This window comes from Burkholderia sp. MSMB2157WGS (genome assembly GCF_001532755.1).
In the GTDB taxonomy this organism is placed as follows: domain Bacteria; phylum Pseudomonadota; class Gammaproteobacteria; order Burkholderiales; family Burkholderiaceae; genus Burkholderia.
This window is the reverse complement of the sequence record NZ_LPJG01000011.1, coordinates 395715-451147: the sequence shown is the minus strand read 5'-3', so window position 1 is coordinate 451147 and position 55433 is coordinate 395715. Positions and strand designations below refer to the sequence as shown.

At 66.1% G+C, this 55433-nt stretch carries 58 protein-coding genes and 1 tRNA gene (1 of these 59 only partly in view); 23 read left to right on the top strand and 36 right to left on the bottom strand.

Going from position 1 to position 55433, the window contains the following annotated elements; all coding sequences use genetic code 11:
- Positions 1 to 75 precede the first annotated feature (75 nt).
- The 4 genes from WT53_RS06815 to hemN form a co-directional block, all read right to left on the bottom strand.
- Positions 76 to 399, bottom strand: coding sequence for a rhodanese-like domain-containing protein (locus WT53_RS06815; RefSeq protein ID WP_006476692.1), 324 nt, complete (start codon positions 397 to 399; stop codon positions 76 to 78).
- Between the two features lie 14 nt (positions 400 to 413).
- On the bottom strand, positions 414 to 1070 hold the full coding sequence (locus tag WT53_RS06810; protein ID WP_006476691.1) for a protein-L-isoaspartate O-methyltransferase: 657 nt from the start codon (positions 1068 to 1070) through the stop codon (positions 414 to 416).
- 104 nt (positions 1071 to 1174) lie between these two features.
- The gene (locus tag WT53_RS06805; protein WP_059824331.1) at positions 1175 to 1432 is read right to left on the bottom strand and encodes a hypothetical protein; all 258 of its coding nucleotides are present in this window, start codon (positions 1430 to 1432) and stop codon (positions 1175 to 1177) included.
- A 96-nt stretch (positions 1433 to 1528) separates the two neighbouring features.
- A complete protein-coding gene (gene hemN, locus WT53_RS06800) occupies positions 1529 to 2920 on the bottom strand; it encodes an oxygen-independent coproporphyrinogen III oxidase (RefSeq protein WP_059779503.1) in 1392 nt (463 codons plus the stop codon).
- A gap of 172 nt (positions 2921 to 3092) precedes the next feature.
- On the opposite strand from hemN, the gene WT53_RS06795 reads away from it, so the two are divergent.
- From WT53_RS06795 to WT53_RS06785, 3 genes are all read left to right on the top strand, one after another.
- Positions 3093 to 3413 carry a YkgJ family cysteine cluster protein gene (locus WT53_RS06795; protein WP_059779795.1) on the top strand — a complete coding sequence of 107 codons (321 nt, stop codon included), beginning with the start codon at positions 3093 to 3095 and terminating at the stop codon, positions 3411 to 3413.
- Positions 3410 to 3991, top strand: coding sequence for a DUF1439 domain-containing protein (locus WT53_RS06790; protein ID WP_034206615.1), 582 nt, complete (start codon positions 3410 to 3412; stop codon positions 3989 to 3991). The genes WT53_RS06795 and WT53_RS06790 overlap by 4 nt, the downstream gene beginning before the upstream one ends.
- A 79-nt stretch (positions 3992 to 4070) precedes the next feature.
- Positions 4071 to 4901: an undecaprenyl-diphosphate phosphatase gene (locus WT53_RS06785; RefSeq protein WP_011544783.1), complete on the top strand. Its 831-nt coding sequence runs from the start codon at positions 4071 to 4073 to the stop codon at positions 4899 to 4901.
- A gap of 126 nt (positions 4902 to 5027) precedes the next feature.
- Here WT53_RS06785 and trmB read toward each other — a convergent pair whose 3' ends face one another.
- Positions 5028 to 5795: a tRNA (guanosine(46)-N7)-methyltransferase TrmB gene (gene trmB / locus WT53_RS06780; protein WP_060258961.1), complete on the bottom strand. Its 768-nt coding sequence runs from the start codon at positions 5793 to 5795 to the stop codon at positions 5028 to 5030.
- A gap of 485 nt (positions 5796 to 6280) precedes the next feature.
- Here trmB and WT53_RS06775 point away from each other — a divergent pair, with 485 nt between their 5' ends.
- Positions 6281 to 6628 (top strand): hypothetical protein, encoded by a 348-nt coding sequence (locus tag WT53_RS06775; RefSeq protein ID WP_059824326.1) that lies wholly within the window; start codon positions 6281 to 6283, stop codon positions 6626 to 6628.
- Between the two features lie 201 nt (positions 6629 to 6829).
- Here WT53_RS06775 and WT53_RS06770 read toward each other — a convergent pair.
- Together WT53_RS06770 and WT53_RS06765 are read right to left on the bottom strand one after the other, a co-directional pair.
- Positions 6830 to 6904: transfer RNA gene (locus WT53_RS06770), tRNA-Gly, on the bottom strand.
- Positions 6905 to 7252: 348 nt separating this feature from the next.
- The gene (locus WT53_RS06765; protein ID WP_060258958.1) at positions 7253 to 8149 is read right to left on the bottom strand and encodes an AraC family transcriptional regulator; all 897 of its coding nucleotides are present in this window, start codon (positions 8147 to 8149) and stop codon (positions 7253 to 7255) included.
- A gap of 133 nt (positions 8150 to 8282) precedes the next feature.
- Between WT53_RS06765 and WT53_RS06760 the strand changes: the two genes are divergently transcribed.
- The gene (locus WT53_RS06760) at positions 8283 to 8711 is read left to right on the top strand and encodes a hypothetical protein (RefSeq protein WP_306453924.1); all 429 of its coding nucleotides are present in this window, start codon (positions 8283 to 8285) and stop codon (positions 8709 to 8711) included.
- 150 nt (positions 8712 to 8861) lie between these two features.
- Here WT53_RS06760 and WT53_RS06755 read toward each other — a convergent pair whose 3' ends face one another.
- Positions 8862 to 9791 (bottom strand): LysR family transcriptional regulator, encoded by a 930-nt coding sequence (locus WT53_RS06755; RefSeq protein WP_060258952.1) that lies wholly within the window; start codon positions 9789 to 9791, stop codon positions 8862 to 8864.
- 108 nt (positions 9792 to 9899) lie between these two features.
- Between WT53_RS06755 and WT53_RS06750 the strand changes: the two genes are divergently transcribed.
- From WT53_RS06750 to WT53_RS06740, 3 genes are all read left to right on the top strand, one after another.
- On the top strand, positions 9900 to 10766 hold the full coding sequence (locus WT53_RS06750; protein WP_060258947.1) for an oxidoreductase: 867 nt from the start codon (positions 9900 to 9902) through the stop codon (positions 10764 to 10766).
- A 153-nt stretch (positions 10767 to 10919) separates the two neighbouring features.
- Positions 10920 to 11264 (top strand): cupin domain-containing protein, encoded by a 345-nt coding sequence (locus tag WT53_RS06745; protein ID WP_027783759.1) that lies wholly within the window; start codon positions 10920 to 10922, stop codon positions 11262 to 11264.
- Between the two features lie 333 nt (positions 11265 to 11597).
- Positions 11598 to 12764, top strand: coding sequence for an enolase C-terminal domain-like protein (locus WT53_RS06740; RefSeq protein ID WP_060258944.1), 1167 nt, complete (start codon positions 11598 to 11600; stop codon positions 12762 to 12764).
- A 3-nt stretch (positions 12765 to 12767) separates the two neighbouring features.
- On the opposite strand, the gene WT53_RS06735 is transcribed toward WT53_RS06740, so the two are convergent.
- The 3 genes from WT53_RS06735 to WT53_RS06725 all read right to left on the bottom strand — a co-directional run bounded on the left by WT53_RS06735 (position 12768) and on the right by WT53_RS06725 (position 14888).
- A complete protein-coding gene (locus WT53_RS06735) occupies positions 12768 to 13394 on the bottom strand; it encodes a LysE/ArgO family amino acid transporter (protein WP_060258939.1) in 627 nt (208 codons plus the stop codon).
- Positions 13395 to 13505: 111 nt separating this feature from the next.
- Positions 13506 to 13847, bottom strand: coding sequence for a multidrug efflux SMR transporter (locus WT53_RS06730; RefSeq protein WP_059791622.1), 342 nt, complete (start codon positions 13845 to 13847; stop codon positions 13506 to 13508).
- 111 nt (positions 13848 to 13958) lie between these two features.
- A complete protein-coding gene (locus tag WT53_RS06725) occupies positions 13959 to 14888 on the bottom strand; it encodes a LysR substrate-binding domain-containing protein (protein WP_059779549.1) in 930 nt (309 codons plus the stop codon).
- A gap of 181 nt (positions 14889 to 15069) precedes the next feature.
- On the opposite strand from WT53_RS06725, the gene WT53_RS06720 reads away from it, so the two are divergent.
- The 3 genes from WT53_RS06720 (at position 15070) to scpB (ending at position 18483) form a co-directional block, all read left to right on the top strand.
- The gene (locus WT53_RS06720; protein WP_060259195.1) at positions 15070 to 16392 is read left to right on the top strand and encodes an MFS transporter; all 1323 of its coding nucleotides are present in this window, start codon (positions 15070 to 15072) and stop codon (positions 16390 to 16392) included.
- A 61-nt stretch (positions 16393 to 16453) separates the two neighbouring features.
- Positions 16454 to 17677 (top strand): CaiB/BaiF CoA-transferase family protein, encoded by a 1224-nt coding sequence (locus tag WT53_RS06715; RefSeq protein WP_060258936.1) that lies wholly within the window; start codon positions 16454 to 16456, stop codon positions 17675 to 17677.
- Positions 17674 to 18483 carry a methylmalonyl-CoA decarboxylase gene (gene scpB / locus WT53_RS06710; protein WP_060258932.1) on the top strand — a complete coding sequence of 270 codons (810 nt, stop codon included), beginning with the start codon at positions 17674 to 17676 and terminating at the stop codon, positions 18481 to 18483. The genes WT53_RS06715 and scpB overlap by 4 nt, the downstream gene beginning before the upstream one ends.
- Positions 18484 to 18523: 40 nt before the next feature.
- Here the strand turns inward: scpB and WT53_RS06705 are convergent, their stop codons facing one another.
- The 3 genes from WT53_RS06705 to WT53_RS06695 form a co-directional block, all read right to left on the bottom strand.
- Positions 18524 to 19066 (bottom strand): chromate transporter, encoded by a 543-nt coding sequence (locus WT53_RS06705; protein ID WP_059779552.1) that lies wholly within the window; start codon positions 19064 to 19066, stop codon positions 18524 to 18526.
- Entirely contained in the window at positions 19063 to 19662 is a 600-nt protein-coding gene (locus WT53_RS06700; RefSeq protein WP_060258929.1) for a chromate transporter, read from the bottom strand. Before WT53_RS06700 ends, WT53_RS06705 begins: the two co-directional genes overlap by 4 nt.
- A gap of 133 nt (positions 19663 to 19795) precedes the next feature.
- Complete coding sequence (locus tag WT53_RS06695) at positions 19796 to 20551, bottom strand: DeoR/GlpR family DNA-binding transcription regulator (protein WP_060258925.1); 756 nt, start codon at positions 20549 to 20551, stop codon at positions 19796 to 19798.
- A gap of 81 nt (positions 20552 to 20632) precedes the next feature.
- Between WT53_RS06695 and WT53_RS06690 the strand changes: the two genes are divergently transcribed.
- The 5 genes from WT53_RS06690 (at position 20633) to WT53_RS06670 (ending at position 23654) form a co-directional block, all read left to right on the top strand.
- Positions 20633 to 21232: an NUDIX domain-containing protein gene (locus WT53_RS06690; protein WP_034206629.1), complete on the top strand. Its 600-nt coding sequence runs from the start codon at positions 20633 to 20635 to the stop codon at positions 21230 to 21232.
- On the top strand, positions 21229 to 21609 hold the full coding sequence (locus tag WT53_RS06685; RefSeq protein ID WP_060258922.1) for a hypothetical protein: 381 nt from the start codon (positions 21229 to 21231) through the stop codon (positions 21607 to 21609). Before WT53_RS06690 ends, WT53_RS06685 begins: the two co-directional genes overlap by 4 nt.
- A 185-nt stretch (positions 21610 to 21794) precedes the next feature.
- Entirely contained in the window at positions 21795 to 22673 is an 879-nt protein-coding gene (locus WT53_RS06680; RefSeq protein WP_060258919.1) for a Sir2 family NAD-dependent protein deacetylase, read from the top strand.
- Positions 22674 to 22893: 220 nt separating this feature from the next.
- The gene (crcB, locus tag WT53_RS06675) at positions 22894 to 23280 is read left to right on the top strand and encodes a fluoride efflux transporter CrcB (protein WP_059791612.1); all 387 of its coding nucleotides are present in this window, start codon (positions 22894 to 22896) and stop codon (positions 23278 to 23280) included.
- A 23-nt stretch (positions 23281 to 23303) separates the two neighbouring features.
- Positions 23304 to 23654, top strand: coding sequence for a DUF190 domain-containing protein (locus tag WT53_RS06670; protein ID WP_034206633.1), 351 nt, complete (start codon positions 23304 to 23306; stop codon positions 23652 to 23654).
- Positions 23655 to 23667: 13 nt separating this feature from the next.
- On the opposite strand, the gene WT53_RS06665 is transcribed toward WT53_RS06670, so the two are convergent.
- Positions 23668 to 24231, bottom strand: coding sequence for a YggT family protein (locus WT53_RS06665; RefSeq protein ID WP_034206634.1), 564 nt, complete (start codon positions 24229 to 24231; stop codon positions 23668 to 23670).
- 75 nt (positions 24232 to 24306) lie between these two features.
- The gene (locus tag WT53_RS06660) at positions 24307 to 25236 is read right to left on the bottom strand and encodes a Rossmann-like and DUF2520 domain-containing protein (protein ID WP_060258914.1); all 930 of its coding nucleotides are present in this window, start codon (positions 25234 to 25236) and stop codon (positions 24307 to 24309) included.
- Positions 25237 to 25749: 513 nt separating this feature from the next.
- On the opposite strand from WT53_RS06660, the gene WT53_RS06655 reads away from it, so the two are divergent.
- A complete protein-coding gene (locus WT53_RS06655; RefSeq protein WP_034206636.1) occupies positions 25750 to 26040 on the top strand; it encodes a hypothetical protein in 291 nt (96 codons plus the stop codon).
- A gap of 101 nt (positions 26041 to 26141) precedes the next feature.
- Here WT53_RS06655 and WT53_RS06650 read toward each other — a convergent pair whose 3' ends face one another.
- Complete coding sequence (locus WT53_RS06650) at positions 26142 to 26810, bottom strand: LysE family translocator (RefSeq protein ID WP_060258911.1); 669 nt, start codon at positions 26808 to 26810, stop codon at positions 26142 to 26144.
- 58 nt (positions 26811 to 26868) lie between these two features.
- Positions 26869 to 28425, bottom strand: coding sequence for a UbiD family decarboxylase (locus WT53_RS06645; protein ID WP_060258907.1), 1557 nt, complete (start codon positions 28423 to 28425; stop codon positions 26869 to 26871).
- A 596-nt stretch (positions 28426 to 29021) separates the two neighbouring features.
- Between WT53_RS06645 and WT53_RS06640 the strand changes: the two genes are divergently transcribed.
- The gene (locus WT53_RS06640) at positions 29022 to 30149 is read left to right on the top strand and encodes a transglycosylase SLT domain-containing protein (RefSeq protein ID WP_060258904.1); all 1128 of its coding nucleotides are present in this window, start codon (positions 29022 to 29024) and stop codon (positions 30147 to 30149) included.
- 106 nt (positions 30150 to 30255) lie between these two features.
- Here the strand turns inward: WT53_RS06640 and WT53_RS06635 are convergent, their stop codons facing one another.
- The 10 genes from WT53_RS06635 to WT53_RS06590 all read right to left on the bottom strand — a co-directional run bounded on the left by WT53_RS06635 (position 30256) and on the right by WT53_RS06590 (position 40103).
- Entirely contained in the window at positions 30256 to 31452 is a 1197-nt protein-coding gene (locus tag WT53_RS06635) for a pyridoxal phosphate-dependent aminotransferase (RefSeq protein WP_060258900.1), read from the bottom strand.
- A 69-nt stretch (positions 31453 to 31521) separates the two neighbouring features.
- Positions 31522 to 31959, bottom strand: coding sequence for a transcription antitermination factor NusB (nusB, locus tag WT53_RS06630; protein ID WP_006476662.1), 438 nt, complete (start codon positions 31957 to 31959; stop codon positions 31522 to 31524).
- Positions 31956 to 32471 carry a 6,7-dimethyl-8-ribityllumazine synthase gene (ribH, locus tag WT53_RS06625; RefSeq protein ID WP_034206641.1) on the bottom strand — a complete coding sequence of 172 codons (516 nt, stop codon included), beginning with the start codon at positions 32469 to 32471 and terminating at the stop codon, positions 31956 to 31958. The genes nusB and ribH overlap by 4 nt, the downstream gene beginning before the upstream one ends.
- Before the next feature lie 53 nt (positions 32472 to 32524).
- A complete protein-coding gene (gene ribBA, locus WT53_RS06620; protein WP_060258897.1) occupies positions 32525 to 33667 on the bottom strand; it encodes a bifunctional 3,4-dihydroxy-2-butanone-4-phosphate synthase/GTP cyclohydrolase II in 1143 nt (380 codons plus the stop codon).
- Between the two features lie 156 nt (positions 33668 to 33823).
- Positions 33824 to 34342 carry a DUF1993 family protein gene (locus tag WT53_RS06615; protein WP_059824294.1) on the bottom strand — a complete coding sequence of 173 codons (519 nt, stop codon included), beginning with the start codon at positions 34340 to 34342 and terminating at the stop codon, positions 33824 to 33826.
- A gap of 369 nt (positions 34343 to 34711) precedes the next feature.
- Positions 34712 to 35341 (bottom strand): riboflavin synthase, encoded by a 630-nt coding sequence (locus WT53_RS06610; protein ID WP_059779572.1) that lies wholly within the window; start codon positions 35339 to 35341, stop codon positions 34712 to 34714.
- Positions 35342 to 35355: 14 nt separating this feature from the next.
- A complete protein-coding gene (gene ribD / locus WT53_RS06605; protein WP_034206645.1) occupies positions 35356 to 36477 on the bottom strand; it encodes a bifunctional diaminohydroxyphosphoribosylaminopyrimidine deaminase/5-amino-6-(5-phosphoribosylamino)uracil reductase RibD in 1122 nt (373 codons plus the stop codon).
- A gap of 15 nt (positions 36478 to 36492) precedes the next feature.
- Entirely contained in the window at positions 36493 to 37776 is a 1284-nt protein-coding gene (gene hemL, locus WT53_RS06600) for a glutamate-1-semialdehyde 2,1-aminomutase (RefSeq protein WP_060258895.1), read from the bottom strand.
- Between the two features lie 136 nt (positions 37777 to 37912).
- Positions 37913 to 39493 (bottom strand): hypothetical protein, encoded by a 1581-nt coding sequence (locus WT53_RS31980; RefSeq protein WP_082727475.1) that lies wholly within the window; start codon positions 39491 to 39493, stop codon positions 37913 to 37915.
- A 160-nt stretch (positions 39494 to 39653) separates the two neighbouring features.
- A complete protein-coding gene (locus tag WT53_RS06590) occupies positions 39654 to 40103 on the bottom strand; it encodes a hypothetical protein (protein WP_060258886.1) in 450 nt (149 codons plus the stop codon).
- A gap of 250 nt (positions 40104 to 40353) precedes the next feature.
- Between WT53_RS06590 and WT53_RS06585 the strand changes: the two genes are divergently transcribed.
- A complete protein-coding gene (locus WT53_RS06585) occupies positions 40354 to 41571 on the top strand; it encodes a Bcr/CflA family multidrug efflux MFS transporter (protein ID WP_059836871.1) in 1218 nt (405 codons plus the stop codon).
- Between the two features lie 104 nt (positions 41572 to 41675).
- On the opposite strand, the gene WT53_RS06580 is transcribed toward WT53_RS06585, so the two are convergent.
- The 3 genes from WT53_RS06580 to zwf all read right to left on the bottom strand — a co-directional run bounded on the left by WT53_RS06580 (position 41676) and on the right by zwf (position 45820).
- Positions 41676 to 43604 carry a bifunctional transcriptional regulator/glucokinase gene (locus tag WT53_RS06580; protein WP_027783791.1) on the bottom strand — a complete coding sequence of 643 codons (1929 nt, stop codon included), beginning with the start codon at positions 43602 to 43604 and terminating at the stop codon, positions 41676 to 41678.
- Entirely contained in the window at positions 43582 to 44262 is a 681-nt protein-coding gene (pgl, locus tag WT53_RS06575; RefSeq protein ID WP_034206649.1) for a 6-phosphogluconolactonase, read from the bottom strand. The genes WT53_RS06580 and pgl overlap by 23 nt, the downstream gene beginning before the upstream one ends.
- Positions 44263 to 44350: 88 nt before the next feature.
- The gene (gene zwf / locus WT53_RS06570; RefSeq protein ID WP_034206650.1) at positions 44351 to 45820 is read right to left on the bottom strand and encodes a glucose-6-phosphate dehydrogenase; all 1470 of its coding nucleotides are present in this window, start codon (positions 45818 to 45820) and stop codon (positions 44351 to 44353) included.
- Positions 45821 to 46247: 427 nt separating this feature from the next.
- On the opposite strand from zwf, the gene WT53_RS06565 reads away from it, so the two are divergent.
- The 4 genes from WT53_RS06565 (at position 46248) to WT53_RS06550 (ending at position 50650) form a co-directional block, all read left to right on the top strand.
- Positions 46248 to 47495, top strand: a complete 1248-nt coding sequence (locus WT53_RS06565) for an ABC transporter substrate-binding protein (RefSeq protein ID WP_034206651.1) — start codon at positions 46248 to 46250, stop codon at positions 47493 to 47495.
- A gap of 138 nt (positions 47496 to 47633) precedes the next feature.
- Entirely contained in the window at positions 47634 to 48572 is a 939-nt protein-coding gene (locus WT53_RS06560) for a carbohydrate ABC transporter permease (protein ID WP_034206652.1), read from the top strand.
- On the top strand, positions 48562 to 49419 hold the full coding sequence (locus WT53_RS06555; protein WP_034206653.1) for a carbohydrate ABC transporter permease: 858 nt from the start codon (positions 48562 to 48564) through the stop codon (positions 49417 to 49419). Before WT53_RS06560 ends, WT53_RS06555 begins: the two co-directional genes overlap by 11 nt.
- 112 nt (positions 49420 to 49531) lie before the next feature.
- Positions 49532 to 50650, top strand: coding sequence for an ABC transporter ATP-binding protein (locus WT53_RS06550; RefSeq protein WP_059824288.1), 1119 nt, complete (start codon positions 49532 to 49534; stop codon positions 50648 to 50650).
- A gap of 713 nt (positions 50651 to 51363) precedes the next feature.
- Here the strand turns inward: WT53_RS06550 and WT53_RS31970 are convergent.
- The 5 genes from WT53_RS31970 to trxB form a co-directional block, all read right to left on the bottom strand.
- Positions 51364 to 52521 (bottom strand): JmjC domain-containing protein, encoded by a 1158-nt coding sequence (locus WT53_RS31970; RefSeq protein WP_080747741.1) that lies wholly within the window; start codon positions 52519 to 52521, stop codon positions 51364 to 51366.
- Between the two features lie 45 nt (positions 52522 to 52566).
- Entirely contained in the window at positions 52567 to 52833 is a 267-nt protein-coding gene (locus WT53_RS06540) for a hypothetical protein (RefSeq protein ID WP_052100255.1), read from the bottom strand.
- A 272-nt stretch (positions 52834 to 53105) separates the two neighbouring features.
- Positions 53106 to 53729, bottom strand: coding sequence for a trimeric intracellular cation channel family protein (locus WT53_RS06535; protein WP_060258883.1), 624 nt, complete (start codon positions 53727 to 53729; stop codon positions 53106 to 53108).
- Positions 53716 to 54495 carry a Smr/MutS family protein gene (locus WT53_RS06530; protein ID WP_059824284.1) on the bottom strand — a complete coding sequence of 260 codons (780 nt, stop codon included), beginning with the start codon at positions 54493 to 54495 and terminating at the stop codon, positions 53716 to 53718. The genes WT53_RS06535 and WT53_RS06530 overlap by 14 nt, the downstream gene beginning before the upstream one ends.
- Positions 54496 to 54631: 136 nt before the next feature.
- Positions 54632 to 55433, bottom strand: the 3' portion of a protein-coding gene (trxB, locus tag WT53_RS06525; protein ID WP_034206657.1) for a thioredoxin-disulfide reductase. Its footprint extends 161 nt past the window's final position; the window shows 802 of its 963 coding nt (coding positions 162-963); its start codon lies off the right edge, out of view; its stop codon occupies positions 54632 to 54634.

Here is a 55433-nt window from a genome sequence, read left to right as displayed (position 1 = left end):
TTCGGCGATTTCGTGCGGCCGGCGGCAGGGTGCCGGGCGGCGCGGCGGCGCGTGATGCGCCGCCGGAAGGATCGATCAGTAGCGCGGCACGGACGGATCGACGTCGCGCGACCACGCGTCGATCCCGCCTTGCAGGTTGTACAGCTTCGTGAAGCCGCGCGATTCGAGGAACATCGCGACCTGTGCGCTGCGCATCCCGTGATGGCACACGCAGACGATTTCCGCTTCGTCGTCGAGCTCTTCGCTGCGCGCGGGAATCTGCTGCATCGGAATCGCCACGCTGCCGGCGATCTGCGCGGTTGCGATTTCCCACGGCTCGCGCACGTCGAGCACGACCGGCGCGGGGCGCGCCGTGTCGCCGAGCCATTCCGCGAGCATCGCGGGCGTCAGGATCTGCATGGAGGCTCCGCCGCTCAGAATTTGAAGCGCGACGGCTCGATCGCGTTGACGAGGTGGTCGATGTACGTTTCGAACACGTCGGCGACGCGGTACTGCTTGTCGTCGATACGCGTGATGATCTGCGCCTTCATCACCGGACGGCCGCCGACGAACGCCGACAGGCGGCCGCCGATCTTCAGCTGTTCGAGCATTTCCTGCGGCACGACCGGCAGGCCGCCCGCGACGCAGATCACGTCGTACGGCGCCTTCGCGGCCCAGCCGCGCGAACCGTCGCCGAGCACGACTTCGGCGTTGGTCACGCCGTCGTTGCGCAGGTTGTCTTCCGCGAACTTCGCGATCGTCGGATCGATCTCGACGGCCGTCACGTGCTGCGCGCGGTGCGCGAACAGCGCGGCCAGGTAACCCGAGCCCGCGCCGATCACGAGCACGTTCTCGTGCTTCTTGACCGCCAGTTCCTGCAGCACGCGCGCTTCGACGCGCGGGAACAGCATCTTGCTGGCGCCGCCGGGCAGCGGCAGTTCGAGATCGGCGAACGCGAGATCGCGGTATTCGGCCGGCACGTAGTTTTCACGCTTGACGATCGACAGCAGGCCCAGGACATCCAGATCCAGCACGTCCCACGGACGGATCTGCTGTTCGATCATGTTGAAACGCGCGTTTTCGATATTCATGGTGTGGTCACGCAGCCTGGTCGGCCATCAGCGGGGATAGAGAAACTTCGTGATTGTACCAAACGGCACGGCCGCGAAGCCTTCAGGCGGCCTGCAACGGACCTTTACCCTTTGCTCTTCCTGATCTGCGCCTCGAAGGCGAGGTCGAGCTTGCTCGCCTTGCGCGGTTTTTTGGGGCCGAATTCGTCGACGAACTTGACGAACTCGTCGAGCGGCAGCGGTTCGCAGCGCTTCTCGGCGGTGCCGCCCGAGCGGTCGACGAGGTAGAACAGGCCGCCCGCCATCGCGACGGCCGCGAATTGCGGGTTGCCGGAGCGGGTCTTCAGGCGTTCGACCGCGTGGGTCGCTTTGGTGGTGCGCATCTTGGGGGCTGGCGAAGCGGGTGTAAGCCTCACACTCTATCAAACCGGCCGGCCGCATGCGTTCGGCGCCCGCCCGGCGCCCGCGCGAACCGCACCCTAGACCGTGCGGGAATAGCGCTGCCGCGGCGTCTGGCCGAGGTACGCATCGAACGCCATCGCGATGTTGCGCACGACCATCCGGCCGGCCGGATGGATCGTCAGCCGGTCGCGCGCGATCGTCAGCAGCCCGTCGCGCTCGAACCGGCGCAGCGCGTCGAGCTCGCGCGCGAAATGATCGGCGAAGCGGATGCCGTGCGCGGCCTCGACATGCGAGAACGGCAGATCGAGGTTGCACATCAGTTGCGTGATCACGTCGCGGCGCAGCCGGTCGTCCGGCGTGAGCCGGACGCCGCGCGCGATCGGCAGCCGCCCCGCGTCGAGCGCGGCGCCGTAGGCGGGCAGGTCCTTCGCGTTCTGCGCGTAGACGTCGCCGACCTTGCCGATCGACGACACGCCGAAGCCGATCAGGTCGGTATCCGCGCGCGTGCTGTAGCCCTGGAAATTACGCTGCAGCGTGCCGTTGCGCTGCGCGCGCACGAGTTCGTCGGACGGCCGCGCGAAGTGATCCATCCCGATGTACACGTAGCCGGCCGACGTCAGCATGTCGATCGCGAGGCCGAGCAGCGCGATGCGCGTTTCCGGCGGCGGCAGCGCCGCATCGTCGATCTGCCGCTGCATCTTGAACAGGTGCGGCATGTGCGCGTAGCCGAACACCGACAGGCGGTCGGGCGCGAGCTCGATCATCGTCTCGAGCGTGCGCGCGAACGCGGCGACCGTCTGGTGCGGCAGCCCGTAGATCAGGTCGACGCTCACCGAATGGAAGCCCGTCGCCCGTGCGGCGGCGAGCAGGTCGGCGGTCATCGCGCGCGGCTGGATGCGGTTGATCGCCTGCTGCACGACCGGGTCGAAATCCTGCACGCCGAGGCTCAGCCGGTTGAAGCCGATCGTGCGCAGGTGGACGAGCGTTGCCGGCGTGACGGTGCGCGGATCGATCTCGATCGAGAACTCGGCGTCGGCGTCCGGCGCCAGCACGAAATGCTCGCGCGTGGCCGCCATCAGCTCGGCCGTTTCGTCGTCGGACAGGAAGGTCGGCGTGCCGCCGCCCCAGTGCAGTTGCGTGACGGGGCGGGACGGATCGAACAGCGCGGCCTGCAGCGCCATTTCGCGCTCGAGCTGGTCGAGATACGGGCGCGCGCGGCGGCGGTTGTTGGTCGCGATCTTGTTGCAGCCGCAGTAGAAGCACGCGGTGTTGCAGAACGGGATGTGGAAGTACAGCGACAGGTCGCTCGACGATGCGCCGGGGTCGCCGGCCGCGCGTACGTAGTCGGCCGGATCGAAATCGTCGCGGAATTGCAGCGCGGTCGGGTACGACGTGTAGCGCGGCCCGTTCGCGCCGTATTTCGCGAGTAAATCGGGACGGAACATCGTGTCGGCAGAACCAGAACGCATGACGGTCTCGCGTTTTTTAGATGCTTTCGAGTATATGAACGCCCGATCGGGCTGCATTGTGTAATAACGTCGCAGCCGGCGATGGCACAATGCGGGGTGGGGCTGCCGGATGCCGCGTCCGGTTGCCGCACCGTTTTTCGTTGTTCGTCGAGAGAGCCGAGTGTCCGTCGAAATGCCTGTTGTTCGCCCGGCGCCCGCCGAAGTCCCGCCGCCGCATGCGTGCCGCGAGGGCTGCGGCGCGTGCTGCATCGCGCCGTCGATTTCCAGCCCGATTCCGGGCATGCCCGGCGGCAAGCCGGCCGGCGTGCGCTGCGCGCAGCTCGGCGACGACCTCCGCTGCATGATTTTCGGGCGGCCCGAGCGCCCTGCGTGCTGTTCCGGGCTGCAGCCGTCCGCCGACATGTGCGGCGCGTCGCGCGACGACGCGCTCGCGTGGCTCACGCGCCTCGAGGTCGCGACGCGGCCGGCGCATCCAGGAGAGCGTTCAGCATGACCATCCCTCGCGCGCCCGGTCGGCGCCGTTTTCTCGCCGCCGCTGTCGGCGCCGTCGGCGTGTGCGTATCGCTTGCCGCGTGCGCGTCGACGTTCCCGTTCATCCCCGATCACTACACGTTCTCGCGCGGCGACGTGCAGAAGGCCGTCGCGCGCAAGTTTCCGTACCAGAAGACGGTCGCGCAGGTGGTCGACGTGTCGCTCGCGAACCCGGCCGTCAACCTGCTGCCCGACCAGAACCGCGTCGCCGTGCAGCTCGATGCCCATTTCGCGAGCCCGTTCCTGCGCGAGCCCGTCAGCGGCAAGTTCACCGTGTCGGGCCAGCTCGCGTACGACGCGCCGAGCCGCTCGGTCGTGCTGAAGGCGCCGGCCGTCGACAGCCTCGCGCTCGACGGCGACGCGCAGATGTACGCGCAGCAGGTCGGCGCGGCCGCCGGCCTGCTCGCGACGCAGCTGCTGACCAACTATCCGATCTACACGTTCAAGCCGGAACAACTGCAATTTGCCGGGGTGAACTACGAACCCGGTACAATTACGATCCTTACAAACGGCATACGCGTGGCGATCGTCGAAAAGTGACGACGGGGCGCGCACGGCCGGGCGGGCCGCGCGCGCAAGAGTGGCCTTTTCTTTCGACCATTTCGGAGTTGGGCCACGGATGGACTGGATCCTGATCTGCAAGGCATTGATCCTCGGCGTCGTCGAGGGGCTGACGGAATTCCTGCCGGTGTCGAGCACCGGTCACCTGATCGTCGCGGGCAGCTTCCTGAATTTCAACGATTCGCACGCGAAGACGTTCGACGTCGTGATCCAGTTCGGCGCGATCCTCGCCGTCTGCTGGGAATACCGGCAACGGATCGTGTCCGTCGTGTCCGGGCTGCCGAGCCGGCCCGACGCGCAGCGCTTCACGCTGAACGTCGTGATCGCGACGATTCCCGCGATCGCGCTCGGCCTCCTGTTCGAGAAGAAGATCAAGGCCGTGCTGTTCTCGCCGGTGCCCGTCGCGTTCGCGCTCGTCGTCGGCGGTGCGATCATCCTGTGGGCCGAGGCGCGGCAGCGCGAACGCAGCGAGCCGCCGCGCGTGATGTCGGTGGATGCGCTGACGCCGCTCGACGCGCTCAAGGTCGGTATCGCGCAGTGCTTCGCGCTCGTGCCCGGCATGTCGCGTTCGGGCTCGACGATCATCGGCGGGATGCTGTTCGGTCTCGACCGGCGCGTGGCGACCGAATTCTCGTTCTTTCTCGCGATTCCGATCATCTTCGGGGCGACGCTCTACGAAACCGTCAAGGACTGGCAGGCGTTCACCGTCGATTCGCTCGGCCTGTTTGCGCTCGGGCTCGTCGCGGCGTTCGTCAGCGCGTTCGTGTGCGTGCGCTGGCTGCTGCGCTACGTCGCGACGCACGACTTCACGGTGTTCGCGTGGTACCGGATCGCGTTCGGGCTGTTCGTGCTGCTGGTGGGGTACAGCGGGTGGTTGAATTGGGCGTGATGCCGGGCGGACACGCCGGGCGCGTCCGGCGCGCATCGCGGGCGTCATGAAAAACGGCCTGATCGGCAATTGCCGATCAGGCCGTTTTATTTGGCGGGGCCGCCGGGTAGTGCGCCGGCCGGGCGCTCAGCCTGCGCGCTTGCGGAACACCAGGTCCCACACGCCGTGGCCGAGCCGCAGCCCGCGCCGCTCGAACTTCGTCACCGGGCGGTAGTCGGGGCGCGGCGCGTAGTCGGCGGCCGTGTTTTCGAGTGTCGGTTCCGCACCGAGCACGTCGAGCATTTGTTCCGCGTAGTTCTGCCAGTCGGTCGCGCAGTGAATGTAGGCGCCGGGCTTCAGCCGCGACGCGAGATGCGCGACGAGCGGCGGCTGGATCAGCCGGCGCTTGTGGTGACGCGCCTTGTGCCACGGATCGGGGAAGAAGATGTGCACGCCGTCGAGGCTTTCCGGCGCGATCATGTGCTCGAGCACCTCGACCGCGTCGTGCTGGATGATGCGGATGTTCGTCAGATCCTGCTCGCCGATCAGCTTCAGCAGCGCGCCGACGCCCGGCTCGTGCACCTCGACGCCGAGGAAATCGTCGCCCGGGCGGTTCGCGGCGATTTCCGCGGTCGATGCGCCCATCCCGAAGCCGATCTCGAGGATGCGCGGCGCGTTGCGGCCGAAGATCGCGTCCCAGTCGGGCAGTGCCGGCGCATACGGGACGACGAAGCGCGGGCCGAATTCGTCGAGCGCACGGCGCTGGCCGGTCGACACGCGGCCGGCGCGCGTCACGAAGCTGCGGATGCGGCGGTGGTGCAGCGGGTTGACTGCGTCGGCGCCTTCGGGCGCTTCGTCGGGAATGGCGTCGTCGCGGGGCGGCAGGCCGGCTTCGTTCGGATCGTCGTGCATCATCGGTACAGAGAAAGGCTGGGTTCGGGCGAGGGCATCAGGCGCGCGGGACGCGCCGGCGCGGTACAAAAAGCCGCCTTCGACGAGGCGGCTGGCGCGCGGTTGCGGAACGTGGAGACGGACGCGGCGATGCGCCGCCAAACCGTTGATCCTTAAGGATTTCTCGTCCAGCTAACCGGAAAGAGCCGGATTATGGACTGGTTTGATCGGGCTGGCAAGGTAGCGGGGCGTTCGCGCGACGTCTCGCTGCCGCCGGGCGATTGAGTAGAATCGCGGGCGCTACAGGCGCGACCGGATGCGTCAGAGGCGTGCGTAACGCGATGAAAATGAACCGCGCGCGCTTCGTCCGGGTGCTCGCAGCCGGAACGACGAGAAACGACGGCGGTCGCCATGACGCTTCACGTTCGAGCGATGGTTGCTTTCGCAACGACAGTGCGAGATGGCGCCTCGGCCCGATTCGGGAGCATTGGCCTTTAGGGAGAAAAGCCATGAATGAAACAACTTCCGCGCGCCGCAAGGTCGGCAGTGGCCCGGCGATGCTCGCCCTCGCCGAGTGCGTGATCGCCGGCATCGCGGGCATTTCAATCGTGAGCGATCCGGGCAGTTTTGCCGGCGCGTCGGGATTCGGTGCGATCGGCGCGGCACTGGGCGTCGCGATCCTGTGCGGCATCGTATCGCTGGGCGGTCTCGTTTGGGCGATCGGCACCTTGCTCCACGCGAACGACGATGCGGGATCTGCCGGATCGGATGCAATTCCCGCGTATTGCGCGATCGTGCTTCATGGCTTGCTGTGTCTGCCCATTCTCATCGTGATTTTTGCAGGCGGTATGAGGTAGGGGCTGCGTGCGCGCGCGGCTGGGGGTGTGCTTCCAGGGGAGCGGGCGTCGGGCCTTTCGTCGCGAACGAGCTATCGGGCGACGAGGGGCCACGAAAGTGCTTCACTACGCACACTCTGGAGCAAATATCGCTGGCAAGGGGAGATTCGGCGGCTGCCGGAAGCGCTGCGCGCCAAGCGCGGAAAGGACTTGAGAGGGGAGTGGAGCGGGCGATGGGAATCGAACCCACGTCATCAGCTTGGGAAGCTGAGGTAATGGCCATTATACGACGCCCGCAGAACGCGTAATTCTACAGGGGTTCGGGCGGGGATGGCAAGCGAGGCGTTTTGGGCGGTGGCAGCGAAATTGGCATCGCTCGATGCTGGAGCGGTGGCGTCGCCTGCGGTTAGCGACATTCGACAACGAATCCTGAATGGGTGGCAGTCCGCGTATCGGGGATCGGCACTTTCAAGGGGATTCAGGACGGAGGGCGAACAGCGCTACAGCTGGCCGATGAGCCCGTTGCTCGGATCGCCGAAAGTCTCGCAACGACCGTAGCGGCATGAAAATGCCGCGATAGCGAAATCTTCTTTTGCCGACAGCTCGACCGAGCGAAGCGACCGCATGGCGTCGTGGGCAGCGCCGTCATTCAGCGGGCGTGATGGATGGCTTCGCTTCTCGAGGTGCATGGCCGAAATAGGCCTTGTAGGCACGACTGAAAGCGGCTTCCGACTCGTAACCAACCGACCTTCCAACCTCGCCCACGCGCGCGTCACCTTTCGCTAGCATGTCGCGAGCGACGCTCAAGCGCCATTCATTGCGGTAACGCAGCGGAGACTTGCCAACGAGCGCATTGAAACGTTCGCAAAAGTTGGAGCGCGACATGCCCGCGACGGCAGCGAGCCCATCGATTGTCAAACCACGTGGCGACTGCTCATGGATGGCCTTCAAAGCGCGGGCAATACGCTTATCCGCCAATCCGCCCAACCAGCTCGATGCATGACCATGATGAACCCAGGCGCGCAACGCACGCACCACCACGAGATCAATCATGCGGGAGACCATCAAGGCGGATCCCGCCTCGTCATTGTCCGCTTCATGCAGAAGAAACTGCATGATGTTCGGCAGCCAGTCGCATGTCTCCGCGTGGCGAAGGTGGATCATGACGGGTAACGTCAGAAGCAGATCCGGCTGGCTCGCCGGATCAAACCAGAAGTGGCAGACGACGACGTTCGCCGGTTGGTCCAGGGCGGAAATGCGCAGGCTGCCAGGTCCGCGCGGCAACAAGAGCAGCTCGCCGGACCGAATCTCGGAAGCCGCTACCTCATCGCCGGCAATTTTCACCACGCCTTCCATGACGGCGTACGCGTGTGCCGCCCGCGCAGGCATGTCCAACTGCGCGAATGGCGGCAGCATCGACGAAAAGACGCGGTCGCCTGTCATGCGCATACGCGCAAGAACCTGAGACAGGAGATCACCGTTAGCCAGGCCAGCAAACGCCCGATCCGGAAAAATGGTCAAGTTTTTCCCAGGTTCAGTCATGTCAATTCGGGTTTCGTGAGCCTAAAGTCAGCGTCGACCACCAACGAAATCACGCAAGGCAAGGATTGAAACCATGTTTGGAATTTCGCCTCTCGGCTGGATACATACTCTCGGCAGTCTACCCGCGATCCCCATGGCCGTGTACATGTTCGCGCGTTACGGCAGGATCGTTCCGCGGTCAGTTGCCGGGAGGGTGTATTTCGTTACCATGTTGATTGGTTCTCTGACCGTGTTCGTCATAGCGCATCAAGGTATCAGCTACGTCATCGGAGTCGGAGCCGTCGTGCTGTTACTGGCTGGATATGGCGTTGCGTATCTGCCTCTGCCCGGTCGAGCCGGCATCTATCTGGAAACCTTCTGTCTGACGTTGACGGCATTCGTGCTGATGGTTCCCACGGTTAGCGAAACGCTGAGGCGTGTGCCGGACGGACATCCGCTGGTCAACGATCCGAGGTCGCCATTGCTTCTCGGTGCCCAAGCCGCGCTCCTCGTCGCGCTCGTTCTGGGGCTGATCGCTCAAGCGCTTTATCTTCGCAGGAAACCGCAGGGTACCGTTCGATGAAAATCCAGAGAAGGGGTAAGAAGCGACGCTTCCGTTGTCGTGTGAATACAAGAATAGATATGTAATTCAAATTATATTGGCTACCGCTGTCTCGTCGGCATAACGTCAAGCGGCCGGCAAAACGAATTGTTCAGAACGACTGACTAGCGTTCAGGTACGGAGCCTGTGGGGCGGTATCGACGAAGCAGAGGACGCTTTTCGAACGGCGGCCAGAAATGCGGCGAGCACCGGCCGCATCTGCCGTCGCGATGCGTAATACACGAAGAAGCCGGGAAAAGGCGGCGTCCAGTCGGGCAAGATCCGCTTCAATCTCCCCGCTTCGACGTAGGGTGCCGCTTCGCGTTCCAGGACATAGGCGATGCCAAGGCCGTCGAGCGCGCATTCAAGCATCAGATCGGGGTCGTTGAAAGTGAGGGGGCCCGGCGCGCGCACTTCCAGTCGGCTGCCGTCGCGCTCGAATTCCCATGCATAGATGGTTCCTGCCGTGACCATGCGGTAATTGATGCAACGGTGCCGCGTGAGTTCGTGCGGATGAAGCGGGGTGCCGTGGCGCGCAAGATACGCGGGTGTGGCGACCACCGACATACGCAGATCCGGGCCGACCTTCACCGCAATCATGTCCCGCTCGATTTTCTCGCCGAGGCGAATGCCCGCGTCGAATCGATCGGCGACGATGTCGCGGAACGCATAGTCGATCAGCACTTCGACCGTCGCGTCGGGGTGCGCTTCGGTGAACGCCGGCAGTACCGGGCGAATGATCATGTCGTAGGCCTGGCGGGTGGCCGTCAGACGGAGCGTCCCCGACACGCTGTCGCTGCCTCGCTGCAGCGCGTCGAGCGCGCCGTCTATGCTCTCGAGAGCGGGGTCGAGCGTCGCGAGCAGCGCTTCGCCCGCTGCGCTGAGCGACACACTGCGGCTATTGCGCTGGAGCAGTTGCACACCGAGGCGCGTCTCCAGCCGCCTGATCGTGTGGCTGAGGTTCGACGTCGACGTGTCGAGTGCGGCCGCGGCGCGCGTGAAACTACGCAAGCGCGCCACGCACGCGAAAGCGGCAAGATCGTCGAGGCTTCCTCGCGTCATCGTTCAATCCTGTTCAACGACCCTTCCAATGTATCGGTCTTGTTGCGCGGTCGTCCCGGCGCAAGAATCGTCCCCATCGACATTCGAGATAGGTTGGGAGCGTGAACGATGATTGGAAAAAACGATGTCTGGTTCATCACGGGCTGTTCCAGAGGGCTCGGCCGCGCGCTGGCCGTGCAGGCGCTGCGCTCGGGCTATCGTGTCGTGGCGACCGCCCGGCGCAAGGACGATCTCGCCGATCTCGCCGACGGGCAAGGCAAGCTGCTTGCGGTCGAGCTCGATGTTACCAAGCCGGACGAGATAGCGGCGGCCATCGCGGCGGCCCAGGAGCGTTTCGGCAGCGTCGATGTGCTTGTCAACAATGCCGGCTATGGCTACTTCGCGTCGATCGAGGAAGGCGTGGACGCCGAGGTTCGCGATCTGATGGAAACCGACGTGTTCGGCCCGCTGAACCTCGTCAAGGCCGTATTGCCGGGCATGCGCGAGCGCGGCCACGGATACGTCATCAACATCAGCTCGATCGGCGGTTTCGTCACCTTTCCGGCGGTCGGCTACTATCACATGGCCAAGTTCGCGCTCGAGGGCATGACGGAAACGCTGGCGAAGGAAGTGAGGCCATTCGGGATCGGCGTCACCATCGTGGCGCCCGGCGCGTTCCGGACAGACTTTCGCCGACCCGAGTCGGCCAAGCAGTCGTCCGTACGGATTCCCGCCTATGCGGAAACCGCAGGCAAGGCCCGCGACGGAATTTTCGCCGCCCACGGCAAGCAGCGGGGTGATCCGATGCGCGGCGCCCGCGCGATCATCGCCGCGGTAGAAGCGGACGATCCTCCGATGCATCTCGTCATAGGAGGCGACGCGCTCGATCAGGCGCGCGAGAAAATCGCGCAATTGCAGCGCGAATTCGACGCGTGGGAAGCGCTCAGCCGCGACACCGACTTTCAGGATCGCACGCAAACGGACCATGCGGGTTGATCTGGCAACGGACGAACTCAACGCGATCGCAGCATGCCCGCACGCCAGCCGATGTCGAAAATTGACGAGTCGGTGTCGGACGCATACAAGTCGCGACAACGCTTTCGAACTAACGTGACAGGCCTCTCACACGATCGTTAGCCTGGAGCCGACATGTCCGATTTCATCACCGTTCTGCGCAAAACCTGCCCGACGCCTGTCCTTGACGCGACCAAATGGAAGCGCATCGGCGGCGATCCGCACACCGTGAACCTCAACGCGTACGTCTCGAAGGACGGCAGCAAGATCATGGGCACGTGGATCTGCACGCCGGGCAAGTTCGAGGTGAATTACGAAAAATGGGAGTACTGCCACTTCCTCGACGGTTATTGCATCATCACGCCGGAAGGCGAGGAGCCGGTGCACCTGAAAGCCGGCGACGTGTTCGTGATCGAGCCCGGCATGAAGGGGACGTGGGAAGTGGTGGAGACGGTGCGCAAGTACTTCGTGTTCGCCTGAGCGGGCCGGCCGATTCGCCCGACCCACGCATACCAGCCCCCATCCTCCCGGTTCACGAAGCCGGCCGGACAAACGCGGGATTCCGGTTCAATGCAGGTCGACCGGTTCGGAAACGGCGCGCCGAGCGTGGTGACGGGCTCGGCGCGCTCCGCTATCCGGCTGCAACCCGCGACGTAACGCGTGCGACACGCGGTTGTCCGGCGACGACACGATGACGCGCGCCGCCGGCCCTGCACGCTGCCGCACAAACCCCTAAGATGCAGCGATCCGCCCATCGTTTCCGCTGCAGCGCGACTCTTCCGCCTGCGCCGGACGCCCCTCCGGAGCCCGACCATGCGCATCACCGCGATTCACGAACGCGCGATTCCCGTGTCCCGCTATGCCGATCCGGCGATTGCGTCCGGTGGCCTGACGACGAGCGTCGTCGCGGTCGTCACCGACGTCGTGCGCGCCGGCCGCCCGGTGACGGGCTACGGCTACGCGTCGATCGGCCGCTTCGCGCAGGGCGGCCTGATCCGCGAACGGTTCGCGCCGCGTTTGCTGACCGCGGCCGACACGCTCGCCGACGAAGCCGGCACGAACCTCGACCCGTTGCGCGCATGGCGCGCGATGATGGCCGGCGAGAAGCCGGGCGGACACGGCGAACGCTGCGTCGCGGTCGGCACACTCGACATGGCGATCTGGGACGCCGCCGCGAAGGTCGCCGACCTGCCGCTGCACCGCTTTCTCGCCGACCGCCTCCAGCGCACGGCGGCACCGCGCGTGAGCGTGTACGCGGGCGGCGGCTACCGCTATCCGCACGACGATCTCGCGCGCCTGTCGGACGAGATGCGCCGGATCGTCGATCTCGGCTACACGCACGCGAAGATCAAGATCGGTGGCGCGAATCTCGATCAGGACCGGCGCCGTATCGAAGCCGCGGCCGCGCGTCTTGCCGGCTCATCGCATCTCGCGGTCGACGCGATGAACACGTACGACGCGACGACCGCCAGCCAGGCCGTGGACATGCTCGCGCCGTTCGGTCTCTGGTGGTTCGAGGACATCTGCGACCCGCTCGACCTGCCGCTCCAGGCAGACGTCGCTGCGCGGTACGCACCGCCGATCGCGGCCGGCGAAGCGTTGTTCTCGCTTGCGGAAGCGAAGCTGCTCGACCGTTACGGCGGCCTGCGCGCCGACCGCGACGTGCTGGTGTTCGATCCGGTGCACAGCTACGGGCTGCCGGGCTATTTGCAGATCGTCGATCACTTCGTGTCGCGCGGCTGGCGGCGCGACGCGTTCTGGCCGCATGGCGGCCATCTGTTCTCGCTGCACGTCGTCGCGGCGCTCGGGCTCGGCGGCGCGGAAGTCAGCCCGTTCGCCTTCCATCCGTTCAGCGGCCTCGCCGATGGCGAAATCGTCGACGCGGGATACGCGCGCGTGCCGCAGGCGCCGGGTATCGGGTTCGAACTGCATGCCCACGCGCACGACGCATTCCGCACGGTTTCGGCGTCGGGCCGCTGACGCCTAAAGCGCGTCGATCGCGAAACGCACCGCGAAGCCGAGCATCGTCACCGCGACGAAGCCATCGAGCACGCGCCATGCGAGCGTTCGAGCGAACCACGCACGGCACGCGCGTGCGCCGTACGCGAGCATCAGGAACCACGCGAGCGAAGCCGTCATCGCGCCGATCGCAAACGGCTCGCGTGCGGACGGCGCGTGGCTCGCGATCACGGTCCCGAGCAGCAGCACCGTATCGATCCATGCATACGGATTGAGCAGCGAAACCGCGGCGGCCGCGAGCACCGTGCGCGACCGGGTGGGTTCGCGGCGAGCGGACGCGCTGCCGACGTGCGCGGGCCGCCGTCCGACGATCGCCGCGCGCAGCGCGAGCAGCCCGTAACCGGCGAGATACGCGATGCCGGCCCACAGTGCGGCCGCCACCACGCCGGGATGGCGCGACAGCAACGACGACAGCCCGTGCGCGCCGAGCGCGATCAGCAGCGCGTCGCTGCCCGCGCAGACGAGGGCGATGGAGAGCAGGTGAGGGCTCGAAATCGAGCGCTTGATGACGAAGGCGTCCTTCGGGCCGACCGACGTGAACAGGCCGGCGCCAAGCAGCAGGCCTTCGAGGAAGGCGGAGGTGTCGAGCACGAGCGGGCCGACAACCTCTTAAGCTGAACCGGTGATGGTTACGATGAGGGAAACGTTAAGGGGTGGCGGGGAGCGTTGTCAATGCCCCCCGTCGGATGCGTGCGCAGGGGATCATCGTGCCGCCGCATCGCCGAGGTTGAGCGCGACGAGCGCGCAGACGGTCAGCGCGATGCCGACGAGCTTCAGCGACGACACCGATTCGTCGAAGCAGACGATGCCGATCATGGCCGTGGCCGCCGTGCTGGCAGCGGCCCAGCTCGCATACGCGAGCCCCATTTCGATTCGCTTCGTCGCGAGCGCCATCAGCCATACCGCACATGCATAGCAGACGATCGCGATCGCGGACGGCAACGGGCGGGACAAACCGGCCGAGCACTTCAGGCCAACGGAGCCGAGCACTTCGGCGAGGACACTGACGCCCAGCAGAAGCCAGGCAAACTGGAACGGGGACACGGACGGCCTCCTTCCCCCGACGCTTATACCGAGCGGCGAGGAAAAGTGGGGTGTCAGCGGTACCCAGAATGAAACGAGCTTAGTACGCGCGGCGGGGCGGCACAAGGTCCGTCACGCGCGACCGGCGTGGCCGGCCGCCCACTCCGGCCGCTGCCCGAGCGTGTCGAACAGCCGGACGATTTCGGCTTTCACCTTCTGCACCGCGTTGCTGACGAGCGCCGTGTCGTGCCAGCACAGCGACAGGTCGCGCGCGAACAGCCGGTGCGCGACCGTCGACAGCTTGAGCTTGCGCTCCTCGATCTCGACGTGCGCGGCCGTCCACGGCAGGATCGTCACGCCGAGCCGGGCCATCACGGCCGCGAACAGCAGCCCGGTCGAGCTCGCCTCGAAGCCGATCTCGTACGACAGTCCGGCCTCGCGCATCGCCCAGTCGACGCGGTTGCGGATCGTGTTCGGCGCGCTCGGCAACACGAGCGGCATCCGCGCGATCGCGTCGAGCGGCACGGGGGCGTCCGGCACCGGGAACCCGGGCCACGTGATCAGGTACAGCGTTTCCGTCAGCAGCCGATGGATCGCGATGCCGCGCGTGTCCACCGCATCGACGACGATCGCGAGATCGAGGCGTGCGCGTTCGAGCAGCGTGTCGAGATCGGCGCTCGGCGCCTCGATCAGCTCCAGCATGATGCCGGGAAAGCGGTCGCGCACCGCGCGGGCGAGCGGAATGGCCAGCACGCGCGCGGTGCTCGACGGCATGCCGACGGTCACGCGGCCTTGCGGCGTGTCGGCGTCGCGACGCAGCAGCTCGCGCGTGCCGTCGGCCTGGCGCAGCAGTTCGAGCGCGTGCCGGTACAGCGTGCGGCCGGCGGCGGTCGGCGCGACGCCGCGCACGCTTCGTTCGAGCAGTTGCATCCCGAGATCCTGCTCGAGATTGCGCATCTGCTGGCTCACGGCCGGTTGCGCGACGTGCAGCGCCTCGCTCGCATGCGTGACGTTGCCGCATTCGACGACCTTCACGAAATAGCGCAACTGTCTCAAGTCCATCGCCGCCGTCTCCCGATTCACGCTCGATTCGAGCCATAAGCCAATCCGATCGAGCAAGATGAATATCATATTTTTCGGCGATCGATCGCGTTTCTATACTCGTCTCACACAAGAGCCCGACTGCCGGCCATCCCGGACCGGACGCGGCGAAAGCGCCGGCCCCGCCGGCAAGGAGACGAAGATGTTCAAGGCGATCGACGCGCCGGCGGCCGGCGCGAAGCCGCGGCGCACGCCGCTCACGCGCGAGCAGGTCAAGGGCTTCTGGGCCGTGTACGCGGGCTGGGTGCTCGACGGCGTGGATTCGGTGATCTACGCGCTCGTGCTGATCCCCGCGCTGACCGAACTGCTGCCGGCCTCCGGCATCGCGGCGACGCCCGCGAATCTGGGGATGTACGGCTCGATCCTGTTCGCGCTGTTCCTGATCGGCTGGGGGCTGTCGTTCGTCTGGGGGCCGCTCGCCGACCGCTTCGGCCGCGTGCGCACGCTCGCGGCGAGCATCCTGATCTATTCGGTGTTCACCGGCGCGGCCGCGTTCGTGCACGACGTATGGGCGCTGGCCGCGTGCCGGCTGATCGCCGGGATCGGCGTCGGCGGCGAATGGGCGCTCGCGGGCACCTACGTCGCCGAAAGCTGGCCGGAGGACCGCCGCAAGATGGGCGCCGGCTACCTGCAGACGGGCTACTACTTCGGCTTCTTCATCGCGGCCTGCCTGAACTACACGATCGGCGCGGCCTACGGCTGGCGCGCGATGTTCCTGTGCGGGCTGGCGCCCGCGCTGCTCGCGGTGTTTACGGTCATGCGCGTGAAGGAGCCGGGGCAGTGGCGCCGGCACGACGCGCGCGACGGCGACGTGGCCGACGCGCGCCGCGCGCATCCGCTGCGCGAGATCTTCGCGCCGGCGTTCCTGCGCCGCACGCTGACGAGCGCGAGCCTCGTCGGCGTCGCGATCGTCGGGCTGTGGGCCGGCTCCGTCTACGAGGCGAGCGCGGTCACCACGCTGGCGACACGCGCGGGCATCGATCACGTCGGTGCGCTGCGACTGGCGTCGATCGGGGCGGCGATCCTGTCGTGCGCGACGATCGCCGGTTGTCTGGCGGCGCCGTGGCTGTCGGAACGGCTCGGCCGGCGCACCGCGCTCGGCGTGTATTTCGCGGGAATGGCCGGCTCGATCGTGTTCGCGTTCGGCTGGGCGTTCTACCAGCCGAACGGGCTTGCGGCGTTCATGGTGTTGCTCGCGTTCCTCGGCTTCTTCGGCGGCAACTTCGCGATCTTCTCGCTGTGGCTGCCCGAGCAATATCCGACGCGCGTGCGGGCCACCGCGTTCGCGTTCAACGCGTCGGTCGGCCGCTTCATCGGCGCGGGCGTGAACTTCCTGCTCGGCGCCGCGATTCACGGTTACGGATCGCTCGGCGTGCCGGTCGCATGGACCGCGGCCGTGTTCGGGCTCGGCATCCTGATCCTGCCGTTCGCGGTCGAAACGCGCCACCAGACACTGCCCGAATGAGCGGCATGCCGCCGTCGTTCGCCAACACGCCACACCCAGTCATCAATATCAGGAGTCCGGAATGCAGGCATTAACGGGAATCAGGGTCGTCGATCTCAGTCGCGCGCTGTCGGGGCCGTTCTGTTCGATGGTGCTCGCCGATCTCGGCGCCGACGTGATCAAGGTCGAGTCGGGTCCGCACGGCGACATGAGCCGCGCGTGGGGGCCGTTCGATCGCGGCGTGAGCACGTACTACCTGTCCTGCAACCGCAACAAGCGCGGCATCAGCGTGGACTTCCGGCAGCCGGCCGGCCTCGACGTCGTGCGGCGCCTGATCGCGCAGGCCGACGTCGTGATCGAGAATTTCAAGGCCGGCACGATGGACGCGATGGGGCTCGGCTACGCCGCACTGAGCGCGCGCGACCCGCGGCTCGTGATGGGCAGCGTCACCGCGTTCGGCCCGCGCGGCCCGCTGCGCGACTGGCCGGGCTTCGACCAGATCGCGCAGGGCTATGCGGGGCTGATGAGCCTCACCGGCTTCCCGGACGGCGAGCCGACCCGCACGGGCACCGCGATCGGCGATCTCAGCTCGGGGATGTGGGTCGCGACCGGCGTGATGGCCGCGCTGTTCGAGCGCGAGCGCACCGGGCGCGGCCAGCATGTCGGCACGTCGCTGCTCGAAAGCCTCGTTGCGCTGCTGAGCGTGCACGGGCAACGCTACCTGAGCCTCGGCGACGTGCCGCGCCGCACCGGCAATGCGCATGCGGTGATCGCGCCGTACGGCGTGTTCGACACGGCCGACGGCCCGCTGAACCTCGCACCGATCACGACCGACATGTGGGAGCGGCTGTGCCGGTTGCTGGACCTGCCCGAACTGCCGGCTGATCCGCGCTTCGCGACCAACGATGCGCGCGTGGCCCATCGCGACGAACTGAAGGCGCTGCTCGACAGCCGGCTGCGCACGTGCGGCAAGCACGAATGGACGCAGCGGTTCGTCGAGGCCGGGCTGCCGGCCGGGCCGATCCATACGCTCGACGAAGTGTTCGACGATCCGCAGCTCGCGCATTGCGGGCTGGTCGAGCCGGTCGCGCATCCGACGCTCGGTACGCTGCGTCAGGTCGTCACGCCGCTCGGCGGGATGGGCGACGACCTGCCGGCGCCGCGCACGCGCCATGCGCCGCCGCTGCTCGGCGAGCATACGGTCGACGTGCTGCGCGAAGCCGGCTACGGCGACGACGCGATCGACGCGCTGCTGGCGCAGCGCGCGATCTTCCAGGCGGATGCGGTGGCGGAGGCCGTGCAATGACCGACACGACGAAACGGGACGGGGCGTCGACCGTGACGGTCGACCTGATCGGCGAGCGGATCGCGCGCGTGCGGTTCGCGAACCCGGCGCGACGGCATGCGCTCGACGCGCCGCTGCTCGACGCCCTCGTTGCACACCTCGATGTGTTGGCCGGACATCGTCCGCCGCCGGTCGTGATTCTGTCGAACGACGGCAGCGGCGACGTGTGGAGCGCGGGGCACGACCTGCGCGAACTGGCCGACGATCGCGATCCGCTCGCATACGGCAAGCCGCTCGAACGCGCGCTGCGGCGCGTGCGGACCTATCCGGGCGCGGTGATCGCGGCGGTGGCCGGATCGGCGTGGGGCGGGGCGGTCGATCTCGCGATGAGTTGCGATCTCGTCGTGGCGGCGCGCGACGCGCGTTTCGCGATGACGCCCGCGAACATCGGCCTGCCGTATTCGACGAGCGGCTTGCTGCGCTTCTACGACAATCTGCCGATCCACGTGCTGAAGGAGCTGTTCTTCTGCGCGCAGCCGCTCGACGCGGAGCGCGCCGCGCATCACGGGCTCGTGAACCGGCTGGCCGACGTGGGCGGGGTCGACGATGCGGCGCTCGACGTCGCGCGCACGATTGCCGCGAAGGCGCCGCTCGCGGTGCACGCGGTGAAAGAGCAGTTGCGCGTGCTGCAGGACGCGCGGCCATTGCCGGCCGACGCCTTCGAACGCATCGCCGAGTTGCGTCGGCAGGCGTGCGAAGGCGCGGATTTCGACGAAGGGTTGCGCGCGTTCGCGGAACGCCGCGCGCCGGTGTTTCGCGGGATTTAGGCGGACAGACGACGGTCCGATGCGACGACGGTGGCGAGCGTCATGCGCCGCCGAGCGCATGTACGCCGACGAGCAGCAGCGCGCCGATCGCGATCAGCAGCAGCGCATGAACGCGCGTGTAGATCACGCACAGCGTCGATGCGACGGCGATCGCGCGCGCGGGCCAGCCGCCGTCGAGCGCCTGCAGCAGTACCCACACCGACGCGAGAATCATGCCGGCCGCGACCGGGCGCAGGCCGGCTTCGAGCGCGATCTGCCAGCGCGCGCCTCGGTGTCGCCGCCATAGATGCGCGACACCGTAGATCAGGAACGCGGTCGGCCCGAACAGCGCGAGCGTCGCGATCACCGCGCCCCAGAAACCGGCGACCTGCCAGCCGATCAGCGTCGCCAGCAGCGAGCCGGGGCCCGGCGCCATCCGCGCGAGCGCGAAGTCGTTCACGAATTGCGTGGCGCTCATCCAGTGATGGACGTCGACGACCTGCCGCTGGATGTCCGCGATGACCGCTTGCCCACCGCCGATCGTCGCGATCGACAGCGGTGCGAACACGCCGAACAGTGCCGCGTAACGTGCGGACGCGTTCATCGCGCGTCGCTCTCGCTCGGCGCCGCGGCCGCACGGCGGTATTCGAGCGCGACGCTCAGCGTGCCGCCGATCAGCACGGTCCACACCAGCGGCCAGTGCAGCACCGCGACCGACACGAAGGTGAGCGTCATGACCGCGAACGGCAGCACGCGGCGCGGCAGGCGGCGCACCGCGGTGATCGCCATCGAGATCGACAGCCCGATCGCCGCGGCCGCCGCGCCGGCGAGCGCGACGTGCGTGAGCGGGAAGCGCGTGAGAGTCGAGAACGCGACGCCGAACAGCACGATCAGTACGGCCGGCGGCGCGATGATGCCGGTGAAGCCCGCCACCGCGCCGCGCCATCCGGCGAGACGATAGCCGATCCAGATCGCGAGGTTCTTCACGTTGACGCCCGGCAACGCCTGCGACAGCGCGAGGCCGTTGAGGAACGCCTCTTCGTCGAGCCATCGCCGCTCGTGCACGAAGTCGCGCATCATCCGTCCGCTGAGTCCACCGCCGAAGCTGGTCAGGCCGATCTGCGCGAACGCGACGAACAGTGCGAGGACGCCTGGCGGCGCGTCGCTTGCCGGGGGAGTGGTGGAGGCGGGAGGAGGCATCGGGCGGATAGCAGATTGGGGGGCGGGCGATCGCCCATGTTAGCAAGCGGTGCCTGTCAGCATGCTGACATGGGCGCGGCGTCCGCACGACCCCGGCTCCACGACCGGTTCGACGCGGCCGGGCCGCCGCGCGTCATGCGCGCACCACCGTCACGCCGGCGGCCTCGATCGGCTTCGTCAGCGCGGTGTCGGTTTCCCTTTCGACGACTATCGCCTGCGCCAGCGCGATATCGCCGATCACGAACTGCGACGCCGCACGTAGCTTCGACTGCGACGCGAGCACGACCGTCTCGGCCGCGCGTTCGGCCAGCGCGCGCTTGATCGCCGCTTCCTCGAAATCGCCGGTGCTCAGCCCCGCGACCGGATGCACGCCCGTGACCCCCATGAAGTACAGGTCCGCATGGATGCGCGCGATGCCTTCCATCGCCGCCGCGCCGACCGCGACGATCGAGTGCTTGTAGAGCCGCCCGCCGATCAGGATCACGTCGATCGACGGATGCGCGGCCAGCGCGACCGCGACGCTCGGGCTGTGCGTGACGATCGTCGCGCGCAGGTCGGCCGGCAACTGGCCGACGAGCAGCGCGGAGGTCGTGCCGCCGTCGACGATCGCGACTTGCCCGGGCGCGATCATCTGCGCGGCGCGCCGCGCGATGCGCCGCTTCTCCGCGGTTTCGAGCGCCTCGCGCTGCGCGAACGGCACGACGGCCGGCGACGCCGGCAGTGCGCCGCCATGCACGCGCTGCAGCAGCCCTTCGGCCGCGAGTTCGCGCAGGTCGCGGCGCACCGTGTCTTCGGACACGCCGAATTGCACGCTCAGCTCGGCAGCCAGCACCTGGCCGTCGCGCGCGAGCGCATCGAGAATCGCTTTCTTGCGTTGCGTCGTCAGCATCGTCTTTGCACGAAAATTCTTGAAATTGCACGAATCTGCACGTTATCATGGGCGCCGTCCTTTGTCGAACCGGAGGCTGCAATGGCTGCAACGCGGGAGCGGGTCCGCATCGTCGATACGACGGTGCTGTCCGATGACTGGTATGTGCTGCGCAAGGTGACGTTCGATTTCCTGCGCCGCGACGGCACGTGGCAACGCCTGAGCCGCGAGACCTACGATCGCGGCAACGGCGCGACGATCCTGCTGCGTCATGCCGAAACGGGCGACGTGCTGCTGACGCGGCAGTTCCGGATGCCGGCGTTCGTGAGCGGGCACGACGGCATGCTGCTCGAGGCGGCCGCCGGCCTGCTCGACGACGAAACGCCCGAAGCGCGCATCCGCGCGGAAGCCGAGGAGGAGACCGGCTATCGCGTGCGCGGCGTGCGCAAGGTGTTCGAGGCGTTCATGAGCCCGGGTTCCGTGACGGAGAAGCTGCATTTCTTCGTCGGCGAATACGATGCGTCGCTGCGCACCGGCGCGGGCGGCGGCGTCGCGGAAGAGGGCGAGGATCTCGAGGTCGTCGAGATGCCGCTGCAGGCGGCGCTGGACGCGGTCGAGCGCGGCGAGATCGTCGATGCGAAGACGATCATGCTGCTCCAGTACGTCGCGCTGCGGGACACCGCGGGCGCGCGCGCCGCATGACGCCGCGGCTCGTGCTGGTCGCCGGCCCCTATCGCAGCGGCACGGACGGCGACCCGGCGCGCATCGCCGCGAACCTGCATCGGCTGGAAGCGGCGGCGCTCGCCGTGTATCGCCGCGGGCACGTGCCGATGATCGGCGAGTGGGTGTCGCTGCCGCTCGCGGCCGCGGCCGGGTCGACGCGGGTCGGCGACGCGATCGGCGAAACCTTCCTGTATCCGGCCGCGCACCGGCTGCTGCGGCGCTGCGACGCGGTGCTGCGGATCGACGGCGGGTCGCGCGGGGCGGATGCGGACGTGGCGCTTGCGCGGCGACTCGGCAAGCCGGTCTATTTCGCGGTCGACGAGATGCCGGTTGCGCGGGACGATTCGGCTGACTGAGCGAACATGGGCGCCGGTTGGCGGCATCGTCGGTGCGGCGCGTGCGGGGCCGGTCGGCATGTGCATCGCCCCAGGCCGGCGCGTGGCGTGCATGCCGCGTTGCGCGGCCGATGCAGCGCGGCGTCCCAACCGGCGTATGATCGCGACGCCACTCGCGCAATGCTCGACGCCACTGCTTCTCCATCATGCCTTTTTCCGATCCCGCTGATTTCGCCGATCCCTCCGGTTCCGCCGCCGCGCCGCTTCCCGCCGATCTCGTCGCGTCCGCCGTCGACGCACTCGCGCGCGCGGACGCATTGCTCGTCACGGCCGGCGCGGGCGTCGGCGTCGATTCCGGGCTGCCCGATTTTCGCGGTACGGACGGCTTCTGGCGCGCGTATCCGGCGCTGCGCCACGAGCGTTTCGAATTCCACGAGATCGCGTCGCCGCACGCGTTTCGTGCGCGTGCGCCGCTCGCGTGGGGGTTCTACGGGCACCGTCTCGCGCTCTACCGCGCGACGGTGCCGCACGCCGGCTTCGCGATCCTGCGCCGCTGGATCGACGCGATGCCGAACGGCGGCTTCGTGCTGACGAGCAACGTCGACGGCCAGTTTCAGAAAGCCGGCTTCGATCCGGCGCGCATCGTCGAGATCCACGGTTCGATTCATGCGATGCAATGCCTGCGCCCGTGCACGGACGAGACGTGGGACGCGGCGCCGTTCGTGCCGGAGGTCGACGAAACGACGTGCCGCCTGGTGGGCGACCTGCCGCGCTGCCTGCACTGCGGCGGGCTCGCGCGGCCGAACATCCTGATGTTCGGCGACACCGGCTGGCTCGGTACGCGCTACGACGTTCAGGCGCGCGCGCTCGAAGACTGGCTCGCGCGGGCCGGGCGCGTCGTCGTTGTCGAGATCGGCGCGGGCACCGCGATTCCGACCGTGCGCCTGTCGAGCGAACGGTTCGGCGCCGACGTGATCCGCATCAACGCGCGCGAAGCGCATGCGCGCCGGCCGGACGTGATCGGGCTGAAGGGCGGTGCGTTGGCGACGCTGAACGCGCTCGAGCGCGCGTGGCGCGGCGGCTGAGCCACGCGCCGACCGGCCGAGCCCGCGCCGATTACGGCCGCGCGACGAGCGCCGGCGCGATCGGCGAACCGAGGCCGCGGCGCGCGTGTGGAAATCGTGAAGGGCGTCGTGCGTCCGCGACACGATCCGCCGCCCGTCGGCATTGCCGGCGCGGCGCGATTGCGCATACAGTTCCGCGTAGGCCGCGCGCGCCGCGCGGCACCGCCAGACAGGAGTGCCCTTGTTCTATTCGATCGTCGCGATCTTCGTCGGCGCCGGGCTCGGCGCGTTGCTGCGCTGGTTCCTGAGCCTCGCGCTCAACGCGTTCTTTCCCGCGGTGCCGCTCGGCACGCTCGCGTCGAACCTGATCGGCGGCTATGTGATCGGCGTGGCCGCGGTCATGTTTACCGCGCGCGTCGGGTTGCCGCCCGAGTGGCGGCTGTTCGTGATCACGGGCTTTCTCGGCGGCCTCACGACGTTCTCGACCTTTTCGGTCGAAGTGATGACGCACGCGCTCGAGGGCGAATTCGGATGGGCATTGGCGGTGGCTGCCCTACACTTGACTGGATCGTTCGCGCTGACGGCGCTCGGCATGTGGACCGCGCGCGCGTGGCTCGCGGCGGCCTGAGCGGGCCGTCATCGGAGGGAGCGATGGACAGGGTCTTGTTGCGCTTCTACGTGCACGAGCAGCACCGGCTGCACTGGAAGCCGCTGTGGGAATGGCTGCTGGAAGAGGCGAACCGGATGGGCGTCGCGGGCGGCTCCGCGTTTCGTGCGATGGCCGGCTTCGGCCAGCATCGCGTGCTGCACGAGGATCGCTTCTTCGAACTGCAGGGCTCGGTCGCGATCGAGGTCGAATTCATCGTCACCGAGGACGAAGCGCAACGGCTGCTCGAGCGGCTGTCGCACGAGAAAGTGCGCGTGTGCTACGCGATGATGCCCGCGCGGTTCGGCGTGATCGACACGCTCGGCGCACCGCCGGCGCAGGGGCCGGCGGCGTAGGGCGCGGCGCGGATCAGATGCCGAACATCGTCAGCGACACGGCAGCGCGCGTGACGATCATCAGCAGCACCTGCACGATCACGAACAGCAGGATCGGCGACAGGTCGATGCCACCGAGGTTCGGGATCACGCGGCGCAGCGGGTTCAGGAACGGCGCGGTGAGCTGGTAGAGGATCGGCATCGCCGGCGAGTGCGGGTTGAGCCACGACAGCAGCGCCATCAGGATCGTCATCCAGATCACGAGATTGAGCGCCCACTTCACGACGGTGAGCAGCGCGACCACGACGAGCGTCGCGATCACGGCGGCCGGATCGAAGCCGGCCATCACGACCATCAGCACGACGTAGACGAGCGCGGTGAGCAGCGCGGCGACGACGCTGGCCCAATCGATGCCGCGTACGCCCGCGATCACGCGGCGTAGCGGCAGCACGAGCCAGTTGGTCGCCTGCAGCACGGCTTGCGTGACGGGGTTGTACGGCGGCACGCGGACGGCCTGCATCCAGACGCGCAGGATCAGCGCGGCACCGAATAGCGTGAAGACGGTATTGAGCAGAAAACGGGCGATCTCGCCGAACATCGTTGGCATCCTTTTTATACAGTCAGTAGCGTGCGGCCGCCAACGCCGGTTGGCGGCGCATCGGCCGACACCTTATCACGCCTCGTCTCGCGACGGGGAGGGGCGTGCGGCCGCGCGCGCGAGCGACGTTTCGACGGCTTCGGCCAGCGCCGGCAGCGAGGCCGGCGGCGTCGCGCGCTTCGCCGCGAGCGCGATCGCGCGGCGCGTCAGCAGCGCGTACAGTGCCGCATGATCGCCGCCGCGCGCCTCGAGCAGCGCGAGTTGGCGCTCGACGATGCCCGTGTCGCCGCGCGACACCGGCCCGGACAGCGCATTCGCGAGCCCCTTGTCGCGGGCAGTCTCGATCGTGCCGGCGAGCATCGGCAACAGCGCGCGCAGCGCGGCTTCCTCGTCGAAGCCGAGGCCGCGCCACAGCTCGACCGCTTCCGACAGCCCGCACAGCGCGAAGCTCGCCGCGTAGTGGGCGGCCGCGTGATACAGCATCCGGCCGCCGGCCGGAATCGACAGCGGATGGCAGCCGAGTGCGGCGGCGAGTCGCAGCAACGCCGCGTGCAGCGCACCGTCCGCTTCGATCGTGACCGAGCAGCCGTCGATGCGGGCGAGGTCGGCATCGGTGCCGCCGAACAAATAAAGAGGATGGAAGCCGCCGGTGGCCACGCCTTGCTGCTTCGCCGGGTCGAGCAGCGCGACCGGCGATGCGCCGCTGCAATGGACGACCGCCTGGCGGGCGGCGCGCGACGCGTCGAAGCGCAGCGCCGCGGCGCTCGACGCGAGATGATCGTCGGGCGTCGTCACGAAGATCAGGTCGGCGACGTCGGCCACCTGCTGCGGGGTATCGACCGCGCGGCAGCCGTCGATGCGCGCGGCGAGGCCGATGGCCGACGCCGGCGTGCGGCTCGCGATCGCGACGACGGGAAAGCCGGCCTGCGCGAAACGTTGCGCGACACAGCGCGCGAGGCGGCCGGCGCCGATGAAGCCGAGGCGGGGTGTGTCGGGAAGCGGCATGGCAGCGGATGTAAGCGAAAACGAAGCAGCCGTCAGTATCGCAGGAATGACGGCGGTGTCGCGCAAGCCCGCCTGCGAGGCGGCCGCACGTATGAATTACCGGTACGCGGTGCGATCGATGCGTGGGCAGGCGTCCGGTATCGCGGCGGAATCAGGATTACAGAATCCGACCCCGAAATTTCGTGCGCCGCCCCCGCTTGAAATGTCGGCATGTTGTCTCGAATTTGTAATCGTTCATTACGTACGCGTGCCGGCTGCGCGCGCCGGATCCGGTAAGACTGACCGGTCGTCGTGTCGCGACCCGACTTCTCGGATGGAATCGCGCGACCCGCAAGGGTCGCCGCCCACGCCGGGCCCCGCGCCGGGCGGCCGCTGCGGCCGCGCGCAATTGCAATTTGCAACAAATGCACGATACGCGCGGGGCGGGTTTTCGCTACATTGCTTGCATGCGACGTGCATGCCCGCCGTTGCCGACAGGAGCGCCTAAAATACCGCTCCAGCAGGAGAATCGAAGTGAAAAAGCTCATTCCGTTCATCGCCGCCGCCGCGCTGGGCCTGGGTGCCGCAAGCGCCGCGCAGGCTCACGTGTCGATCGGGGTCGGCATCGGCATCCCGGTCGCACCCGCGTATCCCGTCTATGCACCGCCGCCGCCCGTGTACTATGCGCCGCCGCCTCCGCCCGTGTACTACGCGCCGGCGCCGGCCTACTATGCGCCGCCGCCCGCCGTGGTCGTCGGCGGCTACTACGGCCGTCCGTACTGGCGTCATCACGGCTACTACGGGCACGGCTGGCGTCGCTGGTGATCCGACGCAAGCCGCGTCACGGCGAAACGGCGCAATGTCCGCAAGGGCATTGCGCCGTTTTCATTGGAGCCGCGCGGCTTCGCACGCGGCAGGCGTCGCCGCTACGCCGCGTGCGCGATCAGGTCGCGATAGCCGCCGACGATCACGCTGTACGAGAAATACGCAAACAGCAGCGCCGACGCGACGTGGCACGCGCGCATCAGCCCCGCGCCCGCGCGCTTGCGGCCCTGCGCCGCGAGCGTACACATGAAGAGCGTCCACGCGAGGCCGCCGAGGAAAAAGCCCGACAGGAACACCGATGCGGTGGCCGGGGTGGTCGCGCCGGCTTTCGCGATCAGCGCGCCGCCGACCGCTGCGAACCACAGGATCGCGCTCGGCGACGACATCGCGAGCAGCATCCCGCGCACGAAACTGCGCCGCGCGCTCGCCCGCGGCGGCGGGGCATCGTCGGCGTCGTCTTCGGCTGCCTTGACGGGCGCCAGCGCTTCGCGCGCCATCTTCCACGTGAGGAACAGCAGTACGGCGCCGCCGCCGATCCATACGATCCAGCGCACGGGTTCGAACTGCAGCAGCACGGCCATCCCCGCGAGCGCGAGCGCCGCGTAGACGAGATCGCCGACGCACGAGCCGACGCCGAGCCAGAAGCCCGGCCGGAAGCCGTGCGACAGCGTCAGCGACAGCATCGCGACGTTGACGAGGCCGATGTCGAGACACAACGATAGCGACAGAAAGAATCCGTCGGACAGCATGGAGGCGGGCGGAAAGCTCATCTTCTGGTTACATGCGGCGATTGCGATGCGCGGGCCGGCGGGCGCCGGCCGCGTGGCGTCAGAGGCCGATCTCCTGCCACAGCCGGTCGACGCGCGCCTTCACGGCCGCGTCCATCTCGATCGGGCGGCCCCATTCGCGATTCGTTTCGCCCGGCCACTTGTTGGTCGCGTCGAGCCCCATCTTCGAGCCGAGTCCGGCCACCGGCGACGCGAAGTCGAGATAGTCGATCGGCGTGCTGTCGACCATCACCGTGTCGCGCACGGGGTCGACGCGCGTCGTGATCGCCCAGATCACTTCCTTCCAGTCGCGGATGTTCACGTCCTCGTCGACGACCACGATGAACTTCGTATACATGAACTGCCGCAGGAAGCTCCACACGCCGAACATCACGCGCTTTGCGTGGCCCGCGTAGCTCTTCTTCATCTGGACGATGGCCATCCGGTAACTGCAGCCTTCGGGCGGCAAGTAGAAGTCGGTGATTTCCGTGAACTGCTTCTGCAGCAGCGGCACGAACACCTCGTTGAGCGCGACGCCGAGCACCGCGGGCTCGTCGGGCGGCTTGCCCGTATAGGTCGAATGGTAGATCGCGTCGCGGCGCATCGTGATGCGCTCGACGGTGAACACCGGAAACCACTCCTGCTCGTTGTAATAGCCGGTATGGTCGCCGTACGGCCCTTCGAGCGCGTGTTCGTACGCGGCCGCCGCGTTGCCGGCGGGCCGCGGCGGCGCGCCGACCGGCGCGGGGGCAGGGGCGCCTTCCTGCGGATGAATGAAGCCTTCCAGCACGATTTCCGCGCGCGCGGGCACCTGCAGCGTGTCGACGCCGGGCGTCAGGCACTTGGCGAGTTCCGTGCGGCTGCCGCGCAGCAGGCCGGCGAACTGATACTCGGACAGCGAATCGGGCACGGGCGTCACCGCGCCGAGCGTCGTGGCCGGATCGGCGCCGAGCACGACCGCGACCGGATAGGGCTTGCCGGGGTTGCGCAGCGCGAACTCGCGGAAGTCGAGCGCGCCGCCGCGGTGCGCGAGCCAGCGCATGATCAGCTTGTTGCGGCCGATCAATTGCTGACGGTAGATGCCGAGGTTCTGGCGCGGCTTGTTCGGCCCGCGCGTGACCGTCAGGCCCCACGTGACGAGCGGCCCCGCATCGCCGGGCCAGCAGGTCTGGATCGGCAGCTTGTTCAGGTCGACGTCGGCGCCTTCCCAGACGATTTCCTGGCACGGCGGCGACGACACCGACTTCGGCGCCATGTCCCACACCGCCTTCGCGAGCGACAGCAGCTTGCCGGCGTCCTTCAGGCTCTTCGGCGGATCGGGTTCCTTCAGCGCGGACAGCAGGCGCCCGAGATCGCGCAGCGAACCGAGCGCGGCATCGTCGCCCGCATCGACGCCCATCCCGAGCGCGACGCGGCGCGGCGTGCCGAACAGGTTGCCGAGCACCGGGAACGCATGGCCGGGCGGCGCGTTGAACAGCAGCGCCGGGCCGCCGGCGCGCAACACGCGGTCGCACAGCTCGGTCATTTCGAGCACGGGCGACACGGGCTGCGTGACGCGCCGCAGTTCGCCGAGCGCCTCGAGGCGCTGAATGAAATCGCGTAAGTCTTTGTATTTCATGAAGAAGGTCCGGGCTGCCCGCAGGACGGGCAGCGGTGGGCGGGGGCAGCGGCCGGCTGCGACCCCGAATCGACCGACGATTTTACCCGGGTCGCCGCGCGGCCGCCCGGCGCAGAAAAAAGTCGATCGAGCGCAAACCCCTTACGGCACGGGGATTGCGTTCTGAAGAGCGGTTTTAAATTACTTTTTGTTATGATTTGAAGGTTTTATAGTGTTGACGATCTATAAAACCCTGCTAGAATCCGCTCACATTGGTTGCAGGGTAAAAGGCTTCGAGCCGCCAATCACCGATCTTTGACGCAGCGCGTCACCGTCCGCCGAATCCTGCACGGCGTCTTCGACGGCCTTTGTCGTAGTCCCAACCAGCGCCACCAGACGCTGGTTTTTTGCGTGGGTGCCACCGCGTATGCCCGCCTCGCCCAGTGTGCGAAGGCGCCGGCCTTCTTACACCGTGGCCTCGAACGGTACTTATACCGTTTCCCCGATGCTTGCGCGTCCCAACCAAGGCGTGCGGCGTCGTGATTCCGCGGCGCGTTTTCCGTCTCGCCATCGAGCTGAGCGAGCCGCACGAGTCATGTTCATGGGAGATGATCTGAATGAACGCTTGGTTATCGTGGCGTCCCACCGAGCAGCATGCGCAAATCGTGCGCAACTTGCTGCGTCGCGGGACGCGTGTCAGTCACCATCTATTCAGCGTTGTCGGCTGTTTCGCTGTCGCGGTCGCGCTTGCACTGTGGCTGCTGCCGACCGTGCGCGGCACGCTCGCCGCGAAGCTGATGCCGGTCGTGTCCGCGGCCGTGCAGGCCGGTCCGGCCCGTCTGCTGTCCGGCCATCCGCTGCCGAACTTCGCGCCTGCCGGCGCGCAGCCGCAGCAGGAAGAGAGTCCGGAAACGGATGCGCTTGCAGTCGGCCTCGACGTCGCACCGGAAGCCGCCGCTCAGGGCGCCCAGGGCGATGCGTCCGATCCGGCCCGTAACGGCCCGTCGCCCGTCGCGCTGGCGAAACTGATCCCGATTCAGCGCGTGGCGGCCGATGCCCGCGACGATCGCGCGCTCGCGTCGAACCGCGAACAGGCGCTCGTCGCCACCTATCTGTCGCGCCGTTACCGCGTCGCCCAGGAGCCGCTCGGCCAGCTCGTCAAGGCGGCGTTCCAGACCGGTCGCGACGTCGGCCTCGATCCGCTGCTGCTGCTGTCCGTGATGGCGATCGAATCGGGCTTCAACCCGTACGCCGAAAGCGGCGTCGGCGCGAAGGGGCTGATGCAGGTCATGTCGAAGGTGCATTCCGACAAGTTCGAGTATTTCGGCGGCACCGACACCGCGCTGCAGCCGCTCGCGAACCTGCAGGTCGGCGCGCTGGTGCTGAAGGACTGCATCGCGCGCGGCGGTTCGCTCGCGAACGGCCTGCGCCTGTACAACGGCTCGACGAATCCCGACGACAACGGCTACGGCGCGAAGGTGATGGCCGAACGCGGCCGCCTGCGCGACGTCGCGCGTGGCCGCAGCGTGCCGATCAACGCGCCGCAGGCGCCCGCGCAACCCGCGAAGCCGATCGTCACCGCCGCTGCCGTGACGGCCGCGGCAGGCGGCGCGAAGCGCGTGCATGCGACGCTCGACGGCACGACCTCGATCAAGGCGGCGCCGAAGGAAGCCGCCCCGCAGGACGACGCGAGCGTCGATACCGCGAAGCAGTCGCACGGCGATCATTCGGAGCTCGGCGCGTAACGGTTGCGTTTCGGCGGCTCCGGCCGGCACGACATGAAAAAAGCACCCGACTCGGGTGCTTTTTCTTTTTGTGATGCTTGAAGCGGCGGTACGCCCCGGCGCGGCGTCAGTGCCGGCCGAACAGCGCCGCGAGCCGGTCGACGGCCTCTTCGAGCCGCGAGTAGGCCGTCGCATAGGACAGGCGGATATAGTCGCGCGGCGCATGGACACCGAAGTCCATGCCCGGCACCAGCACCACGCCTGCGTCGTGCAGCATCGCCTGCGTGAGTGCGGCGCTGTCGCCGGCCGCCGGGTGGGCGACGCCGCCGCAATGCGCATACACGTAGAACGCGCCGTCTGGCATCACCGGCACCGTGAAGCCGAGCCGTTCGAGCGCCGGTGCGATGAAATCGCGGCGGCGCTTGAATTCGAGCCGGCGTGTTTCGTAGATGTCGAGCGTCGCGGGTTCGAAGCAGGCGAGCGCCGCGTGTTGCGCGAGCGCGGACGGGCAGATGAACAGGTTCTGCGAGAGCTTCTCGAACGAGCCGACGAGCGCGGGCGGCACGACGAGCCAGCCGAGCCGCCAGCCCGTCATGCTGAAATACTTCGAGAAGCTGTTCACGGTGATGACGTCGTCGCCGAACGACAGCGCCGATACGGGCGCGGCGTCGTAGCTGAGCCCCTGGTAGATCTCGTCGACGATCGTGAAGCCGTGGCGTGCGCGCACCGCTTCGACGATCCGCTTCAGTTCGTCCGGTTCGAGCGACGTGCCGGTCGGGTTCGACGGCGACGCGAGCAGCACGCCGCGCGTGCGCGCGTTCCAGTGCGTGCGGACGTCGTTTTCGGTGAGCTGGAAGCGTGCGTCCGGGCCGCTCGGCACGAGCACCGGGCGACCTTCGGCCGCCGCGACGAAGTGCCGGTTGCACGGATACGACGGGTCGGGCATCAGCACTTCGTCGTCGCGGCCGACCAGCGCGAGGCACGCGAGCAGCAGCGCGGCCGATGCGCCGGCCGTCACGACGATCCGCTCGGGCGCGATCGCGAGGCCGTACGCGCGCGCATAGTGCGCGGCGATCGCCTCGCGCAGCGGCGCGATGCCGAGCGCGCTCGTGTACTGCGTGACGCCGCGGCGCAGCGCGGCCGCGGCGGCCTCGACGACCGGCTCCGGCGCGGTGAAATCCGGCTCGCCGATGCCCATGTGGATAACGTCGCGTCCCAAGGACTCGAGCCGCTGTGCCTCCTTCATCAATTCCATCACGTGGAAGGGCTGGATCGCGTCGACGCGTGCGGCGAGCGTGACGAGCGAATCGGCGGTGGTATTCATCGGCGGGCGGGGCGGAGGGGAAAAGAATGAAAAACGGGCGCTTGCGCGCCCGTGGACCAACCAACGGTATCAGCCGTTGCGACGCGCCTGCGTTTCGGCGGGGCGCAGCTTCGCGGCCAGCTTGTCGAGCACGCCGTTCACGTACTTGTAACCGTCGGAGCCGCCGAACGTCTTCGCGAGTTCGACGGCTTCGTTGATGATCACGCGATACGGCGTTTCGACGTGGTGCGTGAGCTCGAACGTCGCGATCAACAGCACCGCGCGTTCGACCGGTGACAACTGATCGATCGGACGGTCCAGCGACGGCGCCAGCGCTTCGACGAGCGTCGCATGTTCGCGGATCACGCCGTGCAGGATCGCTTCGAGCAGTTCCTTGTCAGCCTTGTCGTAACCGAGCGCGCCGCGCAGTTGCGCGTCGATCTCGCCGGAGGGCGCGTTCGACAGCAGCCACTGGTACAGGCCCTGCGTCGCCAGCTCGCGCGATTGTCGGCGGGCGCTCTTCTTCATGCGCGCTCCTCTTCGTCGTCTTCGTCTTCCTCTTCGTCCTCGTCGTCGCCGAGCTGGTCGAGCGCCATCGTCAGGTTGGCCATCTCGACGGCGACGCGTGCGGCGTCACGACCCTTTTCGGTCATGCGCGCGACGGCCTGCTCGTCGGTTTCGGTCGTCAGGACCGCATTCGCGATCGGCAGGTTGAAGTCGAGGCCGATGCGGGTGATGCCCGCGCCGCTCTCGTTCGACACGAGTTCGAAATGGTAGGTCTCGCCGCGGATCACCGCGCCGAGCGCGATCAGTGCGTCGAACTGGCCGCTTTCGGCGAGCTTCTGCAGTGCGAGCGGGATTTCCAGCGCGCCGGGCACCGACACGAGCAGCACGTCTTCACCGGTGACGCCGAGGCGCTCCAGTTCTTCGACGCACGCGTCGGCGAGGCCGTTGCACACGGGTTCGTTGAAGCGCGATTGCACGATGCCGATACGCAGGCCGTCGCCTTCGAGATTCGGTTGGTATTGTCCGATTTCCATGATCTGGTCCGTGGTGTGGATGAACGGTTATAGGGCGAAAGCGCCGTGGCGGGTTACGCGTGGGACGCCGGGCAGGACTTGGCCTCGCCGCCGGGCATCGGAATGAAGCCCGTGACTTCGAGGCCGTAGCCGGACATGCTGCCCAGCTTGCGCGGATTCGACAGCACCTGCATCTTGCCGACGCCGACATCGCGCAGGATCTGCGCGCCGATGCCGAACGTCTTGAAATCGACCGGCCGGCGCTTGAGCGCAGCGGCCTTTTCTTCCTCGTCGAACGCCTTGAAGACGTCGATCAGGTGTTCCTTCGTATCGCCGCAGTTGAGCAGCACGATCACGCCGAGGTCGCGTTCCGCGATCTCGCGCATCGCGGCGTCGAGCGTCCACGAGTGCGTCGAGATGCCCGTCTCGAGCAGGTCGAGCACCGACAGCGGCTCGTGCACGCGCACCGGCGTATCGACGTCGGGCGACGGCATGCCGCGCACCAGCGCGATGTGCGGCGAGCCGCTCGGCTGGTCGCGGTACAGCACCGCGCGGAACGTGCCGTGCGCGGTCTGCATCGTGCGCTCGGCGATCCGCTCGATGATCGATTCGGTGCGGCTGCGGTACTGGATCAGGTCGGCGATCGTGCCGATCTTCAGGTCGTGTTCCTTCGCGAATTCGATCAGGTCCGGCAGGCGCGCCATCGTGCCGTCGTCCTTGATGATCTCGCAGATCACCGCGGCCGGCGTGAGGCCCGCGAGCGCGGTGAAGTCGCAGCCGGCCTCGGTGTGGCCCGCGCGCACGAGTACGCCGCCCGGTTGCGCCATGATCGGGAACACGTGGCCCGGTTGCACGATGTGCTCGGGGCGCACGTCGTGCGCGACCGCCGTGGCGATCGTGTGCGCGCGGTCGGCGGCCGAGATGCCGGTCGTCACGCCTTCGGCCGCTTCGATGCTGACCGTGAACGCGGTGCCGTACTGCGTGCCGTTGCGATAGGTCATCAGCGGCAGGTGCAGCTGCTTGCAGCGTTCCTGCGTCAACGTCAGACAAATCAGGCCGCGGCCGTACCTGGCCATGAAGTTGATCGCTTCCGGCGTGACGAATTCGGCGGCGATCACGAGGTCGCCCTCGTTTTCGCGGTCTTCTTCGTCGACCAGGATCACCATCCGGCCGGCTTTCAGCTCGGCGATGATGTCGAGCGTGGAGGCGAGCGTCATAAGGGGGCGAGAAAGAGGAAAGTGCGTATTTTACGCCAGCCGGGCGGCGTTTCGGCTGGCGCGGGCCGGGCGGGGCCGGCCTGCGCTCCGGAAAGCGCTGTGGCCGGCCTGCGCGCGGGTGCGCACGGCAGCGGGCCGGCGGTGCGCGGCCGCGCGTCACGCGTGCTCGTTGCGCCCACCGAGGTAGTCCAGCTTGCCGAGTTCGACGCCGCTATGGCGCAGGATGTCGTACGCGGTGGTCACGTGGAAGAAGAAGTTGGGGAGCACGAAATTCAGCAGATACGACTGGCCGGTGAATTCGATCGGCCCGACGCGCATCTTCAGCACGACCTGGCGCGTCTCGCTGCCGTCGATCTGCGCGGCGTCGAAGCTTTTCAGGTAGTCGATCGTCTTCTGGATGCGCGCATGCAGTTCGTCGAAGGTCTGCTCGACGTCCGGGTAGCTCGGGATGTCCACGCCGGCGAGCCGCGCGGCGCAGCCCTTGGCCGTGTCGGTCGCGATGTAGACCTGGCGGACGAGCGGCAGCATGTCCGGATAGAGGCGTGCGCCGACGAATACCGACGGGTCGATCTGCTTTTCGGCCGCATGGGCCTGCGCCTTGCCGAGGATGTGTTGCAGGTTGGTGAGGCCGCGGATCAGGACGGGCAGCGAAGCCTGGTACATGGAGATGGACATGGGAACGACTCCTGTTGGAAGAGAGGCGGCGCGGTACGCGGCACGTCGTGCGTTGCGGCGTTGAAACCGCTGTCGACGCATCTTAGCGCGACGGCATGACCCGTGCGCGTCGTTGGCCGTTTGGCCAGGTGTCGGCTGGCCAAACGGTCAACGACCGAACGCGATCCCGATGGCGGCGTGTCGGTGTCCGGCGACGGAGCGGCCCGGCACGAAGTAGGGTGGGAGCAAAGCGCGGCGCGGCCCGTTCGGCCCATGCACGCTATCGGGCCGGTGGCCGGCGAGTGGTCAAGCGACGGGGCGGCGGCGACGCCCGAACCATGCCGGGCGAACCGCCAGCCGTCATTCCCCCCACCGGACGGGGCCGGCCGATCAGTCCTGATGCACGCCCTGCGACGACGACAGCATCCGCTCCACGTACCGCGCGATCATGTCGACTTCGAGATTGACCTTGTCGCCGGCCTTCACATGACGCAGCGTCGTGACTTCGACCGTATGCGGAATCAGGTTGATCGAGAATTCGCAGCCGTCCGCGCGATCGTCGATCGTATTGACGGTCAGGCTCACGCCGTTCACCGTGATCGAGCCCTTGTACGCGAGATAGCGGCCGAGTTCGCGCGGCGCGACGATCCGCAGTTCGTGCGACTCGCCGACCGGCGCGAAGCGCGACACGGTACCGAGGCCGTCCACATGGCCCGACACGATATGCCCGCCGAGGCGATCGTGCGCGCGCAGCGCCTTCTCGAGATTCACTTCGCCGGGCTGCGCGAGGCCGACCGTCCGGTTCAGGCTTTCGCGCGACACGTCGACGTCGAACGCGGTGTCGGTCTTTGCGATCACCGTCATGCACGCGCCCTGGATCGCGATGCTGTCGCCGAGCGCGACATCGGCCAGGTCGAGCCCGCCGGCCTGCACGGTCAGGCGTACGCCGGCGTCGGCCGACGTGCCGAGCGGGGCGATCGATTCGATGCGGCCGACGGCCGCGACAATTCCGGTAAACATCGTGACGATTCCGTTCAGTGAGAGGCGTCGGGCGACGCGAGCCGCGCGAGGATCCGCAAGTCGTCGCCGATCCGCTCGATACCGTGGAACGACAGCCGGGTGCGCGCATCGAGGCTCGCCGGCGCGGCGAGATCGAACATGCCGGCCGCGTCGGCGCCCAGCAGGCTCGGCGCCAGATACACCAGCAATTCGTCGACGCACCGTTCGCGCAGCAGCGAACCGTTGAGCTTGTGGCCGGCCTCGACGTGCAGCTCGTTGACGCCGCGCGCGCCGAGCGCCGCCAGCATCGCGGGCAGGTCGACCTTGCCGTGCGCGTTCGCGAGCGGCACGATTTCCGCGCCGCGCGACTTCAGTACGTTCGCGCGGACCTCGCCGGCGGCGTCGAGCCGGCCGCAGAAGATCAGCAGCGGCGCGCCTTCGAGCAGCCGCGCGTCGAGCGGCAGGTCGAGGCGGCTGTCCACGAGGATGCGTTGCGGCTGACGCGGCGTGTCGATGCCGCGCACGGTCAGCAGCGGATTGTCCTCGCGCACGGTGCCGATGCCGGTGAGGATAGCGCACGCGCGGGCGCGCCACGCGTGCCCGTCGAGGCGCGCGGCCTCGCCGGTGATCCACTGGCTTTCGCCGGACGGCAGGGCGGTGCGGCCGTCGAGCGATGCGGCGGTCTTCATCCGTACCCACGGGCGGCCGCGCGTCATCCGCGACACGAAGCCGATGTTCAGCTCGCCGGCCTCGTGCGCGAGCAGCCCGCAGCGCACGTCGATGCCCGCATCGCGCAGCATCCCGAGGCCGCGGCCCGACACCTGCGGATTCGGGTCTTCCATCGCCGCGACGACCTTCGCGACGCGCGCGTCGATCAGCGCGTTCGCACACGGCGGCGTGCGGCCGAAATGACTGCACGGTTCGAGCGTCACGTACACGGTCGAGCCCGCGACGTCGTGGCCGCGCGCACGCGCGTCCTTCAGCGCCTGCACTTCCGCGTGATCCTGGCCGGCCGGCTGCGTGAAGCCTTCGCCGATCACCTCGCCGTGCTTGACGATCACGCAGCCGACGCGCGGATTCGGCGCGGTCGTGTACATGCCGCGCGCGGCGAGCGCGAGCGCGCGCTGCATGTGGGCGAAATCGGTATCCGAGAACATGCGCGCGGCCCCGGGTCAGGCGGCGAGTGCCGCGAACGCGCGGCGCGCGGCCGCGAGCGTCGCGTCGATCACCGTGTCGTCGTGGGTGCTCGACACGAAACCCGCCTCGTAGGCCGACGGCGCGAAGTACACGCCCTCGTCGAGCATCAGGTGGAAGAAGCGGTTGAAGCGCTCGGTGTCGCTCTTCGTGACTTCCGCGAAGCTGCCCGGCACGCGCTCGGCGAAGTACAGGCCGAACATCGCGCCGATCGAGTCGGCCGCGAACGGCACGCCGGCCGCGCGCGCTTCGGCCGCGAGGCCGTCGGCGAGCCGCTTCGTCTGCGCGGTGAGCGCGTCGTAGAAGCCCGGCGCCTGGATCAGCTGCAGCGTCTTCAGGCCCGCGGCGACCGCGATCGGGTTGCCCGACAGCGTGCCGGCCTGGTAGACGCCGCCGAGCGGCGCGAGGTGGGCCATGATGTCGCGGCGGCCGCCGAACGCGGCGGCCGGCATCCCGCCGCCGATCACCTTGCCGAGGCAGGTGAGGTCGGCCGCGATCCCGTAGTGCGCCTGCGCGCCGCCGAGCGCGACGCGGAACCCGCACATCACCTCGTCGAAGATCAGCACGGCGCCGTGCTTCGTGCACAGCGCGCGCAGCGCGTTCAGGAATTCGGGCGTGCCGCGCACCAGGTTCATGTTGCCGGCCACCGGCTCGACGATCACCGCGGCGATTTCGTCGCCGAACGCGCCGAAGGCTTCCTCGAGCGCGGCGACGTTGTTGTATTCGAGGACGGACGTGTGCTTCGCGATGTCGGCGGGCACGCCAGCCGACGTCGGATTGCCGAACGTCAGCAGGCCCGAGCCGGCCTTGACCAGCAGGCTGTCCGCGTGGCCGTGGTAGCAGCCCTCGAACTTCACGATGCGGCTGCGGCCCGTGAAACCGCGCGCGAGACGCAGCGCGCTCATCGTGGCCTCGGTGCCGCTCGACACCATCCGCACCTGCTCGATCGACGGCACGAGCTTGCAGATTTCCTCGGCGATCTCGATCTCGGCTTCGGTCGGCGCGCCGAACGAGAAGCCGTCGGCGAGCACGTTCTGCACGGCCGACAGCACTTCCGGATGGACGTGGCCGACGATCATCGGGCCCCACGAACCGATGTAGTCGATGTACTGCTTGCCGTCGGCATCCCAGAAATACGGGCCTTGCGCGCGCGCGACGAAGCGCGGCGTGCCACCGACCGAACGGAACGCGCGTACCGGCGAGTTGACGCCGCCCGGAATGGTCTTCTGGGCGCGTTCGAAGAGGATCTGATTGTGTGACATGAAATAAGGAGCGGATAAGAAGAGAGGGTCGGGCGTCGAGTACGGTCGACGTTCGAACGAGAGGTCTGTCCGGAATTGTACTGGATGCCAATCAAGGGGGCATTTTGAGTCGAAATGCCCCCTTCTCCCGGCTTACTTACGTTTCTTCAGTCTGATCTTGTTCAGCTAAAGCATCCGCCCCCGATTTCCCTTCCGAACCTTGTAGAATCCGACGAAGCTCTTCTCCTTCAAAAATAGGGGTCGACCGCATTTTTTCTTTCGCTGTACTTTCACTAAGGTCGATTTCGGAGAGTCGATTTTGGAGGTTCCGCATGTACGCATAGCAACCAATATCGATTGAGAATGCTTGGTAGTTAGATCCGGTTTTAGATTTGTGGGTGAGAGAGTTGGCGACTCGATGAATAATTCTATAATCCATGAGTCGATAAAGAAGTAATTTCAAATCGTCATCGATTTGTATTTCATTTTCTGCCACAAGAAACACATTGCTTTTCTTTTCTAGGCAAAAGCTACGTATCGCGTATATTCCTTTGAGGAGGGTGTCTTGGTCTTGGCCTTCGGAATCTTGTTTGAGTTCCTCGATTCTTCGTTCGAAAGTTTCTTTGCTGAGGAAGCGCACATCGTCCTTCCCAATTTTTCCGTTGGGATCGCTTGTTTTAACTCGATCGAGAACTTCGAGGAAAAAGGACATGCAATCTCGAGGCACGCCGCCACCCGCCAGTACTAGTCGATCGAATCCCTTTCCTTTGAAGAGTGCATCGAATTCGGCGGCACTCATTCCGGCGAGCTTGGAGTATTCTAAGAAAATCCCCCTGTTTTGAGAAAGAGTGCGATCAAAATGTTCAAAGGTAAAGTCGATGTTTATGGGTTGATAGTCGTGACGCTCTTGGATTCCAATTGGTTGTCCTGCGCGCTCAATATACATTACTGAGTTATGCTTCAATGTCGCGATTTTAAACTTAAGGGGCGTGTCTTTGCAAAGGCGGTGAATATAATCGGCGACGAATGGCTGGTCGGCTCGGTTTAGGTGATAAAAGTCGTCGATCTGTATAAATACGGATTTCAGCTTCTTTGAAATGGAAAAGAAATCTCTAACGTTATTTTTATAGGTTGGAAGATTGTGATTGAGTTGTTGTAATTTATTTTCGTTCTGAACGTATTTTTTCTCAATGTCGCTCAGGCTCTTGAACAGACGGCTGGTAGTGGCCGTGGTCGATGCGTCGGCCGCTGATGCTTTTACTCCCACCTTAAGGTCGATGCCATCCTTGCTCTCGTTATGATTTGCCTCAGTGGTTTTGATTTCAATGGATTGTTGATCGGGGGTTTGCCTCAAGGTAGAGAGGCTGGAATTAATTTCGGAGAGAATGTTTTTTAGTTTTTTGCTTCGCCCAAACCAGCCAAGCAGATTTTTGTCAAGCTCCTTGAATGTGGCCTCAAGGAGTTCGATCAACACGTTTGGAAACGAGTGGTGCTTGAAATCTTCGCAGTTGATGTAGATGGCTTTTGTGTCCGCGGCAAGTTTGCGGCGGGAGTGATGCAAGAGAAGCGTCTTCCCGCAGCCGCGGCGAGCGAAGATACAGTGGCTTTGCTTCGCAGCAGCATCATTGAGAGTGTGACCGGTGCTGATGTAGTTTACTCGGTCGTTGGCTAGCTGCGTTCTGAGGTTTTCATTAATAATGTTTCTAAGCTTTTCGAGTTTTTCTTCTTGAGTAGTCATTTGGTCTCTCGTGGTCATTTGGTTTGTTGCGTTGACGGCGTTCTTATTGTAGCGGCTGGTGGTGTTTTTGAGTAGTGATTGTTGCTTGATGTGGGGCGGGGTGCTTGGTGAAAAATCAACTGCGCAAATGGTAATTTCTACGGCGTATTTTTCAGAATCTTTAGAACTGTTCTATTCTTTTTTTCAGCTCGGCCCAGCGCTTTTCGAGTGGGCCTTCGACCATCGGCTTGATCGACGTGCCGGAGCTCTGCGCATCCCAGGTTTGCACCGAATACGGATGGACGCGCAGCGCGTCGCGCGCAATCACGACGTCCTGATGCGCGTCGACCAGCCAGTCGTACACGAAGTCGATGCAGAGCCGGTAGCCGCGCTTCGTCGCCGGATCGGGCACCTCGTAAGGTGCGCGTGTCACGTAGCCGGAGCCGAACACGCCCTTGGGCGCCTGCGCGACGCGGTGCAGGAATACGCGGTCGCCCGGCAGGATGCCGCGCGCGAAGCCGCAGCCCCATACGTCATGCACGGCCTCGCCGGCCTTCACGCGCGCGGCGACGTCGGGCAGTTCGGGCCATGGCCATTTCTTGGGGCTCCAGATCAGCAGGAAAGCGGTCATCGGTTCGGTCGTACGTCGAATGGATCGGACAAGCGCGGCGGGCAGCCGCAAGCTTAATCGAATCCGCCGCCGTGCTCGTGGGTGCGCGCGACGCGCGTGGGCGGCTCCCCGGCCGCCGCCGCGCGCGGTCCGAGGCACGCAAAAAAGTTGCGCGTACAATCATGGGCCTGAACGCGCCGCTTGCGGTGCGGCTTCCCGTCTTCACCGTCACGCGCGCCCCGATGCGCGCGGACTCCCATTCCGGATACCCATGTCCCACGTCGTCCGGCGCCGGCCCGATGCCCGGCTGATCCTGTTGCTCGGCGCGCTCGCGGCCTGCGGGCCGATCGCCACCGACATGTACCTGCCGAGCCTGCCGTCGATCGCCGCCGGCTTTTCGGTCAGCCCCGGCGCCGCGCAGCGCACGCTGACCAGCTTCATGGCCGGCTTCTCGATCGGCATGCTGCTGTACGGCCCGCTGTCCGACACGTGGGGCCGCCGGCCCGTGCTGCTCGGCGGGATCGCGCTGTTCACGCTCGCGAGCGTCGGCTGCTTCGTGTCGGGCTCGATCGACATGCTGATCGTCGTGCGCTTCCTGCAGGCGCTCGGCGCCGGCGCCGCGTCGGTGCTCGCACGTGCGATCGCACGCGACGCGCACGAGCCGAGCGACGCGGCGAAGGTGCTGTCGATGGTCGCGATCGTCACCGCGGTCGGGCCGCTGCTCGCGCCGCTGATCGGCGGCCAGATCCTGCGCTTCGCCGGTTGGCGTGGCGTGTTCGTCGTGCTGGCCGTGTTCGGCGCGATCTGCGCGACGACCGCGTATCTGCGGGTGCCCGAAACCTGGCCGAAGGAGCGGCGCAAGAGCGCGGCCGTGCTCGCGTCGTTCGCATCGTACGGGCGCATCCTGTCCGACCCGGTCGCATGGGGGCACATGCTGTGCGGCGGGATGGCGTTCGCGTCGATGTTTTCGTACATCACCGCGACGCCGTTCGTGTACATCGAGTATTTCCACGTGTCGCCGCAGCACTACGGGCTGCTGTTCGGCCTGAACGTCGTCGGGATCATGATCGGCAACTTCGCGAACACGCGCCTCGTCGGCCGCATCGGTTCGCTGCGCATCATCGCGGCCGCATCGCTCGTGAGCTGCGTCGCGTCGCTCGCGGTCGCGCTCGTCGCGCTGACGGGGTGGGGCGGGCTGTGGTCGATCGTCGTGTGTCTGTTCTTCGTCGTCGGCGTGGTCGGGATCCTGTCCGCGAACTGCACGACCGACCTCATGCACCGCTATCCGCATAACGCGGGCGCGTCGGCGGCCGTGTTCGGCGCGATGCAGCTCGCGCTCGGCGCGCTGGCGAGCGTGGCGATCGGCGTACTCGCGGACGGCACGCCGTTCGCGATGGGCGTGACGATCGGCGTGTCGGGCCTGCTGTGTTTCGCCGGGCGCTACCTCGTGCTGCGCTGGCACGGCCGGCCGGTGAAAGCGGGCGCCTGAGCCGCCCCGCCAGCCGGGCCGCGCAATGAAGAACGCCACCGCGCGCGATGCGCCGGTGGCGTTTTTCATCGGGACGCGAGCAGCGGCGCTCGCCGCGCCGCGCGTCAGTCCCGCGCGACGTCCTTCGCCGCCGGCGACGCGCCGTGGCTCAGCCAGTCGAGCACGTCGGCCGTTTCGTCGTCGGCGGCGCGCGCCTTCGCCTGCGCGACGGCCTCGGGCAGCTCGCCGTTGGTCGACGCGCGACGGATCGCGACGCCGACCGCGAGGATGTCGATCATCAGCAGATGCAGGATCCGCGAGATCATCGACAACTGCGATTCGCGCATCTCGATGTGGTCGGTCTCGAGCGCGACGGTCGCGCGCTTCGCGAGCGGCGTGTTGCTCGACGTGATCGCGATCACCTTCGCGCCGGCCTGCATCGCGACGTCGAGCACGCGCAGCAGCTCGGGCGCGCGCCCCGACTTCGACACCGCGACGATCACGTCGCCCTTGCCGAGCAGCGCGGCCGACGCGGCCTGCATGTACAAATCGCCGTACGCGATCGTCGGAATCCCGAAGCGGAAGAACTTGTAGTGCGCGTCCTGCGCGACGATGTTCGAATTGCCGAGCCCGTAGAACTCGATGCGCCGCGCGCCGTTCAGGATCTCGATCGCGTTTTCGACGTGCTCGAAATTCAGGTGCTCGCGCAGTTGCAGGATCGCGGACACCGTGTTGTCGAGCACCTTCGCGCCGAAATCGGTGGCCGTGTCGCCGAGATGCACCTGGCTGTGGCTCATCGGAATCGTGCCGGTGAGACCGGTCGCGAGCTTCAGCTTGAAGTCCGACAGGCCCTGGCAGCCGAGCGAGCGGCAGAAGCGGATCACCGTCGGCTGGCTCACGTCGGCCTTGCGCGCGATGTCGACGATCGGATCGTTGATGATCGAGCGCGGATGGTTCAGCGCGAGATCGGCGACGCGGCGTTCGGCCGGCGTCAGCGCGTCGCGCATCTGGCGGATCCGCTCGAACACGGCCGACGACGCGCCGCCGGAACGATTCGACAACTGCTCCGCGAGAATCGCCGACACGCCGAGGAACGCCGGGTATTCGGCGGTGATCAGGTAGGTCGGGATGTTCTCGAGATAGTGCGCGAAGCGGCCCTTCGCCTCGAAGCGCGCACGGAACGACGAGCGCGTGAACAACTCGCCGAGCTTCAGCGCGACACCGCCGCCGATATAGACGCCGCCGAGCGCGCCGAGCGTCAGCGCGACGCTGCCGGCGAACGAGCCGAGAATCCCGCAAAAGCATTCGACGGTTTCGAGCGCGAGCGCGTCGCCCGCATGCGCGCGCTCGACGATCTCCACCGTATCGACGGACGCGGCGACGCGCTTCTTGTCGCGCGCAGCGAGCGCCCGATAGATGATCTCCATGCCGGGGCCCGCGCACACGCGTTCGAACGATACGTGCGGAAATTTCTTGCGCGCGTATTGCAGCACCAGATCCTCGCGCTCGTCCTGCGGCGCGAACGACGCATGACCGCCTTCGCTGCCGAGCGCAATCCAGCGGTCGTCCGCCGGAATCAGGCCCGACACGCCGAGTCCGGTGCCGGGCCCGAGCAGCCCGATCACGCTGTTCTGGCGGCGCGTGCCGCCGCCGATCTGTACGCGCTGCGCATCGGTCAGGCCGGGCAGCGCCATCGCGAGCGCGGTGAAGTCGTTGACGACCAGCAGCGTGTCGAAGCCGAGCGCGCGGCGCGTCGCCTCGATCGAGAAGCGCCAGTCGTGATTGGTCATCGTGACCTGATCGCCGTCGACCGGGTTCGCGATCGCGATCGCCGCGTGGTTCACGCGGCTGATCTTCACGTCCTTCAGATACTTGCGGATCGCGTCGGTGATCGTCGGATAGTCGGCGCCGGGATACACGCGGATCTGCGTGATCTCGCCCGGGCCGGTTTCCAGCGCGAAGCGCGCGTTGGTGCCGCCGACGTCCGCGAGCAGGCGCGGGCCGTCGGCATGCTGACCCGCGACGACCGCCTTACTTTGCGCACCAGTAGACATCGAGCTGGGTCCCCTTGTCGTTGGCCAGTTGGGAAATCGCGTTCTTCTGCAGCGACGCGGCCGCGGCGTCGAGCACGTCGCGCTTGCGGGCACCCGCGATCAGCAGGAACAGCCGCTCGACGCGCTTGAGCGCATCGAGCGAATAGCTCACGCGTGCATGGGGCGCCGCGCCCGGATGCACGGCGACGAAACGCTCGGGCGTCGTGATCGCGTGGTCCCATTCGGGCGCGTCGGCGAAGATCGACGCGGTGTGGCCGTCCTCGCCCATGCCGAGCACCGCGACGCTCGGCACGCGGTAATCGGCGTTCGCGTTGAGCGCGGCGACCCGCGCGTCGAGCGTGGTGCGCGTGTCGACGAGCGGCAGAAAGCGGGCAGGGGCCGCCGCGTGCTGCAGCAGCGTGTCGCGCACGAGTTGCGCATTGCTCGCCGCGTCGTCGTCCGGCACCCAGCGGTCGTCGACCAGCGTGACGTCGACGCCGGCCCAGTCGAGCGCCGCATGCGACAGCGTGTGCAGGAACGGGCGCGGGCTGGTGCCGCCGGACACCGCGAGCGTCGGGCGCGCGGGGCCGGCGAGCGCCGCGCGCAGCGCGTCGCCGACGGCGCGCGCGAGCGCTTCGCTTTGCGCTTCCTGGGTGTCGAAAGCGTGGATCTCGATCACATCTCCTCCGGACTGCTTTGTCTGTTCAAATCGTACGAATCGTGAAGCGTGTTGCCGCGTACGGTGGCGTACGCGGCAACGGGTTGCATCAGTTTTCTTCTTCGAGCCAGCAGGTGTCGTGCTGCGCGAGCATCGCGCTCGACGCGGCCGGCCCCCATGTGCCCGCCGCGTACGGCTTCGGCGGTTTCAGCGTGCGCGCCCATTCGTTCAGGATCGGCTCGACCCACTGCCATGCGGCTTCCTGTTCGTCGCGACGCACGAACAGGGCGAGCCGGCCGTTGATCACGTCGAGCAGCAGGCGCTGGTACGCCTCCATCTGCCCTTCCTTGAAGAACTGGTCGAACGCGAGGTCGAGATGCACGCTCGCGAGATTCATCCCTTCGCCCGGCTGCTTCGCGAGGCAGTACAGGCGGATCGTCTCGTTCGGCTGCAGCCGGATCACGAGACGGTTCGCGCCGGGGCGCAGCGCGGAGGCCCCGAGCGCCGAGTGCGGCACCGGGCGGAAGTTGACGACGATCTCCGCGACGCGGTCGGCCAGACGCTTGCCGGTGCGCAGGAAGAACGGCACGCCGGCCCAGCGCCAGTTCTCGATCTCGACCTTCAGCGCGACGAAGGTTTCGGTCTGGCTGTCGGGCTTCACGCCCGGCTCGGTCGCGTAGGCCGGCACCTGCACGCCCTTGATCACGCCCGCATGATACTGGCCGCGCACCGCGACCTTGCCGATGTCGCGCGGATCGACCGGCTTCAGCGCACGCAGCACGCGCAGCTTCTCGTCGCGCACCGAGTCGGAATCCATCGAGTGCGGCGGCTCCATCGCGACGATCGACAGCAACTGCAGCAGGTGGTTCTGCACCATGTCGCGCAGCGCGCCCGTATTGTCGTAGAAATCGCCGCGCGCCTCGACGCCGAGCTCCTCGGCGATCGTGATCTGGATGCTCTCGACCCATTCGCGGCGCCACAGCGGCTCGAACAGCGCATTGCCGAAGCGCAGCGCGAGCAGGTTCTGTACCGGCTCCTTGCCGAGATAGTGGTCGATCCGGTAGATCTGGCCTTCCGCGAAGATCTCGCCGACCGCGTCGTTGATCGCGTTCGACGACTTCAGGTCGTAGCCGAGCGGCTTCTCGAGCACGATGCGCGAACCTTCGTTCAGGCCGACCGACGCGAGCGCCTTGCAGATCGGCACGAACAGCGACGGGCCCGTCGCGAGGTAGAACACGCGAATGCCGGGCAGATGCGCGATCGCGTCGCGCAGCACGCCGTAGTCCTCCGCGCGGCCGAGGTCAAGGTTCACGTATTCGATGCGCTCGAGGAAGGACTTCCACGCGCTTTCGTCGAATGCGCCGCCGGCTGCCTTCGCCGCATGCGGTTTCACGTGCGTGTCGACCCACTCGAGATAGTGGGCCCGGTCCGATTCGTGTCGCGCGACGGCGATGATCCGGCCGCCTTCCGCGAGCATGTTGCCGCGGTGCGCTTCGAACAGCGCGGGCAGGATCTTGCGCATCGACAGGTCGCCGGTGCCGCCGAAAAGTACGAAGGTAAAGCTGGAATCGGTATGCATGTGTCTCCGCCGTGTTGGGGTGCTCGGAAGCGATCCGTAGTGCGATAAAAATATTTTTGACACTGAATTGTAGTTTAACTACAATCCGCCGCAAGGGGTAGCACCTGGGTGAAGAAAAAAAGAAGTGCGGTCGATGAGCTGCGCGAGCTTCGCTTCCGGGAACGCCTTGTGCCGAATGTTATCGGACATTGACGGAGCGCATCGTCCGCGCGCCGTCGAGCCCCGGGCTCGTGCCGCATCGCGGCGGGCCAGAAACACAAAGAGGAGACACGCCGTTGAATCTCGATTCACGCTTTCTGTAAGAGCCCGGCCGGTCATCGGCCCGTACGCTGCAGGCGTCCCGCGGCTCGATTTCCCCGTCGTTATCAAGAAGCCGGTTCCCGGTCAGGGAACTTCACGAGTTGATTCAGTCTGGAGGAGATAAGTAATGAAAGTTCGCTCGATCATGGGCGCGCTCTGCGCCGCAGGCCTGATGGCTGGCGCCGTGGCGGCGCAGGCAGCCGAAAACGTAACCGTGCTGCACTGGTGGACCTCGGGCGGCGAGTCGAAGGCCGTCGGCGTGCTGAAGGACGACCTGCAGAAGCAGGGCTACGTGTGGAAGGACTTCGCGGTCGCGGGCGGCGCCGGCGCCGCGGCGATGACCGCGCTGAAGACCAAGGTGATCAGCGGCGACTCCCCGTCGGCCGCGCAGATCAAGGGCCCGCTGATCCAGGACTGGGCCGACCAGGGCGTGCTCGTCAACATCGATTCGGCCGCCGGCGACTGGAAGCAGAACCTGCCGCCGGAAATCGACAAGATCATCAAGTACAAGGGTCACACCGTCGCCGCGCCGTTCTCGGTGCACCGCGTCAACTGGCTCTACATCAACAAGGCCGCGCTCGACAAGGTCGGCGCGAAGGTGCCGACCACCTGGCCCGAATTCTTCGCGGTGGCCGACAAGCTGAAGGCCGCGGGCATCCAGCCGATCGCGATGGGCGGCCAGCCGTGGCAGGACCTGACGCTGTGGGAAGACGTCGTGCTGTCGCAGGGCCCGGCGTTCTACAAGAAGGCGCTGGTCGATCTCGACCAGGCCACGCTGACGTCGCCGCAGATGCTGTCGGTATTCGACACGGTGCGCAAGATCCAGGGCTACTTCGATACCGGCCGTAACGGCCGCGACTGGAACCTCGCGACCGCGATGGTCATCAACGGCAAGGCCGGCATGCAGTTCATGGGCGACTGGGCGAAGGGCGAGTTCGAGAACGCCGGCAAGAAGGCGGGCAAGGACTATATCTGCGCGCCGGTGCCGGGCACCGCGAATTCGTACACGTTCAACGTCGATTCGTTCGTGTTCTTCCAGCAGAAGGGCGAGAAGAACGCGACGCCGGGCCAGCTCGCGCTCGCGAAGACGATCATGACGCCGGACTTCCAGGAGCAGTTCAGCCTGCTGAAGGGCTCGGTGCCGGTGCGTCTCGGCGTGAAGATGGACAAGTTCGACGACTGCGCGAAGAAGTCGTATGCCGACGAGCAGACCGCGATCAAGTCGGGCGGCTTCGTGCCGTCGCTCGCGCACGGCATGGCGCAAGGCGACGCGACCGCCGGCGCGATCACCGACGTCGTGACGAAGTTCATGAACTCGCAGCAGGATTCGAAGAGCGCGGTCGCCGCGCTCGCGAAGGCCGCGAAGGTCAAGTAACGCGCGCCAGGCGCCCGGCCGGAAACGCTTCATCGGCCGGGCGTTTTTGCATGTGCAGCAAACGGGCTCGCCCGCGGGCTCGTGCCGTACCCGGCGCCGGCCCGGCCTGCGCCGCCCTCGTTCCAGGAGTCGAATCAAGTGGCTGCCCCTCTTAGCGGAAACGGATCCGGCGCTGCCGCCGCACGGCGTACGTCGCCGATGTCGGCCTTCGCCGATCGCTGGATCCCGAAGCTCGTGCTCGCGCCGAGCGTCGCGATCGCCGTGGTGTTCATCTACGGCTTCATCCTGATTACCGGCTATCTGTCGCTGACCAACTCGCGGCTGTTGCCCAACTACGAATTCGACGGCTTCGACCGTTACACGGACCTGTTCCAGAACGACGTGTGGTGGACTTCCGCCGCGAACCTCGGCTGGTTCGGGATTCCGTTCATCGCGATCTGCGTCGGGCTCGGGCTGTTCCTCGCGATCCTGCTCGATCAGCGGATCCGCAACGAAGGCGCGCTGCGCGCGATCTTCCTGTACCCGATGGCGCTGTCGTTCATCGTCACCGGCACCGCGTGGCAGTGGATCCTGAACCCGGGCCTCGGCCTCGAGAAGGTGATGCACGACTGGGGCTGGACGAGCTTTTCGTTCGGCTGGCTCGACGATCCGGACAAGGCGATCTTCTGCGTGGTGATCGCGGCCGTGTGGCAGTCGACCGGCTTCGTGATGGCGCTGTTCCTCGCGGGGCTGCGCGGCGTCGACGGCGAGATCTTCAAGGCCGCGCAGGTCGACGGCGCGACGCTGCCGACCATCTACCGCAAGATCGTGATCCCGAGCATGCGCCCGGTGTTCTTCTCGGTGCTGCTGATCCTCTGCCACATCACGATCAAGACCTTCGACCTCGTCGTCGCGCTGACGGCAGGCGGCCCGGGCACGTCGTCGTCGCTGCCGGCGATGTTCATGTACACGTTTTCGTTCAACCGCGGCCAGCTGGGCCTGGGCGCGGCGTCCTCGGTGATGATGCTCGCGACCGTGGTCGCGGTGCTGGTGCCGCTGATGTATATGGAATCGAGGAGCACCCGCAATGCAGCCTAAGATGACGATCAGCCGGGCGGTGATCTATGCGGCGCTGATCCTGTTCGCGCTGTATTTCCTGTTCCCGATCTACGTGATGCTGTCGACGTCGTTCAAGGACCTCGACCAGCTGCGCACCGGCAACCTGCTGACGCCGCCGTCGCACTGGACCGTCGATCCGTGGGTGAAGGCGTGGAGCGGCGCGTGTACCGGCGTGCGCTGCGACGGGATGAAGCCGTTCTTCCTGAACTCGCTGCAGATGGTGATTCCGGCCGTGCTGATCTCGTCGCTGATCGGCGCGTTCAACGGCTACGTGCTCACCCACTGGCGCTTTCGCGGCGCGGATGCGCTGTTCACGATGATGCTGGTCGGCTGCTTCATCCCGTTTCAGGTGATCCTGCTGCCGATGGCGCGCCTGCAGGGGATGCTCGGTCTCGCCAATACGATTCCGGGCCTCGTGTTCGTGCACGTCGTGTACGGGATCGCGTTCACGACGATGTTCTTCCGCAACTTCTACGTGAGCGTGCCGGCCGAACTCGTGAAGGCCGCGCGCATCGACGGCGCGGGTTTCTTCACGATCTTCACGAAGATCCTGCTGCCGGTGTCGCTGCCGATCTTCATGGTGTGCCTGATCTGGCAATTCACGCAGATCTGGAACGACTTCCTGTTCGGGATCGTGTTCTCCGGCGTCGACTCGATGCCGATCACGGTGGCGCTGAACAACCTCGTCAACACGTCGACGGGCGTGAAGGAATACAACGTCGACATGGCCGGCGCGATCATCGCCGCGCTGCCGACGCTGCTCGTCTACATCGTCGCCGGCCGCTACTTCGTGCGCGGGCTGACGGCGGGCGCGGTGAAGGGGTAAGCGCGGCTTTATCCGATACGACGAACCGGCCGCGCAGGACGCGCGGCGCATCGAAACGAACCCGACGCGGCGCCGGAGCGCGCCGCGCGAGACGAGACAGAGGATTCACAGCATGGCAAGCCTTTCCATCCGTGACGTGTACAAGACCTACCCGAACGGGGTGCCGGTCCTGAAGGGTGTCGACATCGAGATCGAGGACGGACAATTCCTGATCCTGGTCGGCGGGTCGGGCTGCGGGAAGTCGACGCTGCTCAACATGATCGCCGGCCTCGAGACCGTGACGAGCGGCGAGATCTGCATCGACGGCAAGGTCGTCAACGACCTGTCGCCGAAGGATCGCGACATCGCGATGGTGTTCCAGTCGTACGCGCTGTATCCGTCGATGACGGTGCGCGAGAACATCTCGTTCGGGCTGAACATCCGCAAGGTGCCGAAGAGCGAGCAGCAGCAGATCGTCGAGCGCGTGTCCGCGATGCTGCAGATCCAGCATCTGCTCGATCGCAAGCCGGGCCAGTTGTCGGGCGGCCAGCGCCAGCGCGTCGCGATGGGCCGCGCGCTCGCGCGCGATCCGTCGCTGTTCCTGTTCGACGAACCGCTGTCGAACCTCGACGCGAAGCTGCGCATCGAGATGCGCGCGGAAATCAAGCTGCTGCACCAGCGCCTCGGCACGACGATCGTCTACGTGACGCACGACCAGATCGAGGCGATGACGCTCGGCGATCGCATCGCGGTGATGAAGGACGGCGTGGTCCAGCAGTTCGGCGCGCCGCAGGAGATCTACGATTCGCCGTCGAACCTGTTCGTCGCGGGCTTCATCGGCGCGCCGCCGATGAACTTCATCAACGGCAAGCTGGTCGAGCAGGGCAGCGGGATCGCGCTCGAGATCGACACGGGCCTCGCGCGCAGCGCGCTGATCCTGCCGTTCGACGCGGCGAAGCTGAAGTCGCACGTCGGCCGCGAGGTGATCCTCGGCCTGCGTCCGGAGCGCATCACCGACGCGCGTAACGCGCACAACGGCGAGGCGTCGAACCTGCAGCCGATCGACGTGCGCGTCGACGTGACCGAGCCGACCGGGCCGGACACGCACGTGTTCGCGCAGGTGAACGGCAAGCGGATCGTGAGCCGCGTGCATCCGGCCGCGAACCCGCAGCCGGGGCAGACGCAGTCGCTGCTGTTCGACGTGTCGAAGGCGGTGCTGTTCGATCCGGCGTCGGAAGAGCGGATCGCGTGACGCAGGCACGTCCCGCCGAAAATGCAAAGGGCCGTCCCATGTGACGGCCCTTTGCGTATTTTGCGGAATACACGGCCGCTTACTGCTGCGGCGCGCAATGTTCCGTACGTTGGCAAATGCGCTCCGTGTCTCAAAAAAGCGCGAGAAAACATCTGGTTCCAGCCTGTATTTCTGAAGGGCGTGATGAGAGGGCTTCAAGAGTCCTCGATCACTGAAAAATACCATCTGAAACGATATCAATCGAATTGGCGAAGGTTGCGCCTCGATTTGAGTTCCTCGCGAACCGCGGGGGCAAATATAACTGAACCGAGAATGGAGAGCATGAGCAGGCTCAAGTAGACCGAGGCCGCACTTAGAACCGGTACGGTTAGCATCCTAGATTCTATTGAGAATAGGCCGAACGAAAAGAAGATGGAGAGCAATGCGATGAATGGAACAAATATGGACGCGACGAAGCATTGCCGGTAGCATTTTTTTGTGCGGTCCTCCGAGGTAAGTTCGGCGCTTTCGAGAACGAGGTGAATTTCGTTTTTCGGGATGGATTTGAGTTCTGGAACTATTAGTCGAAGGACGAATAGGAATGGGATCGTCTTCATGGGCGTCTTTTTGGCGTAATCGATGTTTGACCGGGAAGTTTGGTCGAAGCTGGATAGGATAGAGCTGGTCGTGCGAAATGGTTGGAATGATCTCCGATGATAAATCGGCGCGACATATCATTCGGGCATTATTTCAATAATGTCATGATGGCAGAGATCGGTTATTAGTTTTGTGACTTTGTTTCCATCGAAGTCAGGGTAGTGATATTTCAAATTCCCAACTGTGATCCCCGGTTTTTCGATGATTGTTGTAATCAACATCATACTCTGTTCGCTGAGATTGATCTTGGTTCCATTTGCTATGATGTAGCGATTGGCAAGGCCGTGATGTGGTGTCTGCGTTGCAATTCGCAATGAAGTGCTGTCGCTTATTGCATCAATTTGCGTGTTGCCAAAAATGTCGATTGCAAGAGGCGTGTCGATTCGGGTTGCTCCAATGTATTCATCGATGAATTTGGCGTATGATTTTGGGTCCATTATCAAGGAGCTCAAGTCCTTGGTAAGTTCGTCCATTAATTCACTGTCCGGCCTCGGATCGACAAGTGCCTTTCTTGCAGATAAAAAATTTTGCATTTGAGCTACGATCCAGCTCAGATAATCGATCGCATACGCTGGAAAAGTCCCGAGAGCTAGATGAAACGTTCCACCGCCTAGCGGTAGCGGGTTGTGCCACCATCCGCGTGGAATGTACAAAACGTCGCCGGGCTCCAGGACGGTGTCCATATACACCGCCGAGGGGCAAGGATGTAGATGTTCATAGTCTCTGCTTTGTTGGGTGTAGAGAGGTAAGTCTAAAGACGGTTCATACAGAATCCAGCGCTTCCGTCCGATGATCTGTATGGCAAAGACATCGCGGGTATCCCAATGACAACGATATGAGTCCTTCGTCCCGAACGCCGCATATGCGCTACTTACAATCCGCCGTCCGGTGTACTGCGCGATGGCGCGTGAAAATTCATATATTCGCGGCTCATTGGTAATTTTATTCGCGATCAATGTCGCGCCTTTGCGCAGAAGGTCGTATACAACAGGCTTGACCAGCCGGTGTCGCAGCGTTCCGATATCCAGATAGCTCTCGACGTACTCGTGCTTTGGACGAATGCCGTTATATGAAATCTTGAAATCTTTCGAGTCGACATCGCATCTTGAAAAAATTTCGTTTACATCTCTCCAAGAAAAATTCTCGATCGAAGCTGCGCTCCTCATGAGGAGCGGCTGCTTTTCTTGATATTGATTTTTGAATAGGGAAGGTTCGATGCTGAATTGAATGCTCACGAAGTCTCCTTTCGGAAATTTTTATGTCGTGAAGCGTCATTAGTGTTAATGGTAGCTGCAGCCGGAATAATCCGTGCCCGCTGGTTCACGCCCGAATGTACCGCCACTCGCAGAGAACCCTGCACTCGCGGCCACTCCCATTCCAAAACCGACCGCGCCGCCGATCATACCGCCGACGGGGCCCCCGATCACGCCGCCGATGCCGAATCCCGCGACAGCGCCGGCCCAGCCAGTCGCCGCACTCATGGCGATATCACCTGCCCACGTGGCGCCGGAAACGAGATCCAATTCGTTGATGGTCAATTCTCTCATTTGATATTTACCCTCTAAATTATTTAGTTAAATTATTACGAATTGCTTTCTTAGTGTTGCGTAATTGATGATCATTTGCAAGCGGTTTATTTTGAGATATTCGCCTGGGGGGCGTCGGGTTGCATTGATCTTGAGAAGCAACACTGCAAAGGCAACCGATACATTCGAAGGAGCGAAGCGGCATACTGCTCTCGATGCCGCATTCAAGATTCGTATCGAGCGGCGTTCAGCGGTGAATTGTCGAGGTGAGGCACGGCGGCGGGTCGAGCCGCTCAGTGCGGCAACCGCACGTCGAACTTGAACGTCGCGAGCCGGGCGACGAGGATGAAGCCGGTCGCGAACAGCACGCTGTACACCGAGTCGAACTGCAGCCACACGAGCAGCAGGTAGAACCAGCAGCCGACGAACGCGCAGGTCGCGTAGGGCCGTGAATCGCGCAGGATCAGCGGGATGTCGTTGCACAGCACGTCGCGGACGATCCCGCCGACCACGCCGGTAATCACGCCCATCATCACCGCGATGAAGCGCGGCATCTCGGCGTCGAGCGCGATCGCCGTGCCCGAGATGCTGAAGATGCCGAGCCCGATCGCATCGGCGATCAGCAGCAGCCGTTCGGCCGACAGCCGCGACAGCATCCGCAGCACGAACGGCGCGAACAGCGCGAGCACGAAGATCGCGATCACGTAATCGTCGTGCACGACCCAGTAGAACGGCCGGCGCTCGAGCAGGATGTCGCGCAGCGTGCCGCCGCCGAATGCGGTCGCGAGCGCGACGACGAACGTGCCGACCGAGTCGAGGCGGTTCTTGCGCGCCTCGATGAACCCCGAAATCGCGAAGGCCAGCGTGGCGATCGCCTCCAGTACCGCGATCGCGAGCGTCAGCCTAGGATGCGGCACGCGGCCCCCGGTCGGTCGGCGCCGCGTGCGGCTGCAGCAGCACCAGCACCGCGCCCGCGCCGCCGTCGTGGCCGCGGGCCTCGCAGAATGCGATCACTTCTTCCTTCTGCACGAGCCATGCGCGCACCTTGCCCTTCAGCACGGGTTCCTTGCCGATCGAGCCGAGCCCCTTGCCGTGGATCACGCGCAGGCAGCGCAGCCCCTTCTTGCCGGCTTCGCGGATGAATTCGGCGAGCGCATCGCGCGCTTCGTCGCGCCGCATGCCGTGCAGATCGATCTGCGCCTGCACGATCCATGCGCCGCTCCTCAGCTTGCGCACCACCTCGCGGCTGATGCCGGGGCGGTGGTAGTACAGCGATTCGTCGCTGTCGAGCAGCGTCTCCGGATCGAATTCGTCGGACAGCGTCGCGTTCAGCACGGCTTCCTCGTCGCGCTGCGTCTGTTTCGGCACCGGGTCGGGCGGCATGCGGCCGGACGACGCGCGCGGCGGCGCGTTCAGCGGCCGGATCGCGCCGATTTCGTTGCGGAACAGGTTCGCGTCGGCTTCCGCCTTGCGCTCGGCCTTCGCGGCTTCGATGCGCGCGCGTTCGCGACGATCGGCTTCGCCTTGCAGCGACTTGCGCAATGCGCCGAGGCCCGCGAGACCCTGGCCCCGCAACGCGGCCGCATCGGGCGCGGGCGGCGGCGCCTCGGGCGCCGGGGTCACGGGACGGGCAGCGATCTTCCGCTTCGCGGGATCGCTCGGATGGGGCTGGTTCTTCGCCATGATTCGGTAACGGGGCAGGCGCGTTCGGGCGCGCGGGCACAAAAAAAGCCGCTGCGCGGCGGCAGCGGCTTTCCGGTCGAGCCCGCTTCGCGGCAGCGGACGCCATTGTAGCGTCCGGCGCGGCAGCGCTCCCGCCTTACTTCTTGTCGTGCAGGCTTTCGAGGTAGCGCTGCGCGTCGAGCGCGGCCATGCAGCCCGTGCCCGCGCTGGTGATCGCCTGGCGGTACACGTTGTCCTGCACGTCGCCCGCGGCGAACACGCCCGGCACGCTCGTCGACGTCGCGTTGCCTTGCAGGCCGCTCTTCGTCAGGATGTAGCCGTCCTTCATCTCCAGCTGGCCCTGGAACAGGTCGGTGTTCGGCTTGTGGCCGATCGCGACGAACACGCCCTGCACGTGCAGGTCTTCCGTCGCGCCGGTCTTCACGTTCTTGATGCGCAGGCCCGTGACGCCCGACTCCTCGCCCGTCACTTCGTCGAGCACGTGATCCCATTTGATGTCGACGACACCTTCCTTTTGCTTCTCCAGCAGGCGGTCGATCAGGATCGGCTCCGCGCGGAACTTGTCGCGGCGATGGATCACCGTGACCTTCTTCGCGATGCCGGTCAGGTAGAGCGCTTCCTCGACGGCCGTGTTGCCGCCGCCGATCACCGCGACTTCCTGGCCGCGATAGAAGAAGCCGTCGCAGGTCGCGCAGGCCGACACGCCCTTGCCCATGAACGCTTCCTCGGACGGCAGGCCGAGATACTGCGCCGACGCGCCGGTCGCGATGATCAGCGAGTCGCACGTGTATTCGCCCGAGTCGCCGATCAGGCGGATCGGCTGCTCGTGCAGCTTCGCGGTGTGGATGTGGTCGAAGACGATTTCGGTGTTGAAACGCTCGGCATGCTCCTGGAAGCGCGCCATCAGTTCCGGGCCTTGCACGCCCTTCGCGTCCGCC

Coding starts and splice junctions, on each gene's coding strand:
- WT53_RS06815 (WP_006476692.1), bottom strand. CDS start 399: ATGCAGATCCTGACGCCCGCGATGCTCGCGGAATGGCTCGGCGACACG.
- WT53_RS06810 (WP_006476691.1), bottom strand. CDS start 1,070: ATGAATATCGAAAACGCGCGTTTCAACATGATCGAACAGCAGATCCGT.
- WT53_RS06805 (WP_059824331.1), bottom strand. CDS start 1,432: ATGCGCACCACCAAAGCGACCCACGCGGTCGAACGCCTGAAGACCCGC.
- hemN (WP_059779503.1), bottom strand. CDS start 2,920: ATGCGTTCTGGTTCTGCCGACACGATGTTCCGTCCCGATTTACTCGCG.
- WT53_RS06795 (WP_059779795.1), top strand. CDS start 3,093: ATGCCTGTTGTTCGCCCGGCGCCCGCCGAAGTCCCGCCGCCGCATGCG.
- WT53_RS06790 (WP_034206615.1), top strand. CDS start 3,410: ATGACCATCCCTCGCGCGCCCGGTCGGCGCCGTTTTCTCGCCGCCGCT.
- WT53_RS06785 (WP_011544783.1), top strand. CDS start 4,071: ATGGACTGGATCCTGATCTGCAAGGCATTGATCCTCGGCGTCGTCGAG.
- trmB (WP_060258961.1), bottom strand. CDS start 5,795: ATGATGCACGACGATCCGAACGAAGCCGGCCTGCCGCCCCGCGACGAC.
- WT53_RS06775 (WP_059824326.1), top strand. CDS start 6,281: ATGAATGAAACAACTTCCGCGCGCCGCAAGGTCGGCAGTGGCCCGGCG.
- WT53_RS06765 (WP_060258958.1), bottom strand. CDS start 8,149: ATGACTGAACCTGGGAAAAACTTGACCATTTTTCCGGATCGGGCGTTT.
- WT53_RS06760 (WP_306453924.1), top strand. CDS start 8,283: ATGGCCGTGTACATGTTCGCGCGTTACGGCAGGATCGTTCCGCGGTCA.
- WT53_RS06755 (WP_060258952.1), bottom strand. CDS start 9,791: ATGACGCGAGGAAGCCTCGACGATCTTGCCGCTTTCGCGTGCGTGGCG.
- WT53_RS06750 (WP_060258947.1), top strand. CDS start 9,900: ATGATTGGAAAAAACGATGTCTGGTTCATCACGGGCTGTTCCAGAGGG.
- WT53_RS06745 (WP_027783759.1), top strand. CDS start 10,920: ATGTCCGATTTCATCACCGTTCTGCGCAAAACCTGCCCGACGCCTGTC.
- WT53_RS06740 (WP_060258944.1), top strand. CDS start 11,598: ATGCGCATCACCGCGATTCACGAACGCGCGATTCCCGTGTCCCGCTAT.
- WT53_RS06725 (WP_059779549.1), bottom strand. CDS start 14,888: ATGGACTTGAGACAGTTGCGCTATTTCGTGAAGGTCGTCGAATGCGGC.
- WT53_RS06720 (WP_060259195.1), top strand. CDS start 15,070: ATGTTCAAGGCGATCGACGCGCCGGCGGCCGGCGCGAAGCCGCGGCGC.
- WT53_RS06715 (WP_060258936.1), top strand. CDS start 16,454: ATGCAGGCATTAACGGGAATCAGGGTCGTCGATCTCAGTCGCGCGCTG.
- scpB (WP_060258932.1), top strand. CDS start 17,674: ATGACCGACACGACGAAACGGGACGGGGCGTCGACCGTGACGGTCGAC.
- WT53_RS06705 (WP_059779552.1), bottom strand. CDS start 19,066: ATGAACGCGTCCGCACGTTACGCGGCACTGTTCGGCGTGTTCGCACCG.
- WT53_RS06700 (WP_060258929.1), bottom strand. CDS start 19,662: ATGCCTCCTCCCGCCTCCACCACTCCCCCGGCAAGCGACGCGCCGCCA.
- WT53_RS06695 (WP_060258925.1), bottom strand. CDS start 20,551: ATGCTGACGACGCAACGCAAGAAAGCGATTCTCGATGCGCTCGCGCGC.
- WT53_RS06690 (WP_034206629.1), top strand. CDS start 20,633: ATGGCTGCAACGCGGGAGCGGGTCCGCATCGTCGATACGACGGTGCTG.
- WT53_RS06685 (WP_060258922.1), top strand. CDS start 21,229: ATGACGCCGCGGCTCGTGCTGGTCGCCGGCCCCTATCGCAGCGGCACG.
- WT53_RS06680 (WP_060258919.1), top strand. CDS start 21,795: ATGCCTTTTTCCGATCCCGCTGATTTCGCCGATCCCTCCGGTTCCGCC.
- WT53_RS06670 (WP_034206633.1), top strand. CDS start 23,304: ATGGACAGGGTCTTGTTGCGCTTCTACGTGCACGAGCAGCACCGGCTG.
- WT53_RS06665 (WP_034206634.1), bottom strand. CDS start 24,231: ATGTTCGGCGAGATCGCCCGTTTTCTGCTCAATACCGTCTTCACGCTA.
- WT53_RS06660 (WP_060258914.1), bottom strand. CDS start 25,236: ATGCCGCTTCCCGACACACCCCGCCTCGGCTTCATCGGCGCCGGCCGC.
- WT53_RS06650 (WP_060258911.1), bottom strand. CDS start 26,810: ATGAGCTTTCCGCCCGCCTCCATGCTGTCCGACGGATTCTTTCTGTCG.
- WT53_RS06645 (WP_060258907.1), bottom strand. CDS start 28,425: ATGAAATACAAAGACTTACGCGATTTCATTCAGCGCCTCGAGGCGCTC.
- WT53_RS06640 (WP_060258904.1), top strand. CDS start 29,022: ATGAACGCTTGGTTATCGTGGCGTCCCACCGAGCAGCATGCGCAAATC.
- WT53_RS06635 (WP_060258900.1), bottom strand. CDS start 31,452: ATGAATACCACCGCCGATTCGCTCGTCACGCTCGCCGCACGCGTCGAC.
- nusB (WP_006476662.1), bottom strand. CDS start 31,959: ATGAAGAAGAGCGCCCGCCGACAATCGCGCGAGCTGGCGACGCAGGGC.
- ribH (WP_034206641.1), bottom strand. CDS start 32,471: ATGGAAATCGGACAATACCAACCGAATCTCGAAGGCGACGGCCTGCGT.
- ribBA (WP_060258897.1), bottom strand. CDS start 33,667: ATGACGCTCGCCTCCACGCTCGACATCATCGCCGAGCTGAAAGCCGGC.
- WT53_RS06615 (WP_059824294.1), bottom strand. CDS start 34,342: ATGTCCATCTCCATGTACCAGGCTTCGCTGCCCGTCCTGATCCGCGGC.
- WT53_RS06610 (WP_059779572.1), bottom strand. CDS start 35,341: ATGTTTACCGGAATTGTCGCGGCCGTCGGCCGCATCGAATCGATCGCC.
- ribD (WP_034206645.1), bottom strand. CDS start 36,477: ATGTTCTCGGATACCGATTTCGCCCACATGCAGCGCGCGCTCGCGCTC.
- hemL (WP_060258895.1), bottom strand. CDS start 37,776: ATGTCACACAATCAGATCCTCTTCGAACGCGCCCAGAAGACCATTCCG.
- WT53_RS31980 (WP_082727475.1), bottom strand. CDS start 39,493: ATGACTACTCAAGAAGAAAAACTCGAAAAGCTTAGAAACATTATTAAT.
- WT53_RS06590 (WP_060258886.1), bottom strand. CDS start 40,103: ATGACCGCTTTCCTGCTGATCTGGAGCCCCAAGAAATGGCCATGGCCC.
- WT53_RS06585 (WP_059836871.1), top strand. CDS start 40,354: ATGTCCCACGTCGTCCGGCGCCGGCCCGATGCCCGGCTGATCCTGTTG.
- WT53_RS06580 (WP_027783791.1), bottom strand. CDS start 43,604: ATGTCTACTGGTGCGCAAAGTAAGGCGGTCGTCGCGGGTCAGCATGCC.
- zwf (WP_034206650.1), bottom strand. CDS start 45,820: ATGCATACCGATTCCAGCTTTACCTTCGTACTTTTCGGCGGCACCGGC.
- WT53_RS06565 (WP_034206651.1), top strand. CDS start 46,248: ATGAAAGTTCGCTCGATCATGGGCGCGCTCTGCGCCGCAGGCCTGATG.
- WT53_RS06555 (WP_034206653.1), top strand. CDS start 48,562: ATGCAGCCTAAGATGACGATCAGCCGGGCGGTGATCTATGCGGCGCTG.
- WT53_RS06550 (WP_059824288.1), top strand. CDS start 49,532: ATGGCAAGCCTTTCCATCCGTGACGTGTACAAGACCTACCCGAACGGG.
- WT53_RS06540 (WP_052100255.1), bottom strand. CDS start 52,833: ATGAGAGAATTGACCATCAACGAATTGGATCTCGTTTCCGGCGCCACG.
- WT53_RS06530 (WP_059824284.1), bottom strand. CDS start 54,495: ATGGCGAAGAACCAGCCCCATCCGAGCGATCCCGCGAAGCGGAAGATC.